Below are 43947 nucleotides of genomic sequence, written 5' to 3'. Positions count from 1 at the left end.
GGCCCGAGGCAGGGTGGACAGGAACCGACAAGGACCGGCAGGGCCTACACCCAGCCGCCCAGCTCGTTGTCGATGATCGAGAGCAGCGCGGCGATATGGTCGTCGCGATCATTCAGGCAGGGGATGTAGGTGAAGGTCTCGCCGCCGGCCTCGAGGAAGCTCTCGCGGATCTCCTCCTCGATCTCCTCCAGGGTCTCCACGCAGTCCGACGAGAAGGCCGGCGACACCACCGCGATGTGCTTCCTGCCCTGACGGGCCAGCTCGGCGACGTGCTCCACGGTGGCCGGCCCCACCCACTCCTCGGGGCCGAACTTGGACTGGAAGGCGGTCTGGATCGCCGCCTCCCCCCAGCCCAACCGCTCGCGCAGCAGGCGCGTGGTCTTCTGGCACTGGCAGTGGTAGGGGTCACCCTCCAGCAGATAGCGCTTGGGCACCCCATGGTAGGAGGCGACCAGCACCTCGGGGGGCGTCTCGGCGGCGTCGTAGGCCTCGCGCACCGAATTCGCCAGGGCATCCAGATAGGCGGGATGCTCGAAATAGGCGGGCACGGTGCGAATCGCCGGCTGCCACTTGAGCGTCATCAGGGTGCGGAAGGCCTGGTCGTTGGCCGTGGCGGTAGTCGGCGAGGCGTACTGCGGATAGAGCGGGAAGAACAGGATTCGCTCGCAACCCGCCGCCTGCATACGCTTCAGCACACTGTCGGTAGCGGGGTTGCCGTAACGCATGCAGAAGTCCACCACCACGCTCTCGCCGAACTGCGCGTGGAGCCCCGCCGCGATCTTGCGGGTCTGCTCGCGGGTGATGGTCAGCAGCGGACTCTCGTCCTTCTCGGTGTTCCAGATGCCACGATAGGCCTCACCGGACTTGAAGGGCCGGCGCGAGAGAATGATCAGCTGCAGCAGCGGCTGCCACTTCCAGTCCGGGTAGTCGACCACCCGCTTGTCGGAGAGGAATTCGCTCAGGTAGCGGCGCATCGACCAGTAGTCGGTGGCATCCGGCGTGCCCAGGTTGGCGAGCACCACGCCGACCTTCGGCCTGGCCACCGCCGGGTGGTCGGCCGGGGCATGGGCCAGGCGGCCGCTCCCCGGTGAATCCAGGTCGGGGGAGGCCTTATCCGGGTTCGGGGGGGTCATGCGGGAGCTCCTTCGGGTCGATGAGTCATTGCGCCCTAGTCTAACAGCCCGCTCGCCCGGGGTGGGATGAAGTTGTACTATGAACGGAATTTGTACAGCTTGAGAAGAGGATCATGCCCCGACCGCTTGTGCTGCTGCTCGGCGACCAGCTCAGCCATGACATGGCCAGCCTGCGTGACCTGCCGGACAACACGGTGGTCGCGCTGTGCGAGGTGGCCGCCGAAGGCACCTATGTGCCCCACCATCCCCAGAAGATCGCCCTGATCCTCTCCGCCATGCGCCACTTCGCCGCCGAGCTTCGCGACAGGGGCCATCGCGTCCACTACAGCGCCCTGGACGACCCGGACAATGCCCAGGCGCTGGTCGACGAGGCAGAGCGCCTGGCCGGCCTCTACGCCTGCGACGAGGTCCGCGTCGTGCGCCCCGGCGAGTGGCGGCTGTGGCAGGCGATGCGCGAGCGCGAGGACGCTGACCTGCCCTGGCGCCTGATCGAGGATGACCGCTTCTTCACGGCGCCGGAGGCGTTCGCTGCCTGGGCCCGGAAGCGCAAGGCGCCGCGGATGGCGCACTTCTACCGCATGATGCGCCAGCGCACCGGCCTGTTGATGGAGGACGGCCAGCCGGCAGGCGGCCGGTGGAACTTCGACCATGACAATCGCGAGCCGCTGTCCACGGGGACCCGCCCGCCCCCGCCGCCCCGTCACGGCCGGGACGAGACCACCAAGGCCGTGCTGGCGCTGGTGGCGGAGCATTTCCCCGCGCATTTCGGCACTCTGGAGAACTTTCATTGGCCGGTAACGCGCCGTCAGGCGCTGGGTGACCTGCGCCATTTTCTCGAGCGTCTTCTCCCCGACTTCGGCCGCTTTCAGGACGCGATCAGCGACGCCGAGCCCTTCCTCTTCCATTCCCGGCTATCCGCGGCCCTCAACCTGGGCCTGCTCTCGCCCCGGGAGGTGTGCGAGGCGGTCGAGGCTCGTTACTACCGCGGCGAGGCACCGCTCAACGCGGTGGAGGGCTTCATCCGTCAGGTGCTGGGCTGGCGGGAGTATGTGCGCGGCCTCTACTGGACGCGGATGCCCGCCTACAAGCGTCGCAACGCCCTGGGGGCGAGCCGTGGCCTGCCGGCCGCCTTCTGGAGCGGCGACACCGACCTGCGCTGCCTGAGGCGCGCCATCGAGATGACCCGCGACCAGGCCTATGCCCACCATATCCAGCGGCTGATGGTCACCGGCAACTTCGCGCTGCTCTGCGACGTGGCACCCGAGGCGCTGTGCGACTGGTACCTGGCCGTCTACGCCGATGCCTGCGAATGGGTGGAGTTGCCCAACACCCTGGGGATGGTGCTGCATGCCGATGGGGGACTGATGGGCTCCAAGCCCTACTGCGCCTCGGGGAAGTACATCGACCGCATGTCGGACCACTGCCGGCACTGCCGTTTCGACCCGAAGCAGGCCACGGGCCCCGACGCCTGTCCCTTCAACAGCCTGTATTGGGCCTTCCTCGAACGCCATGCCGACGCCCTGAGCGGCAACCCGCGCATGTCGCTGATCTACGCCAGCCTGCGGCGCATGAGCGATGACAAGCGCGCGGCCATGCGCGAGCAGGCCGAGGCCTTCCTGGCGCGACTCGACACCGCCCCCGCCTATGGCCAGGGCGTGCACCGGGCGGGCTACGACGCCACTCAGGAGTTGATCCCATGACACGACGCGAGAGCCTCCAGGCCCGCGCCCCGGCGACCCTCTACCACGATGGTCACTGCCCGCTCTGCCAGCGCGAGGTGGCCTGGCTGGCGCGTCACCCGCGCCGCGCGCGGGTCAGGCTGGTGGATATCCAGGCAGCGGACTTCGACGCCGCGGCGCTCGGCACCAGCGTCGAGGCGATGATGGGCCTTCTGCACGTCCGCGACGCCGGGGGGCGCTGGTACATCGGCATGGATGCCAGCCGCGCGCTCTACGCGGTGCTGGGCTATCGCCGGCTGGTGTGGCTGAGCACCCTGCCGGGGATCGCGGGCATGATGGATGCGGGGTATCGCTGGTTCGCCCGCCGCCGCCTGCGCCTGGGGCGCTGGCTGCAACGGCGGCGGCAGGGCAAGGACAAGGGATAGGGTCAGAAGACCAGCGGCATGCGCGACGTCAGCGGGTCCTGATAGTGGGTCTCGCGCCCGATCATCTCGTCGTGGGGCACCTGCTGGACCAGATAGGCACGGTGGATGCCGGCGCGCTTGAGCTCCAGATAGACGTCATCCAGCGAGCGGAAGAGGATCGGCTTGGCGGCACGGGTCAGCATGTGACGCTGTCCCTCCACGTCCTCCAGCTCGACCTGGTAGAACCGGCTGCCGGCATGGCCGATCACGCGGATCTCGAAGTTGTCGTGGCGTGCCACGAAGGCTTTCAATTCCTGGAATTCCATGGGTCCTTCCTCCTGATGTCCGGGGCGATGATGTCGAGATACAAGAACGGGCACAGCCTGACTGCACCCGATGACGGTATCGTGTCGTCGACATTACCTTGATGTGACCCTGACCGCTTCGTCAGGTTCCGGACCTACTGATATTCGGAAGGATCGATCGCCTTGCCCAGGGAGTTGCGGTCCACCCAGTTGCCGGCCTTGGTCTCCTTGTAGCGGAACACCACTCGGTCGCCGACCTGGACCGGCAGCTCGGCATCCTCGGTCTGGTAGCTGTAGGCCTCGCCGTCCACCACCAGGTGATAGCGGTAGAGGTCAGGCATCCCCAGCCACTCCTTGAAGGGGCCTTCACGCTCCATCGACTGGAGCTCGCCTCGCCCCTCGAGCTTCGGGGTACGCCGGCGATTGCCGCGTCGGAATCCGCCTGCCATGGTGCCTCCTTCCTGTGTGATTCGAGGGCTGGGCATTATACGGGGCCGGTCACGGGACTCAAGGGCGCCGTCACTCGCCGAAGGCCTCGCGGTAGCTGTCCGGGGCCAGGTCCTCGAAGCGGGTGTACTTGCCGATGAACGCCATGTGCACGGTGCCGATGGGGCCGTTACGCTGCTTGCCGATGATCACCTCGGCCAACCCCTGATTGTCGGGGTTATCCGGATTGTAGACCTCGTCGCGATAGACGAAGCCGATGATGTCGGCATCCTGCTCGATGGCCCCGGACTCGCGGAGGTCCGACATCACCGGGCGCTTGTTGGGGCGCTGCTCCAGCGAGCGGTTGAGCTGGGAGAGGGCCACCACCGGGCAGCCGAACTCCTTGGCCAGCCCCTTGAGCGAGCGGGAGATCTCGGAGATCTCGCCGGTGCGGTTCTCGGAGAAGCCGGGGATCTGCATCAGCTGCAGGTAGTCGATCATGATCAGCGCGAGGTTACCGTGCTCGCGCACCACGCGACGGATCCGCGAGCGCATCTCGTTGGGCGAGAGCGCGGCGGTGTCGTCGATGAACAGCTGCTTGTCCTTGAGCAGATTGACCGCCGAGGTCAGGCGCGGCCAGTCCTCATCCTCCAGCTGGCCGGTACGCACCCGCGTCTGGTCGATGCGCCCCAGCGAGGAGAGCATGCGCAGCATCAGCGAGTCCGCGGGCATCTCCATGGAGAACACCATCACCGGCCTGTCGCTGGCGATCACCGCATGCTCGACCAGGTTCATGGCGAAGGTGGTCTTGCCCATGGAGGGGCGGCCGGCAATGATCACCAGGTCCGAGGGCTGCAGCCCCGAGGTCATCTCGTCCAGGTCGCGGAAGCCGGTGGAGAGCCCGGTCATCTCGCCCTGCAGGTTGAACAGCTCGTCGATGCGATCCACCGCCTTGGTCAGCAGCTCGCTCATGCCGATCGGCCCCCCCGACTTGGGGCGCTCCTCGCTGATCTGGAACACCAGCCGTTCGGCCTCGTCGACCAGCTCGTCGGCGGGGCGCCCCTGGGGGCTGAAGGCGCCATCGGCGATCTGGCTGGCCGCACGGATCAGCTTGCGCAGGGTGGCACGCTCGCGAACGATGTCGGCATAGGCGCGAATATTGCTGGCGGACGGCGTACTCCTGGCCAGCTCCGCCAGGTAGGCCAGGCCACCCACGGTATCGAGCTGGTCCCGCCCCTCCAGCGCCTCGGAGAGGGTCACCACATCCAGCGGGCGCCCCGCCTCGGCCAGGCCGGCCATGACGTTGAAGATCAGGCGGTGCTCGTAGCGATAGAAGTCATCCGCCACCAGACGGTCGGCCACGTTGTCCCAGGCCTGATTGTCGAGCATCAGGCCGCCGAGCACGGACTGTTCGGCCTCCAGCGAATGCGGCGGCACCTTGAGGGCAGCGGTTTCCCGGTCGAGGGTGAGGGGTTCGTTCATGGTGCGCGGACCTTCAGGGGAAAGGGGCAGGATCATTCTACGCGATGGCACGCCCCGACCCCATGCCCGAGGCAGGACGACAACACCTGTTCGTGACAGGACGCATCACACGAAAAGGGGGCGAGGATTCACTCCTCGCCCCCCTGTCGCGGCACGCCCCGGCGGGCGTGCCGTCGCGCAGGCCTTACTCGGCCACGACCACCACACGGACGGTGGCGTCGACTTCGGCATGCAGGTGCAGGTCGATGTCGTACTCGCCGGTCTGGCGGATCGGGCCCTGCGGCATGCGCACTTCGCTCTTGGCGACCTCGAGCCCGGCGCTGGAGATGGCCTCGGCCAGATCACGCGGACCGATCGAGCCGAACAGCTTGCCCTCGTCACCGGCCTTGGAGACCAGCGACAGTTCGATGTCGTTGAGCTGTTCGGCACGCGCCTCGGCCACGGCCTTGCGCTCGGCGGCCTGGGCCTCGAGCTCGGCACGCTGGGCCTGGAAGGCCTGGATGTTCTCCTTGGTGGCCGGCACGGCCAGGCCATAGGGCACCAGGTAGTTGCGGCCGTAGCCAGGCTTGACGGTGACCTGGTCACCCAGACCGCCCAGCTTGCCAATCTTGTCGAGCAGAATGACGTCCATTCTCGTAAACCTCTTGTCAGTGGCTGCGGGCCAGTCGTCCGCGGAAGTCCGCGAACGTGTCGATGAAGGCCGCGAGCAGCACGATGAGAATCATGGGCCAGGTGGTGATCAGCAGCACATAGAAGGCGACCAGCCACAGCCCGTTCATTCCCTTCAATCCGATAAAACCATGCACCAGCGCGATGCCGGCCACCAGCAGCGGCACCCAGGCCAGCATGCCCAGGGCGGGGAGCTGCAGCACGGCTCCCAGTACCCCGAGCACCACCAGCACGGCGAGCTCACGGGGCGCCAGGCGCAGGACGTGGAACTCCTCGCGGAACCCGCCGGGGTTGTAGAGCCCGGCCTGCCAGCCGCGCGCCAGGGCCAGGCAGGCCACGGCGGCGAGCAGCACGATCAGCGCGGTCACGCCGCTGATCAGCAGGCCGGCCAGCTGCTCGGTGTCCATGCCCTGGCGGGAGAGCTCGGCGAGCATCGACGCGATGTCCGGCGAGCCCTGGCGCAGCTGCTCCAGTACCGGCCCTGCCCCGCCCGGCGGCAGGAAGATATCCAGCTGGATCATCGCCGCCCCGGCCAGGGTGCCGGCGAGGAGCGCCTCGCTCCAGCGCAGCCGGGCGCGCAGCACCACCGCCATCAGCACCACCAGCAGCACGCTGGCCAGCGGGATGACGTCCCCCTGGGTCCACCACCAGCCGGCCGGCACGGCCGCGGCGATGATCACCGGCAGCGACGCGGCCAGGCCGTGTCGCAGGGTGACCAGGCCCGCCACGGCGGCCCCCAGCCAGAACAGCCAGGGAATCGCGGTGGCCACGGCCGCCCCGGCCGCGGCGTGGGGCGTGCCGCGCATCATCCAGCGGGCGACGGGCAACATCACGCGCAGTGCTTTACTGGTGGCTGTCGGTGTAGGGCAGCAGCGCCAGGTAGCGTGCCCGCTTGATCGCGGTGGACAGCTGGCGCTGGTAACGGGCCTTGGTCCCGGTGATGCGGCTGGGAACGATCTTGCCGGTCTCGGTGACGTAGGCCTTCAGCGTGTCCAGATCCTTGTAGTCGATCTGCTTCACGCCTTCGGCGGTGAAACGGCAGAACTTGCGGCGACGGAAAAAGCGTGCCATGGGGAAGACTCCTTCAGAGGTGCGATGGGGTGGCTCAGGCGGATTCGGTGCTGCGCGGCTTCTCGTCGCGACGGACACGCTTCTCTTCCACCGGCTTCATCATCGGCGAGGCCTCGGTGACAGCTTCCTTGGCGCGAACCACCAGGCTGCGGATGATGGCGTCGTTGAAGCGGAAGATGTTCTCGATCTCGTCGAGGGTCTCGCCGCTGCACTCGACGTTCATCAGCACGTAGTGAGCCTTGTGGATCTTGTTGATCGGGTAGGCCAGGTGGCGACGGCCCCAATCCTCGAGGCGATGCACGGTGCCGCCGTTCTCGGTGACGAGGCCGGTATAGCGCTCGACCATGGCCGGGACCTGCTCGCTCTGGTCCGGGTGGACCATGAAGACGATCTCGTAGTGACGCATGGGATCTCCTTGCGGTTTGGCAGCTTCCTCAATGGCGAACGCGTATCGCTCAGGGGAAGCAAGGAGTGATTGTCAAAAGACGGGTTGTCAGAAGACAGAAAGACCCGCTCGCAGGACGAGCGGGCGCAAGTATTCTAATGATCTGCGGCCCGACTGGCAAGGCGGGCGTCGCTCAGTCGCCCGGCGCGCGCCCCTGGCGCTGGCGCACCGCCTCGAACAGGCAGATGCCGGTGGCCACCGAGACGTTGAGGCTGGAGACACCGCCGGCCATGGGCAGCTTGACCAGGGTATCGCAGGCCTCGCGGGTGAGGCGGCGCATCCCCTTGCCCTCGGCCCCCATCACCAGCGCCGTGGGGCCGGTGAAGTCGGCCTCGAAGAGGCTCGCCTCGGCCTCGCCGGCGGTGCCGGTGATCCACACGCCGAGCGCCTTGAGCCTGGCCATGGCGCGGGCCAGGTTGGTGACCTGGTAGACCGGCATGCTCTCGGCGGCCCCGCAGGCCACCTTGCGCACCATGGCATTGAGCGGCGCCGCCTTGTCCTTGGGCACGATTACCCCGTGCACCCCCGCGGCATCGGCGCTGCGCAGGCAGGCACCGAAGTTGTGCACGTCGGTGATGCCGTCGAGCACGAGCAGCAGCGGGGGGGGCTCATGGGGCCAGCCCTCGAGCCTGAGCCACAGCGAGGTCTCGCCCTCGAAGGCGAGCGGCGTGGCGAAGGCGATGATGCCCTGGTGAGCGGCCCCCTGGGCGAGGCGGTCGAGCTCGTCCCGAGGACGGGAGTGGAGACGCGCACCGCCCTGGCGGGCCACCTCGACCAGCTCGGCCAAGCGCGTGCCGGCACTGCCCTCCTGGACCCAGAGCTCGCGGGGCACCTCGCCGCGGTCGAGCAGCGCCCGCACCGCATGCACGCCGAACACCGCCTCGAGCCCCCCGGGCGGGGCGGGCGCGCGAGGCGACTCCCTGCCGGCGTGACGCCGGGCCCTGCTCTCCTGCCCCGGCGTCCTGTCGTGCCGGGGCTTGCGACCTGCCGCCATCAGCCGCGCGCCCTCGAGCGACGCGGGCCACGCCGACGCCGGCCGCTCTTGCCCGACTTGTCACCCGGCTTGCCGTCGCCCGCCTTGTCGCCGCCGCGACGCTTGCGCGGCTGGCGCTTGGGACGCGGCTTGTCGTCGGCCAGCTCGAAGTCGATCTTGCGCTCGTCCAGGTCGACGCGAGCCACCTGCACGGTGACGCCGTCGCCCAGGCGGTAGCTCATGCCGCTGCGCTCGCCCTTGAGGCGGTGCTTCTCGGGCTCGTAGTGGTAGTAGTCGGAAGGCAGCGAGGTGACGTGCACCAGCCCTTCCACGAACACCTCGTCGAGGCGCACGAAGATGCCGAACTGGGTGACCGAGGCGATGCTGCCGTCATAGACCTCGCCGAGCTTGTCGGACATGAACTCGCACTTGAGCCAGTCCTCCACGTCGCGGGTGGCGTCGTCGGCACGCCGCTCGGTCATCGAGCAGTGCTCGCCGAGCTCGAGCATCTGCTCGAAGGTGTAGGGTGCCCACTTGCTGGGGGGTTCCACGCTGGCCCCTTCGGCACGCAGCACGGTATTGGTCTGGCGCGGGCCGCGGATCACCGAGCGGATGGCGCGGTGGACCAGCAGGTCCGGGTAGCGCCGGATCGGCGAGGTGAAGTGCGCATAGGCCGGATAGGCCAGGCCGAAGTGGCCATCGTTCTGCGGCGAATAGACCGCCCGGCTCATGGAGCGCAGCATCACCGTCTGGATGACGTCGGTATCGTCACGCCCCTTGATCGCCTCGGCCAGGTCACGGTAGTCCTGGGGGCTGGGGTCGTCGCCGCCGCCGAGCGACAGGCCCAGTTCGTTGAGGAACAGGCGCAGCTTGTCGAGGCGCTCCGGCGAAGGCTTCTCGTGGATGCGATAGAGGGCCGGCAGGTCGTGCTTGTCGAGGAAGCGCGCGGTGGCCACGTTGGCCGCCAGCATGCACTCCTCGATGATCTTGTGGGCGTCGTTGCGCGAGCGCGGGACGATCTTCTCGATCTTGCGCTCGTCGTTGAAAACGATGGCCGTCTCGGTGGTCTCGAAGTCGATGGCGCCCCGTTCCACCCGGGCCTCGCGCAGCAGCCGGTAGAGGGCGTGCAGGTTCTTCAGCGACGGCACCAGCTCGCGGTACTCCTCGCGCAGGGCGTCGCCCTCTTCCCCCTCGTCGTCGAGGATGGCGGCCACCTTGTTGTAGGTGAGGCGCGCATGGGACTGGAACACCGCCTCGTAGAACCGGTAGCGGCTGATGGCCCCGCTCTGGGAGATGTTCATCTCGCAGACCAGCGCCAGGCGGTCGACGGCCGGGTTCAGCGAACAGAGCCCGTTGGAGAGCAGCTCCGGCAGCATCGGCACCACCTGACCCGGGAAGTACACCGAGTTGCCGCGGGTGATCGCCTCCTGGTCCAGGGCACTGCCGGGCCGCACGTAATGGGAGACGTCGGCGATGGCCACCAGCAGCTTCCAGCTGCCCGACTTGGTCTTCCAGGCACAGACGGCGTCGTCGAAGTCCTTGGCGCTCTCGTCGTCGATGGTCACCAGCGGCACGTGGCGCAGGTCGATGCGATGGTGCTTGTCCTGCTCGGCCACCTCGGCGGACATGCCGGCGATCTGGTCGTGGACGTCCGGCGGGAACTCGGCGGGGATCTCGTAGCTGCGGATGGCGATGTCGATCTCCATCCCGGGATCCATGCGCTCACCGAGCACCTCGACCACCTCGCCCACCGGCTGCACCCGGGTCTCGGGCTGCTGGACGATCTTCGCCGAGATCACCTGGCCATCCTGGGCCCCGCCACAGGCGCTGTGGGGAATGATGATCTCCTGGGTGATGCGGGAGTTCTCAGGGATCAGCACCCCGAATTCCGGCGTATTGGCGCGGTAGACGCCGACGATGGTCTGGGTGTTGCGCGCGAGCATCTCGACGATGGTGGCCTCGTCGCGGCCCCGACGATCGCGCCCACTCACCCGAACCAGCACATGGTCGCCGTGGAAGACCCGGCGCATCTGCCGCGGCGGCAGCACCAGGTCGGGCTTCTTGCCGTCGTCGCGCAGCAGGAAGCCGAAGCCGTCGCGGTGCCCCAGCACCTTGCCCTTGATCAGGTCGAGCTTGTCGATCAGCGCATAGGCGCCGCGGCGGTTTCGCAGCACCTGGCCATCGCGTTCCATCGCCGCCAGGCGCCGGCGCACGGCCTCCTGGAGCTCCTCGTCGTCGAGGCCCAGCTGCTGGCTCATCGCCTCGTGGGTAAGCGGCTTGCCGGCCTCCTCCAGGCGGGCGAGCAGGTATTCGCGGCTGGGAGCGGGCTTGTCGTACTTGTGGGCTTCGCGTTTGGCGTGCGGATCGTCGCTGAGCGTCCAGTGGGTCATGCGGTGGGCATCCTTGGCGGCATCGGGAGCAGCGTGATCGAAAGGGCGCGGGGACGACGTCCGGCGCGTGGCATCTGGGATTTCGGGTCGATTGTCATGGGCGCAGTATAGCGCCGGTGCCCCCATCACCCAACCATGGCGGCGCCGCCGACGCGTGGCGCGCGACAAAAAATCCTGGATGGCGGGGCCAGATCCGCTTGCATCGGCAAACGAATCGGGTACCATACGCCTCGCCTGCCCAGATGGCGGAATTGGTAGACGCGCTAGCTTCAGGTGCTAGTGTCCTTACGGACGTGGAGGTTCAAGTCCTCTTCTGGGCACCATCGGTATCCCGTCGCTCTCGAACGGATACCCGGGAGTTCGCTCCCATGCTCTTTGTCAGCTCGGATCGCTCGTGTTCGCCCAGGTGGCGGAATTGGTAGACGCGCTAGCTTCAGGTGCTAGTGTCCTTATGGACGTGGAGGTTCAAGTCCTCTCCTGGGCACCATCGCAGACGCGATGCTCGCGAACACGACGACAGCATGATGCGCCCAGGTGGCGGAATTGGTAGACGCGCTAGCTTCAGGTGCTAGTATCCTTACGGATGTGGAGGTTCAAGTCCTCTCCTGGGCACCACTTCTTCTCGCGTCATGCAGCCGAGTCAACATTGCAGCCCCACAGGAAACCGCGACGCCATGTTCGCGGTTTTTTTGTGTCCGCCATTCAGAAGCGGCCGGGCAGCCTGGCCACGGCCTCGAGCCCCCAGCCCGCAGTTTCCACCTCGGCCTCCAGTGCCACGGCGGCCGCCTTGGGCAGCTGCGGGAAGAAGTCCAGGCCGGTGCGCGCCTCCAGCTCATCGATGCTGACCAGGAAGTCATCCAGCGACTCGTCGCCCGCCACCCGCTGCGGCATGAGGAAGGCCAGGGCGCGCGGCTCCTCGCCCGGCACCACCAGAATCTTGTAGAAGGCCTCGGGCACCTCCACAAGGCCGACCCGATTGAGCACGTTGTCCCGGAACGACGCCGGGAAGACCGGACCGGTGATCACCTGGAGGGTACCGAAGCGTGGCACGAAGCGATCCATCACCACCTCCTCCAGGCGCTGCCAGAGGCGCCGGTTGAGATCGGGCCGCTGGGGCGACATGTTGCTCATCAGGAAGGTGTCGCGCTGCGCCGCACTGCCATGGACCGCGGCGATGGCATAGTTGGGGGCGAGATGCCCACGATCATAGCCGCTGCCGAAGTAGCTGTCCGGCGAGATCGGCCACAGCGCGCGCCAGTCGCGCTGGAAGCCGGGTCGCGGCCCGGCGTTCGGGTCCTCGACATCGTGCAGCAGATAGCTGACCCACAGCGGATTGACCCGCACATCGGACCACCCCACCAGGAAGCCGTCGTTGCGCAACACGCGATGGAAGCTCAGCGGGGTGAGCTCCTGCCAGGTGGTGACGCCCTGCCAGCTGAGCCCGTCGCGCAGCTCGCGCTCCTGGAAGTGCCAGAGCCCGGCGGCCACTGCCACGAACAGCGCCGTGATGCCGAAGCGACGCGCCTGGCGGCGCCAGCGGTTGGCGACGCGCCTTCGTCTTGCTGCCATGCCTGACCCTTCCCTGTCCGATCATACGGCGGGCACGCGGCCCACGCCTTCCCTCACCACCCCAGCGAGAACATGGTCTCCAGATCGTGCCGGGAGTGGACCTGCATGGCATTGAGCGTCTCGGTGTCGCGAATGCCCTCGACGGCATTGAGGCGTCCGGTCACCAGCTCCGCCAGGCTCTCGAAGTCACGGGTCCGTGCGATGGCCACCAGGTCATAGCGGCCACAGGTGGAATAGACCTCGCTGATGCCCTCCACGTCGGCCAGCCGCTCGGCCACGGCCTTCACCTGGCCCTTCTCGGCATTGATCAGAATCACCGCGTTCTGCATCGGACTTCTCCCTGCTATGGGCGCTTGTGCGCGCGTCTCGTTCTGCGGGCGACCGGGTGGCCACCGCAGCTGGCGCGAGTATAGCAGCGCCGTCGAGGGCGCTGAACAGAGGGGTCATGCCTGGGCACCGGAGCTCTCCTCCAGGGCCAGCAGGCGGCGCTTGAGATCAGGCCCGCCGCTGTAGCCTCCCAGGCCGTCGGCGGCCACCACGCGGTGACAGGGAATCAGCAGCGGCAAGGGGTTGGCGCCACTGGCCGCACCGATGGCACGGGCGGCCCCCTCCCGACCCAGCTGCCGGGCCAGCTGGCCATAGGTGCGTGTCTCGCCATAGGGCACCCTCAGCAACGCCGACCACACCTGCCGCTGGAAGTCGCTGCCCCCGGGGGCCAGGTCCACGCTGAAGTGACGCCTGCGCCCGGCGAGGTAGCCGAGCAACTGGTCACGCGCCCCCTTGAGGGCCTCATCGTCCCGGACCTCCCCCGGCGGGTCGGGTGTCTGCTCGGCGGCCAGCACCACCCTCTGCAGCCCGGCTGCGCCAGCGCACAGCAGGATCTCGCCGATCGGCGAGGAAAATCGAGTGAACGCCATGGCCTCCCTCCTCCTGGGCCGGCGGCTGTGCGGCGGATTGCCGCACATACCCCGACCGGTTCGCGATACCCCCATCAGTTTACTACCATTGACCGAACGAACTCCGCAGGGACGCGCCTGTCGGATCAAGAGGTGGCTCGACCACCCGCCAAGAAGAAACGGGCACCACGCGTGCCCACCGTGACCCCAAGACCCACCGTGATGACAAGGAGAGACCATGGCCGACCATAGCCGTCGTGACTTCATGCGCAACAGCCTGCTGGGCCTTGCCGCCCTGCCCCTCGGCGCCGGCATCCTGTCGAAGAGCGCCTTCGCCCAGGACCTGCCGCGGCTCGACCCGAGCGCCGAGCAGGCCCAGGCCCTGAACTACGTCGAGAACGCCAGCGACGCCAGCGACCATCCGGCCTACGAGGAGGGTGAGCGGTGTGACAACTGCATGTTCTTCCAGGCCGACAACGAAGGCTGCCAGCTGTTCCCGGAGAACAGCGTCGAGCCGGCCGGCTGGTGCCAGTCCTGGTCCGCCCAGAGCTGATTACGCCGTCAGGCCCCAATGACGAGACCCGCGCCATGGCGCGGGTCTCGCCGTTCAGCCGCCTCAGTCGCGCCGCTCTTCCTCGGGCAGTGGCCAGTGGTAGCGTCGCACCACCTCGTCGCCCTGCACCGACTCCAGCCGCACCGGGAAGCCCCACAGCTGGTGGAGATGACGGATGACCGGGTAGACGCTGCGCGCCAGCGGACGCCGACTGTCCTGGACGTGGCGCAGGGTCAGCGAACGGTCGCCGCGGATGTCCGCCGAGTAGACCTGGATATTGGGTTCACGCACCGCCAGGGCATACTGAGTGGCGAGGGACTCGCGAATGCGCCGATAGCCACGCTCGTCATGGATCGCCGCCACCTCCAGCATCTCCTCCTGATCGTCGTCGACCACCGTGAACAGCTTGAGGTCGCGGATCACCTTGGGTGAGAGGAACTGCTGGATGAAGGATTCGTCCTTGAAGTTCTTCATGGCGAACTCCAGGGTCTCCCGCCAGTCGCCACCGGCGCTGTCGGGGAACCATTGCCGGTCCTCCTCCGTCGGCGCCTCGCAGATACGCCGGAGGTCGGTGAAGATGGCGAAGCCCAGCGCATAGGGGTTGATGCCGCTGAAGTAGGGGCTGTCGAAGGCCGGCTGGTTGACCACCGCGGTATGCGACTGCAGGAACTCCAGCATCAGCCCTTCATCCACCAGGCCCTCCTCGTAGAGCCGGTTCATCAGGGTGTAGTGCCAAAAGGTCGCCCAGCCCTCGTTCATCACCTGGGTCTGGCGCTGGGGATAGAAGTACTGGGCCAGCTTGCGCACGATGCGCACCACCTCGCGCTGCCAGGGGGCCAGCAGCGGGGCGTTCTTCTCGATGAAGTAGAGCAGGTTCTCCTGGGGCTCCGGGGGATAGCGACCGCCCTCGTGAAGGCCCAGCGGATCCTCCTCGTCGGCCATGCCGGGCAGGGCATCCCCGCGCGGGCGGCCCGGGATGGTGCGCCACAGGGTGTTGACCTGGGCCTGGAGGTGCGTCTCGCGCTCCTTCTGGCGCCGCGCCTCCTCGGCGGCGGAGACCGGCGAGGGGCGCTTGTAGCGGTCGACGCCATAGTTCTGAAGGGCGTGGCAGGCATCCAGCAGCTGCTCCACCGCGGCCACACCGTGGCGCTCCTCGCACTCACCGATGTACTTCCGGGCGAACACCAGGTAATCGACGATGGAAGAGGCATCCGTCCAGGTACGGAACAGGTAGTTGCCCTTGAAGAAGGAGTTGTGGCCATAGCAGGCGTGAGCCATGACCAGCACCTGCATCATCAGGGTGTTCTCCTCCATCAGGTAGGCGATGCAGGGGTCGGAGTTGATCACCAGCTCGTAGGCGAGCCCCATCTGGCCACGGCGATAGGCCTGCTCCACGGCCAGGAACTGCTTGCCGAAGGACCAGTGGTGATAGCCCACCGGCATGCCCACGCTGGCATAGGCATCCATCATCTGTTCGGTGGTGATGACCTCGATCTGGTTGGGATAGGTGTCCAGGCGATACTCGTCCGCCAGGCGTGCAATCTCCTCCTCGAAGGCGTCGAGGATCTCGAAGTTCCAGTCGGATCCGGTGGCAATGGGCTTGCGTCGGGTCATGCTGCCTCCTCGGGCCGCCTGCTCTGGTGATCACGTGCTGGCAATGCGGCGCTTGAACAGCTCGCGGAAGACCGGATAGATGTCCCCGGCCTCGACGATCTGGCGCATGGCGAAGCGCTCGGCATACTCGGCCTCCACCCGCTCGTACTCCTCCCACAGCGCCTGGTGGGCATGGGGGGTAATCTCCACGTAGGTGAAGTATTGCAGCCGCGGCATCAGGCGCTCGACGAGCAGGTCGCGACAGGTGATGGAGTCGTCGTCCCAGTTGTCGCCGTCCGAGGCCTGCGCCACGTAGAGGTTCCACTGCCCGGGCGGGTAGCGTGCCTCGATGATCTCGTCGACCAGCGTCAGGGCGCTGGAGACGATGGTGCCGCCGGTCTCGCGGGAATAGAAGAACTCCTCCTCGTCGACCTCCTTGGCCGCCGTATGGTGGCGGACGAAGACCAGCTCGACCTTCTCGTAGTTGCGCTCGAGGAAGAGATAGAGCAGCAGGAAGAAGCGCTTGGCGATGTCCTTGTGGGCCTGGGTCATGGACCCCGAGACGTCCATCACGCAGAACATCACCGCCTTGCTCGAGGGCTGCGGCTGGTCGATCAGGTTGTTGTAGCGCAGGTCGTAGGTATCGATGAAGGGCACCGCCTCCAGGCGCTTCTCCAGCCGTTCGATCTCTCCCTTGAGCTCGGCGATGCGGGCGGGGTTGCGCAGCACCGGGTCCTTGCGCTCCTCCTCGGCCAGTGCCTCCATGGCCTCGCGCAGCGCCCGGCGGATCGGCGCCCGCATGGCAATGCGACGGGCCTGGGCCTCGCGCATGGAGCGCACGATGTTGATGCGCGCCGGGACGCCCTCCTTCGACACCCCCGCACGCACCGGACGCACCTCGTCGAGGTCCACCAGGTTCTTGCGCTCAAGGTGGGGCAGCTCCAGGCCATCGAAGACGAAGTCGAGGAACTCCTCGCGACTCAGGGTGAAGGCGAACTCGTCCATGCCCTCGCCCTGGTTGGAGGCCCCGCCTTCCCCGGCACCGTCTCCACCGCCCCCGCCGCCGGGTCGGCGCAGCCGGTCCCCCTCGACGAACTCCTTGTTGCCCGGCGCGACGATGGTGCGCTTGCCCCCCGGGCCGTGCTGGAAGACCGGTTCGGAGATGTCCCGGGCGGGAATCGAGACCTTCTCGCCGCGCTCCATGTCGGTGATCGAGCGACGGTTCACCGCCTCCTCGACCGACCGCTTGATATGGGTGCGGTAGCGGTCGAGGAAGCGCTGGCGGTTGACCGCGCTCTTGTGCTTGGCATTGGCTCGACGATCGATGAAATAGGTCATGACGACCTCCTCGGCCTACTGCGACTTGCGTACCCGCAGGTACCACTCGGAGAGCAGGCGCACCTGCTTCTCGGTGTAGCCGCGGTCGACCATGCGTGCCACGAAGTCCTCGTGCTTCTTCTGGTCTGCCGTCGAGGCCTTGGCGTTGAAGGAAATCACCGGCAGCAGCTCCTCGGTGTTGGCGAACATCTTGTGCTCGATCACCCCACGCAGCTTCTCATAGGACTGCCAGCTGGGGTTCATGCCGTTGTTCTGGGCACGGGCCCGCAGCACGAAGTTGACCACCTCGTGGCGGAAATCCTTGGGATTGGAGATGCCCGCCGGCTTCTCGATCTTCTCCAGCTCCTCGTTGAGGGCCTGGCGGTCGAGGAACTCGCCGGTCTCGGGGTCGCGGTACTCCTGATCCTGGATCCAGAAGTCGGCATAGGTGACGTAGCGGTCGAAGATGTTCTGGCCGTACTCGGAATAGGACTCGAGATAGGCGGTCTGGATCTCCTTGCCGATGAAGTCGACGTAGCGCGGGGCCAGGAACTCCTTGATGAAGCGCAGGTAGCGCTCGAAGGTCTCCCGGGGCAGCTGCTCCTGTTCCAGGCGCTGCTCGAGCACATAGAGCAGGTGAACCGGGTTCGCCGCGACCTCGTGGTTGTCGAAGTTGAACACCTTGGAGAGGATCTTGAAGGCGAAGCGCGTCGACAGCCCCTCCATGCCCTCGTCGACCCCGGCCGCATCGCGGTACTCCTGGATCGACTTGGCCTTGGGGTCGGTGTCCTTGAGGTTCTCGCCGTCGTAGACCCGCATCTTGGAATAGATGCTCGAGTTCTCCGGCTCCTTGAGCCGGGAGAGTACCGAGAACTGGGCCAGCATGCGCAGGGTATCCGGTGCACAGGGCGCCTCGGCCAGCGACGAGTGCTCAAGCAGCTTCTTGTAGATGTTGATTTCCTCGGTGACCCGCAGGCAATAGGGCACCTTGACGATGTAGACCCGGTCGAGGAAGGCCTCGTTGTTGCGGTTGTTGCGGAAGGTCTGCCACTCGCTCTCGTTGGAGTGGGCCAGCACCACACCGTCGAAGGGGATCGCCCCCATGCCCTCGGTAGGGTTGTAGTTGCCCTCCTGGGTCGCCGTCAGCAGCGGATGCAGCACCTTGATCGGCGCCTTGAACATCTCGACGAACTCCATCAACCCCTGGTTGGCACGGCACAGCCCGCCGGAGAAGCTGTAGGCGTCCGGGTCATCCTGGGAGTAGAGCTCGAGCTGGCGGATGTCCACCTTGCCCACCAGCGAGGAGATGTCCTGGTTGTTCTCGTCGCCCGGCTCGGTCTTGGAGATGGCCACCTGGTTGAGCCGCGAGGGATAGAGACGCGCCACCCGGAACTGGGAGATGTCCCCCCCGTACTCCTTGAGGCGCTTGGCAGCCCAGGGCGACATCACGCTCTTGAGGTAGCGCTGGGGGATGCCGTACTCCTTCTCCAGCAGCTCGCCGTCCTCCTCCGGGGAGAACAGGCCCAGCGGCGACTCGTAGACCGGCGAGTCCTTGATGGCATAGAAGGGCACCTTCTCCATCAGCAGCTTGAGCCGCTCGGCCAGGGATGACTTGCCACCCCCCACCGGCCCCAGCAGATAGAGGATCTGCTTGCGCTCCTCGAGCCCCTGGGCGGCATGGCGAAAGTAGGCGACGATCTGCTCGATGGCCTCCTCCATGCCGTAGAACTCGGCAAAGGCCGGATAGCGGCGGATCACCTTGTTGGAGAAGATGCGGGACAGCCGCGGATCCTTCGCGGTATCGATCACCTCTGGCTCGCCGATGGCCTCCAGCATACGCTCGGCCGCCGAGGCATAGGCCACGGGCTCCTGGCGACAGAGTTCCAGATACTCCTGCAGGCTCATCTCTTCCTGCTGGACGCGAGCGAAGCGGTTCTGCACATGATCGAAGATGCTCATCGATGCCTCCTGTATGCCCGGTTCCCCAGCCACTCGACATGGTGGTGACAAGCCAGGGTGGGGTCTCATCAGCGTAGACAGCATCAGCGGATAACGGTTTGCCTCACCAATCAACGCACCCGAGCCCTCCCCCCTGAGAGCCCGGCGAGCGCCACTCGGTTCATGAGGAATCACGAAAGATTAAACGCTGAAACGACGCAGCCCGCCGGAGGAGGCCGGCGGGCGGTCAACGGCTGGCGAGAACAGGCGGCCGCGATCGGCGTCAGAGTCGTGCGGCCAGCCGGGTTCCCTGCTCGATGGCCCGTCGGGCATCGAGCTCCGCCGCCTCGTCGGCACCGCCGATGACATGCACTCCCATCCCGGCCGCCTGCAGCGGCGCGAGCAGCTCACGCACCGGCTCCTGCCCGGCGCAGACCACGATGGTATCGACCTCGAGACACCGCGGTTCGCCATCGAGGCGGATATGCAGCCCCTCGTCATCGATGCCGAGATACTCGCAGCCGACCAGCGTCTCGACCCCGCGATGCTTGAGCGAGGCCCGATGCACCCAGCCGGTGGTCTTGCCGAGCCCCTTGCCCGGCTTGCTGGTCTTGCGCTGCAGCAGGGTGACCTGCCGGGGGCTCGCGCGAGGCTCTGCCGCCTTGAGGCCGCCACGCTGCGCCACGCCGAGATCCACCCCCCACTCGTCGCACCAGGTCGCGACCGCCGGTGCGGCGTCGCCGGCGTGGGTCAAGAGCTCCGCCACGTCGAAGCCGATGCCCCCGGCGCCGATGATCGCCACGCGCCGGCCGACCCGCTCGGGATGGGTGATCGCCGTCGGGTAGCCGATCACCTTCGGGTGGTCGCTGCCCGGCAGTTCGAGCCTGCGCGGTCGCACGCCGGTGGCCAGGACCACCGCATCGAAGTCGCGCAGGGCCTGGACATCCGCCTCGGACCCCAGGCGCACCGTGACGCCCAGCCTGTCGAGTCTTACCCGGTAGTAGCGCAGGGTCTCGTCGAACTCCTCCTTGCCGGGAATCCGCCGCGCATGGTTGAACTGCCCGCCCAGTTCGGTGCCGCGCTCAAAGAGGGTCACGGCATGGCCGCGCTCGGCCGCGGTAACCGCGGTGGCTAGCCCGGCGGGACCGCCGCCCACCACGGCGATGGCCTTCGGCTCAGCGGTCGGGGCGACCACCAGCTCCGTCTCGTGGCAGGCACGCGGATTGACCAGGCAGGAGCTCACCCGCCCCAGGAAGACCTGGTCCAGGCAGGCCTGGTTGCAGGCAATGCAGGTATTGATCTCCTCGCCGCGTCCCGCGGCGGCCTTGCTTACCCAGGCGGGGTCGGCCAGGAAGGGCCGCGCCATGGAGACCATGTCGGCGTGCCCCTCGGCGAGCACCCGCTCCGCGACCTCCGGCATGTTGATGCGGTTGGTGGTGATCAGCGGCACCGAGAGTTCGGCCTTCATGCGCCGGGTCACCTCGGTGAAGGCGGCCCGCGGCACGCTGGTGACGATGGTGGGGATGCGCGCCTCGTGCCAGCCGATGCCGGTGTTGATCAGGTTGGCGCCGGCGGCCTCGAGGGCGCGCCCCAGGGCGACGACCTCCTCGAAGGTACTGCCCTCCTCCACCAGGTCGATCATCGACAGCCGAAAGATCAGCAGGAAGTCGCTCCCCGCCGCCTCACGGATGCGTTTCACGACCTCCACCGGGAAGCGAAGGCGATTCTCGAGGCTGCCTCCCCAGGCATCGTCGCGATGGTTCGTGCGGGGACAGATGAACTGGTTGATCAGATAGCCCTCCGACCCCATCACCTCGACGCCGTCGTAGCCGGCCTCCCGGGCCAGTTTCGCGCAGTGCACGTAGGCTTCGATGCGTGCCTCGACTTCGTCGCCGTCGAGCGCCCGGGGCGTGAAGGGATTGATGGGGGCCTGGAGCGCCGAGGGCGCCACCAGCTCCGGCGTGTAGGCATAGCGGCCGGCGTGCAGGATCTGCAGGCAGATGCGCCCGCCGGCCTCGTGCACGGCCTCGACCACCCCACGGTGGTCCGCCACCTGCTCGGAGCGCTCGAGGGTCGCCGCCCCCTCGAAGACGGCGCCCTCGGGATGGGGCGCGATGCCGCCGGTGACGATCAGCCCGACCCCTTCCCGGGCCCGCTCGGCATAGAAGGCCGCCAGCCGCGCGAAGCCGCCCGGCGCCTCCTCGAGGTTGGTGTGCATCGAGCCCATCAGCACCCGATTGGGTAGTGTCAGGTGGCCGACCCGCAGGGATCGGAACAGTTGGGGATAAGCACTCACGGCAGGATCCTCACGGTCGGAACGGCGGTCGATTCAAACAACTGTATGATAGTCGAGCCGGATGACGCAAAGGGTCATCGACCAATGATAGCGAGGAGCGGGAGGGGAAGCCGGGCACCAACGAGACAGCCCCGAGGCCTGTAGGGCCTCGGGGCTGAAGAATTCGTGTGCAGATGGCGGACCGGACGGGACTCGAACCCGCGACCTCCGGCGTGACAGGCCGGCATTCTAACCAACTGAACTACCGGTCCGCGTGGTGGGTGATACCGGACTCGAACCAGTGACCCCCAGCATGTGAGGCTGGTGCTCTAACCAACTGAGCTAATCACCCACGCGTTACTGCAAGCTTGCTGCTGTCGTCATGCCATCATGGCGGACCGGACGGGACTCGAACCCGCGACCTCCGGCGTGACAGGCCGGCATTCTAACCAACTGAACTACCGGTCCGCAAGATAACCTGCGACAGGGAAGACGATGGCGGACCGGACGGGACTCGAACCCGCGACCTCCGGCGTGACAGGCCGGCATTCTAACCAACTGAACTACCGGTCCGCTGCTCTCTTCCTGCGACATGATCGGGCATCGCCGAGGCGATGGTGGGTGGTACAGGGTTCGAACCTGTGACCCCCAGCTTGTAAGGCTGGTGCTCTCCCAGCTGAGCTAACCACCCCCGGTCACGTGGCGCTGCATTCTACAGGGGCCCCGACCAATGTCAACGCTTTTCGCATCGCCGCCAGGGGGCGCTCCAGAGCGGAGAACCGCCGCCCTTTCATCGACTTGCCCGCACCGCCCGCGGCTCGGGAGTTTCAGGCGTGGGCGCTCATGAAGGCAGCGATCGCCGCCGCCCCCTCGTCGATCAGTGCCGCCTGGGTCCTGCCGGAGGCGCGACGCGGTTTCCAGTCATGGTCGCCGTCCTCGAGCCAGTGCAGTCGCACCGTGCCGGGGAGCGCATAGCCCGCCACCTCGTCACGGGTCCCGAAGGGATCTCGGCTGCCCTGCACCACCAGGGTCGGGCATGCCAGCAGCGGCCAGTGGGAAAGCCGCAGGCGCTCGGGCTTGGCGGGTGGATGGAAGGGGTAGCCGCACAGCACCAGGCCAGGGGCACCGTCGCGGGCCGCCAGCAGGCTGGCGACACGTCCGCCCATCGACTTGCCGCCCAGCCAGGGTGGCGGAAGGTCTCGGTGCGACACGCTGTCGCACCATTGAACCAGCTCCTCGACCAGGCGATCGACCCTTGGTGGCGGTCGCCGCCGCCCCTCACGGCGCATCTGCTGCAGGTAGGCGAACTCGATGGCCAGTGTCTGGACCCCCACCCCGGCCAGCGCATCACGCAACCGTTGCAGGAAGGTTGAATCCTGCCCCGCACCGGCGCCGTGGGCCATCAGCAGCCGGCCTGCCCGACACTCTCCACGCACTTCCAGGGGGCCGAGCCCCTGGATATTCCAGCCACCGGACTCGCCCTCGCGCAGCAATCGCTGCAGGGTCTGGCGGTCGATGGGCGGCAAATCCCGACAAAAACGGTCTGACAATTTCAGCCCCTTCTCGTTCATGAATCAACACATTGGCGTGTTCAGCTTGTCGCACGCCTGCGCTAGAATCAGCGTTGGTTAAAGACCTGCATCATCCTGCGGAGGTCGCCCCGAGGCAGAATGCCGCGGGACACCCCCAAACCGCGTTCGATGGGAACCTGACATGAGCACAGCACTTGAACACCCGACCTACAACTACAAGGTAGTTCGGCAGTTCGCGATCATGACGGTGGTGTGGGGCATCGTGGGCATGACCCTCGGTGTCATCCTTGCCGCACAGCTGGTATGGCCGGAACTGAACCTGGGACTGCCGTGGACGAGCTTCGGCCGCCTGCGCCCCCTGCACACCAACGCCGTGATCTTCGCCTTCGGCGGTTCGGCACTGTTCGCCACCTCCTACTACGTGGTGCAGCGAACCTGCCAGACCCGCCTGTTCGGCGACAAGCTCGCGGCCTTCACCTTCTGGGGCTGGCAGGCGGTGATCGTCTCCGCGGTGGTCTCGCTGCCGCTGGGCTACACCACCACCAAGGAGTACGCCGAGCTGGAATGGCCGATCAATATCCTGATCGCCGTGGTCTGGATCAGCTATGCCATCGTCTTCCTGGGCACCATCAAGCTGCGCAAGACCTCCCACATCTACGTGGCCAACTGGTTCTTCGCCGCCTTCATCCTGACCGTGGCGGTGCTGCACATCGTCAACAACGCCGCCATCCCGGTCACCGCCATGTACTCCACCTCCATCTACGCCGGCGCCATCGACGCCATGGTGCAGTGGTGGTATGGCCACAACGCGGTGGGCTTCTTCCTGACCGCTGGTTTCCTGGGGATGATGTACTACTTCGTACCCAAGCAGGCCGAGCGTCCGGTCTACTCCTACCGCCTGTCCATCGTCCACTTCTGGGCGCTGATCATGGTCTACATGTGGGCCGGCCCGCACCACCTGCACTACACCGCCCTGCCCAACTGGGCCCAGTCGCTGGGCATGATCATGTCGATCATCCTGCTGGCCCCCTCCTGGGGCGGCATGATCAACGGCATGATGACCCTCTCCGGCGCCTGGCATAAGCTGCGCACCGACCCGACCCTGCGCTTCCTGGTGGTGGCCCTCTCCTTCTACGGCATGTCCACCTTCGAGGGACCGATGATGGCGGTGAAGACCGTCAATGCCCTCTCGCACTACACCGACTGGACCATCGGCCACGTGCACGCCGGCGCCCTGGGCTGGGTGGCGATGATCACCATCGGCTCCATGTACCACCTGATCCCGCGCCTCTTCGGCCGCACCGAGATGCACTCGGTGAACCTGATCGCCGTGCACTTCTGGCTGGCCACCATCGGCACCGTGCTCTACATCGCCGCCATGTGGGTCAACGGCATCCTGCAGGGCCTGATGTGGCGCGCCATCAACCCCGACGGCACCCTGATGTACACCTTCGTCGAATCCGTGGAGGCCAGCGGCCCGGGCTACATCGTGCGCCTGATCGGCGGCCTGTGCTGGGTGGCCGGCATGCTGATCATGGCCTTCAACGTCTTCATGACCGTCCGGCGCGGCGAAGGCGCCCGTCAGCCGATTCCGCAGACTGCCTGAGCTAACCGGGGAAACCGACACCAATGAGACACGAGATCGTCGAAAAGAACGTCGGCCTGCTTGCCGTACTGATCCTGGTGGTGATCAGCTTCGGCGGCCTGGCCGAGGTCGTGCCGCTGTTCTTCCAGAAGCAGACGACCGAACCCGTCGAGGGGCTCGAGCCGCTCTCCGCGCTGGAGCTGGAAGGCCGCGACATCTATCGCCGCGAGGGCTGCGTCGGCTGCCACTCGCAGATGGTCCGCCCCTTCCGTGCCGAGACCGAGCGCTATGGCCACTACAGCGTGGCCGGCGAATCGGTCTACGACCACAACTTCCTGTGGGGGTCCAAGCGCACCGGGCCGGACCTGGCCCGCGTCGGTGGGCGCTACAGCGACGACTGGCACCGCGCCCACATGTACAACCCGCGTGACGTGGTGCCGGAATCGGTCATGCCGGCCTATCCGTGGCTGTTCGAGAACACCCTGGATGGCCAGGACACGCCGAAGAAGATGCGCGCCCTGCGGGCCCTCGGCGTGCCCTATACCGACGAGCAGATCGACAACGCCACCCGCGAGGTGCGCGGCGAGCAGGAGATCACCGCGCTGATCGCCTATCTGCAACAGCTTGGCACCGTGCTCGAGGGCACACGCTGACTATGGATACCGGAACCTTTCGCGGCATCATCACGGGCATCCTGATCATCGCCTTCATCGGGCTCACCCTGTGGGCCTACTCGAAGCGACGCAAGAAGGATTTCGACGAGGCAAAGAACCTGCCCTTCGCCGACGAGGATGATATGCCGGCGAACCGTGACACGAGCGCCTCGCGCGAGACCGATTCCCGCCATGACAGGGGAGACAGGAACACATGAATAATCTTTGGGGTGACTCCCTCTCCGGCTTCTGGAGTGCCTGGATCATCGTCATCACGCTGGGCTCCATCGGGATTGCCTTCTGGCTGCTCTATGCCAACCGCAAGACCGACAAGACCCCCGATGCCGAGGGCAACGTCGAGACCACCGGCCATGCCGCCGATGGCATCGAAGAGTACGACAACCCGCTGCCCCGCTGGTGGTTGCAGCTCTATATCGGCACCATCGTCTTTTCACTCGGCTACCTGGTGCTCTACCCGGGCCTCGGCAACTTCGCCGGCGTGCTGGGCTGGACCCAGGAAGGCCAGTGGGAAGAGGAAGTGGCCCGCGCCGAGGAGCGCTTCACGCCGATCTTCGCCCAGTACGAGGAGGTACCGATCCCCGAGCTGGCCGAAGACGACGAGGCCATGCAGGTCGCCGAGCGCATCTACCTCAACAACTGCGCGGTATGCCATGGCTCCAACGCCAAGGGTGGCTATGGCTTCCCCAACCTGACCGATGACGATTGGCTGTACGGCGGCGAGCCGGAGAACATCCTGACGACCCTGCACCAGGGGCGTAACGGCCTGATGCCCTCCTGGCAGCAGCTGGGCAGCGAGAACATCGAGAACGTCACCCAGCACGTGCTGGCCCTGTCGGACCTCGAGCACGACGCCGATCGCGCCGAGCGCGGTGCGGCGACCTTCGCCTCGGTGTGCGCGGCCTGCCATATGCCCGACGGCACCGGCAACCAGGCACTGGGGGCGCCCAACCTGACCAACGATATCTGGCTCTATCAGGCGCCGGGGCAGAGCGTTGCCGATTCGGTGCGCCAGACCCTGCGTAACGGCCGCAACGGCCATATGCCGGCCCAGGCCGCCTATATCGGCGAGGAGCGTGTCCACCTGGTCGCCGCCTACGTCTACAGCCTGCGCTTCGAGGACTGAGACAGGAGCCTCAGGCTTCAAAGGGTGCGGCCTCCGGTCGCACCCTTTCTCGTTGTGCGGCCACCCCGATACAATATTCCCCATCCCAGCGGCCCCGACAGGCCCTGCCCTCCTTGCCAGCCGTGAGCCTGCCATGAGCGAGAAGATCCCGACCCACGATGTCACCCCGGATCCCGTGGAGCATCACACGCCGCAGGAAGCGGTCACCCAGCAGATGTACGCCAGCCGACGTCACATCTACGTGCGCGAGATCAAGGGCGTCTTCCAGCGCCTGCGCCGCACGTCCAACTGGGCCCTGATGCTGGCCTTCTTCCTGCTGCCCTGGGTGCCATGGGGTGATCGGCCGGCGATCTGGTTCGATCTCCCTGGTCGCGAGTTCCACATCTTTTCCGCCACCTTCTACCCCCAGGAGTTCATGCTGCTCTCCTGGCTACTGATCATCTGTGCCTTCGGCCTGTTCTTCATCACGGTGTTCGCCGGCCGCGTCTGGTGCGGCTATACCTGTCCGCAGAGTGTCTGGACCTTCCTGTTCATCTGGGTCGAACACCGCCTGGAGGGCTCGCGCAACCGTCGCATCAAGCTCGACAAGCAGCCGATGACCACCGACAAGCTGTGGCGCAAGTCCGCCAAGCACGCCATCTGGCTGGTGATCGCCCTGGCCACCGGGGTCACCTTCGTCGGCTACTTCACGCCCATCCGCGACCTGGTGGTGGAGTTGCCCACCCTCGAGGCCCACGGCTGGTCCTACTTCTGGGTCGGCTTCTTCCTGGTGTTCACCTACCTCAATGCCGGCTGGCTGCGCGAGCAGGTGTGCATCTACATGTGCCCCTATGCCCGCTTCCAGTCGGTGATGTTCGACCGCGACACCCTGATCGTCTCCTACGACACCGCTCGCGGCGAACCCCGCGGCCCGCGCAAGAAGAGCCTCAGCCACGAACAGGCCCGTGCCGCCGGCCACGGCGACTGCATCGACTGCGACCTCTGCGTGCAGGTCTGCCCCACCGGCATCGACATCCGCGACGGCCTGCAGTACGAGTGCATCACCTGCGCGGCCTGTATCGACGCCTGCGACAGCGTGATGGACAAGATGGGCTATCCCCGCGGCCTGATACGCTACACCACCGAGAATGCTCTGGAGGGCAAGCCCACCCATATCTTGCGGCCGCGCCTGATGGGCTATCTGGCGGCCCTGCTGGTGATGATCGGCGTCTTCGCCTGGGCGGTGGCGGATCGCACGCCCCTGGGCTTCGACGTGGAGCGCGAGCGCAACCAGCTGTTCCAGATGACCCGCGATGGCCGCATCAGCAACGTCTATACCCTGACGGTGCGCAACCTCGACAACCAGGCGCATGTCTACCGGCTCGAGGCCTCCGGCCTGCCCGGCCTGACCCTGGATACCGACCAGGTCAGCGTGCCCGCCGGCGAGTCGCGCCAGCTGGTGATCCAGGCCAGCGTTCCGCCCGAGGCCATCGACCGGCCCAGCGCCGAGATTATCCTGCGGCTGGAAGCGCTGGATGCCGACATCGCCATCGAACGCGACAGCCGCTTCATAGGAGAGACCCGCTGATGAGTGCGGAACACGAGAGCATCCCACCGTGGTACAAGCAGTTCTGGCCCTGGTTCCTGATCGGCCTGCTGGCCTCCTCGATCACCTTCAGCCTGGTCTATCTGACGCTGTCGATCCGCTACTATGACGGCTCGGTGGGCGGCGACTACTATGAGCGCGGCCTGGCCATCAACGAGCAGCTGGCCAAGCAGGAGCATGCGCAGACACTGGGGCTCGAGGCAGTCATGCGCGCCGACGCCCGCACCGGCGACATCGTCGTCGACCTGCAGGGGGAGCGCCGTCCTGAGCGCCTCCACCTGGCCCTGATCTTTCCCACCGACAGCCACCGCGACCGTTCGCTGACCCTGGAGCATGTCCGCGACGGACGCTACGTGGGGATGATCGACGAGCCGCTGAACTACCGCTGGTACCTCCAGCTGCAGCCCGCCGAGGGCAGCGACGCCGAATGGCGCCTGACCGGCGAGGCCCGCTTCCCCAGCGACGACGAGATCGCCCTCGTCCCCGGCCTCTGACGCCGGCCGACGAGACGCCATGACCCAGAGCCCCCAGACGCCTGATGCGGCCCCCGACTGCTACCACTGCGGCAACCGGGTGCCGGCGGGTGCGCCCTGGTCGATCACCCTCGACGAGGCGCGCCACCCGCTCTGCTGCCCCGGCTGCGAGGCCGTGGCCCACGCCATCGTCGATGGCGGCCTGGCGAGCTACTACCGCTTCCGCACCGAGCTGCCCGAGCGACCGGACGACCGCCAGGCCGCCAGGGCCGAGACCTGGGCGGTCTTCGACGACCCGGGGCTGCAGGCACGCTTCGTGCACCCCGAAGGGGAAGACGGGACGGTGCATGCCACCCTGGCCGTGGACGGCATCACCTGTGCGGCCTGTGCCTGGCTGATCGAGCACCGCCTCAATGCCCTGGACGGGATCACCGCCAGCGCCGTCAACCTCACCCATCATCGCCTGCGGGTCAGCTGGGCCCCCGGGCGGGTCGCCCTGTCACGGATCCTCGCCGAGATGGCCGCCATCGGCTACCCGGCCCAGCCCTGGGAGCCCGATGCGGCGCAGCAGCGCCTGCAGCACGAGGAGCGCATGAACGTGCGCCGCCTGATCGTCGCCGCCGTGGGCATGATGCAGGTGATGATGTTCTCGATCCCCATCTACGTGGCCGGCCCCGACGAGATCAGCGCCGACTTTCTCGCTCTCTTCCACTGGCTCTCCTTTGCCCTGGCCACCCCGGTGGTGCTCTTCTCGGCCCAGCCCTTCTTCCGAAACGCCCTGCGCGACCTGCAGACCCGGGTGCTGGGCATGGACGTGACGGTATCGCTGGCCATCGGCGGCGCCTACCTGGCCAGCGGCTATGCGGTGATTGCCGGCCATGGCGACGTCTATTTCGACTCGGTGGCCATGTTCACCTTCTTCCTGCTCTTCGGCCGCTACGTGGAGGGCCGTGCCCGACGCCGCAGCGGGCACAGCGGCAATGCCCTGTCCGGCGCCCTGCCCCTCTCGGCGATTCGCCTTACCGAGGCGGGCGAGGAGCGCATCCTGCCCGCCAGCGACCTTGCCGCCGGCGACCGGGTGCTGGTCAAGCCCGGCCATGGGGTGCCGGCCGACGGAGTCATCGAGTCTGGCGAGTCGAGCCTCGACGAGTCCATGCTTACCGGGGAGTACCTGCCGGTGACCCGCGGCGTCGGCGACCGCGTGACCGGCGGCAGCCAGAACATCGAGAGTCCGTTGACGGTGCGCGTCACCCATGCCGGCGCCGATGCCCGGGTCGCCAGCATCGTCGACCTCACCGACCGCGCCTTCGCCAGTCGGCCTCGCATCGCCGAGCTGGCGGCGCGCATGGCCCACCACTTCGTGCTGCAGGTGCTGATCATCTCGTTCGGGGTAGCCATCGCCTGGTGGTTTATCGACCCCTCGAGAGCCCTCTGGGTGACGCTCTCCGTGCTGGTGGTCACCTGTCCCTGCGCCCTGGCACTGGCCACCCCCACGGCCCTCACCGCCGGTCATGGCCGCCTGCATCGCCGCGGCGTGCTGATCACCCGCGCCGATGCCCTGGAGACGCTATCGCAGCTCGACCGGGTGATCTTCGACAAGACCGGCACCCTGACCAGCGGCGAGATGAGCCTGGTCGAGACCCGCCTGACCGGCGATCCGGGCAGCGCGCTCGACGAGGCCCGGGCACGCCGCGTGGCGGCCGCCCTGGAGGCCCAGTCGGAACACCCCATCGCGCGCGCCTTCCGCCCCTTCCGCGAGGCCACCGTCACGGCCGGGGAGGTGCTCAGCCGACCCGGCCAGGGCCTGGAGGGCAGGATCGTCGATCGCCGCTGGCGGCTCGGCAGGCCCGAGTTCGCCGCCCCCGAGGCCCCCCCGCCACTGCCCGGCGAGGGGCAGTGGCTGCTGCTGGCCGAGGAGGGCCAGCCGCGGGCCTGGTTCGCCCTCCACGACCGCCTCCGGGAGGATGCCCGGGAGACGGTCGAGGCCCTGCAGGGACGGGGCCTGGCGGTGGAGCTGCTCTCCGGCGACACCCCCTCGGCGGTGGCGGACATGGCCCGGCGCCTGGGCATCGACACCTGGCAGGCGGCGGCCACCCCCGAGGACAAGCTGGCCCGCCTCCAGGCCCTGCAGGCCAGCGGCGAACGGGTGGCGATGGTCGGTGACGGCATCAACGATGTCCCGGTCCTGGCCGGCGCCGACATCGCCATCGCCATGAACGGTGCCACCGACCTGGCGCGCACCCGCGCCGACGCCGTCTTGCTCGGCCCGCGCCTGGGGCGTATCGTCGAGGCCATCGAGACCGGCCGGGCCACCCGGCGCATCATCCGCCAGAACCTGACCTGGTCGCTGGTCTACAACGTCTCGGCGCTGCCCCTGGCGGCCATGGGCTTCGTGCCGCCCTGGCTGGCCGCCATCGGCATGTCGGCCAGCTCCCTGGTGGTCGTCGGCAATGCCCTGCGCCTGACCCGGGACGCCCCCTCACGACCGGTCGGCAGCGACGCCCCCAGGCTGGTGAACGCATGAGCATCCTCTACCTGCTGATCCCCCTCTCGCTGATCCTGCTGGGGCTGGCCGTCTGGGCCTTCTTCTGGGCCGTCAAGCACGACCAGTTCGAGGACCTGGAAGGGCCCGCCTACCGCATCCTCTTCGACGAGGACGACAACGACCGCACGAAGGGCGAGCGGCGCCCCCCTGAGCGTGACGTGTCCCCCGACGACGAGGAACGCCACGACTGATGGACCCCACCGGCCTCGACCTGCCCCCGCTGGCCGCCGCCTTCGTCTTCGGCCTGCTCGGTGGCGCCCACTGCATCGGCATGTGCGGTGGCATCATGAGCGCCCTGACCTTCGCCGTCCCGCCCAGCATGCGCAGCCCGGCACGTCTTTCCGGGCTGCTGCTGGGCTATAACCTGGGCCGGATCGCCAGCTACATGGTGGCCGGTGCCCTGGTGGCGGGGCTCGGCACCCTGATAGCCCTCACGCCCCAGGCGCGCCTGGTCCTCCAGGCCCTGGCCGCGGCAATGCTGATCCTGATGGCCCTCTACATCGCCGACTGGTGGAAGGGACTGCTGCGGGTCGAGGCCTTGGGGCGCCGGCTCTGGAAGCACCTCGAGCCGCTGGGCAGACGCCTGATGCCGGTGGTGCGAGTACCCCAGGCGGTGGCCCTGGGGGCGGTCTGGGGCTGGCTGCCCTGCGGGCTGGTCTACTCCATGCTCGCCTGGAGCCTGGCCATCGCCGATCCCTGGCGCGGCGCTGCCCTGATGGGGGCCTTCGGCCTCGGCACCCTGCCGGCCCTGCTGGCCACCGGGTTCGCCGCCCGCCAGCTCGGCGCCCTGATCCGCCACCCGGCCACCCGGGCGCTGGCCGCGCTGTCGATCATCGCCTTTGCCCTCTGGCAGCTGTGGACGCTGCTGCCCGTCTCGGCGGGCCACTGAATCCCGGCGTGAATCCCACTTCGCTTGACGCAGCTCAACGCGCCCCCTGGCACGCGCCGCTAGCATGAAGGCACGTTCAACCTCCGGAGTGCCGTCCATGTCCGCTCGCGCCGTCGTCGACGACCGTCCCAGCGGCACTGCGCTGATCCGCGATGCGGGCCTGCTGCGTCGTCATGCTGCTGGCGGGCTGCGCTACACCAGCTACCCCACCGCCGACAGCTTCACGACGGATGTCTCCGACGAAGACCTCACGGCGGCCTTGGCGCGCAGCAACGCCGGCGGGCAGGGCCTGTCACTCTATGTGCACGTGCCCTTCTGTCGCCAAAGCTGTCACCACTGCGCCTGCACCCGGGTCACCGCCGAGAACACCCGGCGCGCCGAGCCCTACCTCTCGCGGCTCGATCGGGAGATGGTACTCACTTCGCGCCATCTGGACGGGGCACGGGAGATCATGCAGCTGCACTGGGGCGGCGGGACCCCGACCTTCCTGACCCTGGACCAGATGAGCGACCTGATCGACCGGCTCGATGCCCGCTTCGGCCTGTCGGGTTCGCGCCAGCGGGACTACAGCATCAAGGTCGATCCCCGCGAAGCCGATGTCTTCACCCTGCGCCATCTCCAGGCACTGGGCTTCAACCGCCTGAGTCTGTCGGTGCTGGACCTGGACCCACGGGTCCAGCGCGCCATCAACCGCCACCAGCCCCGGGTGCTCACCGAACAGCTGATCGACGAGGCCCACCGGCTGGGCTTCCGCTCCCTGGGCCTCGAGCTGATCCATGGCCTGCCCCGCCAGACTCGCGAGAGCTTTGCCGAGACCCTCGAGCAGGTGATCGCCATGGCGCCGGCCCGCCTGTCGCTGTTCCACTACGACCACCGCCCCGAGCGCTTCACGGCCCAGCGCCGGATCCAAGCCGAGGAACTGCCGCCGCGGGGGGAGCAGCTGGCCATTATCGACACCGCCCTCGCGAGGCTTGCCGATGCGGGCTATGTGCACATCGGCATGGAACTCTTCGCCCGCCCCGAGGACCCGCTGGCAGCGGCCCAGGCACGGGGCCTGCTGTCGCGCAACCTGAACGGCTACAGCGCGCTTGCGCCTTGCGACCATCTGGGCCTGGGCGTGGGCGCCCAAAGCCGGCTCGGCGGCATCGCCACCCGCAACCCCATGGCACTTGACGACTACGAGGCGCGTCTCGATGCCGGCCAGCTGCCGGTGGAGCGCGGCCGGCGACTGACCGACGACGACCGGCTGAGAGCCCGGGCGATCGAGCGCCTGATGTGCGACATGCGCCTGGACCTGGCCGCCCTCGGGCAGGAGTTCGGCCTGGATGCCGGAGCGCACCTGAGCGATGCCCTCGCCCGGCTGGCGAGCGCCGAGCGGGACGGCCTGGTGAAGCGACGTGGACAGCGCCTCGAGGTCACGCCGACGGGACGGCTGCTGGTGCACCGCCTGGCCGCGGCCTTCGATGCCCGTGCCGTCTGACCGGCGCGGCGCAGGGCATCGCGCGCTCGCGCCGGGGAGTACCTCCTAAGGGATGCTTTGCCGCTGGACGACAATCCTCCATACTGTGACCTGAGTCATCATTCATGGAGGAGAGCATGCCTGACACCGCGACCGGCAGGCGCCGTTCACTGCTGAACGAGACCCGCTGCCAGACGTGCAGCCTGAGTTCGCTCTGCCTGCCCCTGGCGCTCGAGGTTCAGGACATGGACCAGTTCGACGCCATCATCCGGCGTCGGGCGCCGCTCAAGAAGGGCGAGTCGCTGTTCCGCCAGGGCAGTCCCTTCACCAGCGTCTTCGCGGTGCGCTCCGGCAGCCTCAAGCAGGTGACCACCGAGGGCAGCGGCGAGGACCAGCTGACCAACTTCTACCTGCCCAGCGAACTGGTGGGACTCGACGGCATCGACGAGGAACGCTATCCCGGCACCGTCGTGGCCCTGGAAACCACCACGGTCTGCGAGATCCCCTTCGACCGTCTCGACACCCTCTCCGAGTCGCTGCCCGAGCTCCGGGGCCAGCTCTACCGCAGCATGAGCAAGGAGATGCGCGACGATCGGCGCATGATGCGGCTGCTCTCGCGCAAGACCGCCGACCAGCGCCTGGCCACCTTCTTCACCAGCCTCTCCGACCGCTTCCGCCGTCGCGGCTACTCCCCCTACAGCTTCCGGCTCTCCATGTCCCGGGCCGACATCGGCAACTACCTGGGCCTGGCCGTGGAGACCGTCAGCCGTATCCTGGGCCGTTTCCAGTCACAGGGGCTGGTGGCCGTGTCCGGCCGCGAGGTGAACATCCTCGACCTGGAGGCGCTGATCGAGGTGGCCGAGGAGGAAGGGGCCAAGTAGCCCCCACGCCCCCAAGCCCCAAGCCAGAGACTGCCCGCCTCCTCTGCCGTAATGCAGGAACCCCATCGTGCGAATGCCCGATGGGGTTCCCTGTTTCCTGGCGCTTGTTCCTTGTGGCTTGTCGCTGACCTACTGATTGAGGATATCGATGCGGTCGGCCTGCATCCGCGTCTGCTTCTCCTCGAGGCCGGCGAAGTCGAAGAGCTCGCGGTCGGCCAGCTGCGAGGGCGCCACCTTGGTGACCGCCTTGAACATGCTCTCGAGACGGCCGGGATGCGTCTTCTCCCAGTCGGCCAGCATCTCCTTGACCACCTGGCGCTGCAGGTTGGGCTGGGAACCGCAGAGGTTGCAGGGAATGATCGGGAAGTCCATCAGCCGGGCGAACTCGGCGATGTCCGCCTCCCGGCAGTAGGCCAGCGGCCGGATGACCATGTTCCGGCCATCGTCGGAGAGCAGCTTGGGCGGCATCGCCTTGAGGCTGCCGCCGAAGAACATGTTGAGGAACAACGTCTCGAGGATGTCCTCGCGGTGGTGCCCCAGCGCCACCTTGGTGGCGCCGATCTCTTCCGCGAAGCCGTAGAGCGAACCGCGCCGCAGACGTGAGCAGAGTGCGCAGGTGGTCTTGCCCTCGGGCGTCTTCTCCTTGACCACCGAGTAGGTGTCACGCTCGAGGATGTGGTACTCGACGCCAGTGCCCTCCAGGTACTCGGGCAGCACGTGCTCCGGGAAGCCGGGCTGCTTCTGGTCGAGGTTCACCGCCACCAGCGAGAAGGCCACCGGGGCGTTGCGCTGCAGGTTGCGCAGGATCTCCAGCAGGGTGTAGCTGTCCTTGCCCCCGGAGAGGCAGACCATCACCCGATCCCCCTCATGGATCATGCCGTAGTCGATGATCGCATTGCCCACCTGGCGACGCAGGCGCTTGTGCAGCTTGTTGAACTCGCGCTTGCCTCGGGCATCAAGGCCCTCGAGGGTCGACGCAGGCTGCCTGGGGGGCAGACTGTCGGGCGCGGCGGTCTCACGGGGGTCGAACATCAGGGCGTCTTGCATGGTCTCGGGCGCTGCCTGAGCGGCTGGAAATGACGGGCGCTATCCTACCACCCACACCGTGGCCAGGCGAAACGCCACCCAGCCGGGCTCAGCAGAGCCGCTCCGCCAGCATGGGACCGCGCGCCAGGCGCAGGTGGATCAGGGCCGTGGTGACGGCATCGCCCAGGGCGGTGTGGCGCCCCATGACCGGCACCCCCAGGCGCTCGGCCACCTGCTCGAAGCGCGGCCGGACATCCAGCTCGGGGTGGCTGCGGCGCAGCTGCCGCTGGTAGGTCTGTGCCACGTCGATGCCGGCATTGGGAAGGTCGAAGCCGAAGAGGGGGCGCAGGTAGCGGTTGAGCATCGCCAGGTCGAAGTCCAGGCACCAGCCGACCAGCGGGCGATTGCCGACGAAGTCCAGAAACTGCTCAAGGGCCTCCTTGACGCCCGCCCCGTCGACCAGATCGATACCGCGCAGGCCGTGGATGCGGATCGAGTCGCCGGAGAGACTCGCCGGCCTTGCCAGGCGCAGGTCCAGCGAATCGCTGGTCAGCACACGGTCGCCACGGATACGCACCGCCGCCAGCGACACCAGTTCGGCATGCCGGGTATCGAGTCCGGTGGTCTCGCAGTCGATGGCGACCATCTCGTCCCCGGTGTAGGGGGAGAAGAGCCAGCCATAGTCGCCGTGGGCCTGTCGTCGGCGATCGGCGGCGCGCCGCAGTGCCTTGAGCATGGATGAACCTCCTGTTGTCGTTATCGTTCCCTGAGCGCGCGCCTCGAGGCTCACGAGTACTCGAGGTGAAATCGGTGCGACAGCCGCTGCTTGAAGTCCTTGACGATATGCAGCGCCTCGCGCAGCAGGTCCCGCTCCAGCGACGAGAGCTCCTGGACCACCACCCGGTCGGGTTCCTCGCCCCGGCCTTCCGGGTCGTCGAGGCGTTCGAGCTGCTGGCGCAGCCGCAGTTCGGTGAACAGCGAGAGGGCCTCCCCCAGGTCCTCGGCGAAGCGCTCCTCGAGGCGACCGTCGGCCACCAGCGCCTCGAGCCGGTCCAGGGTGGAGGTCGCGGTGATGCGACGCTCAAGGGCCAGGGTGCGCACGCCATGGACGATGGGGAAGATGCCCCCCTTCTTGATGTCGACGCCATGTTGCGGCTTCTTCAGGGACCCGAAGAGCGTCAGCGGCGTGGAGAAGCGCAGCGCCGTACGCGCGAAGTAGGAGAGCAAGATCTCGTCGCGGCTGCAGCGCTCGAAGAGTTCCTCGCGTAGCCGCTCGAGCAGGGCCGGGTTGCCGGCCACGGCGTGGGAATCGAGCATGATCGCCAGGCGCATCAGGCTCTCGCCGTCACGGCTCGCCGCCCACTGCGCGATGCGTCCGCGCCACTGGCTCTCGGTGCCGACCCACTCCGGGTTGGAGACCATGATGTTGCCCGGACAGGGCGGATAGCCCAGTTCGATCAACGTCTCGGTGAGGCGCTGCATCTGCTCATGGCAGTCGGGCCACTCCAGGTCGTCGGCCAGTATCAGGCCATTGTCCTGATCGGTCTTGAGGATCTGCTCGCCGCGCCCCTCGCTGCCCATCACGATCAGGCAGCTGTCGGCGTGGTAGAGCTCGTCGATCAGAAAGCCCCAGGCCTTGTTCATGATGCGCCCGTTGAGGGCCGCCAGCAGCCCCATGGCGAAGCGCAACTTGACGCCCTGGGCCATGAGCGCACGCACCAGCTCCGGGGTGCGGCGGCTGGCGGCGGCCAGTGCCTCCAGGCTGTTGGCCTGCTCCACCTGCAGGCTGACCACGTAGCTGCGGCTGGAGAAGTAGCTGAGCACGTCGGTCAGCTCCACGACCCCCACCGGGGCGCCGTCCTCCATCACCACCACGCGCTCCACCTTGAAGCGGGTCATCTGGACCAGCACCTCGAACAGGTACTGCCCCGGCGTTGCCGTGACCAGCTTGAAGTGCGCAATCGCCTGCACCGGGCTGTTCTGGGCCAGCCCCTCGAGCACCAGGGCATTGAGCAGATCGGTCTTGGTGACCATGCCCGGCCCGTCGTCGCCCTGCACCAGCAGGCTGTCGGCATGGCTGTCGTTCAGGGTGTGAACCGCCTCGGCGATGCTGGTCGTGCCCGCGACGAGCAGCGGGTCGCGCATGCATTCGCCCACAAGGGCGAGCATGAAGCCGGCCATGGTCACCCCGCCCTCGGCGCGGCGCTCGGTGAGCAGCCGGGTCTTCTGCGCCAGGCGCTGGCGGAAGAACTCGGAGAAGGCCGGATAGGCCTCGCAAAGCTGCTTGAACAGCCCCTTGGGCAGCAGATAGCAGAGACACTCCTGCTCGGCCCGGAAGCGATAGCGACTCTTGCCATTGAGGATGCTGATGGCCCCGAACAGGTCGCCCGCGGTGTAGTGGCCGATGCGTGACTGGGCGCCGGGCAGGGTCGGGTCGAGCTCGGCGACCTCGCCCTTATGGATCAGGTACACGTACTCCCCGGGCTGGCCGGCATCGAGGATGATCTCGTCACGGTCGAAATAGGCCAGATCGATGCCGCTGCGTACGCGCTCCCGGCCCTCCTCGTCGAGGAAGGTAAAAGGCGGCTGTGAGAGTTCTACTTCGACCATGGGGCCGTCCTCGTTGCGCGGTGATCACCACCCCGCTGGCTAGGTTGTGCTTCGATTCCAGCGAGAATCCAAGATAGCAAAGTCGGGTTTCAGTAAATAACCTAGACAATCGTCCTATCCTGGCGGCCTTAGACCATCGTCAAAGGCCGCCCGGGGTGAGCATTAACCGCCCTGGATTTCGGGGCTATACCATCGTCCTATGCCCACGCTTCCCGCGCCGCCATCTTGCCCGCCATCCGTCGTTAAGATACTGATAGTAAAAAACTTATCAGGCACGTCTTCCATCGGTATCTTTTCATGATACGAAAGTCTGGGATTTATTTTAGGCGTTTGCTGCCCACTATTGGCCCTGAGCCATGCAGGACAATCCCGCGTCGACAATGTGCCTCGACAAGGAGCGGGCAACCTGATGACAGGCTGATCCAGACTGCGCAGGCCAGGCTGGCTCCGTCGACACGACTGTCCTGATGAGTGACCTCAACGCTCTGGGCAACTTCCCAACCTGAACAACAAGTGGAGAGCAACACTATGGCAGACGACAAAGCCAATGCCGCTGCTTACTGGAAGGCGAACGTACGCCTGATCACGGGGTGCCTGATCGTCTGGGCCCTGGTGTCCTACGGCTTCGCCATCCTTCTTCGCCCGCTGCTGGCCGGCATTCCCGTCGGCGGGACGGACCTGGGCTTCTGGTTCGCCCAGCAGGGTTCGATCCTGACCTTCATCGGCATCATCTTCTTCTACGCCTGGAAGATGAACCGTCTCGACAAACAGTTCGGACTCGGGGAGTAAGCCAGCATGAGTCAGTTTGCAATCAACCTGCTGTTCGTAGGGGCCTCCTTCGCCCTCTACATCGGCATCGCGATCTGGGCCCGAGCGGGCTCGACCAAGGACTTCTACGTGGCCGGCGGCGGCGTGCATCCGGTGACCAACGGCATGGCCACCGCCGCCGACTGGATGTCCGCCGCCTCCTTCATCTCCATGGCCGGCCTGCTGGCCTCCGGGGGCTACGCCAACTCCACCTTCCTGATGGGCTGGACCGGCGGCTACGTCATCCTGGCCATGCTGCTGGCACCCTACCTGCGCAAGTTCGGCAAGTTCACGGTGCCCGACTTCATCGGTGACCGCTTCTACAGCAACACCGCCCGGCTGGTCGCCGTGATCTGCCTGGTTGTCGCCTCGATCACCTACGTCATCGGCCAGATGACCGGTGCCGGCGTGGCCTTTTCCCGCTTCCTGGAGGTCTCCAACACCTGGGGCATCTGGATCGCGGCCTTCATCGTCTTCCTCTATGCGGTCTTCGGCGGCATGAAGGGTATCACCTACACCCAGGTGGCCCAGTACATCGTGCTGATCATCGCCTACACCATCCCGGCCGTGTTCATCTCGCTGGAGCTGACCGGCAACCCCATTCCCGGCCTGGGCCTGTTCAGCACCCATACCGAGTCCGGTGTGCCGCTGCTGGCGAAGCTGGATGACGTGATCAACGCGCTGGGCTTCCGTGACTACACGGCCGACGTCGACAACAAGCTGAACATGGTGCTGTTCACCCTGTCGCTGATGGTCGGTACCGCGGGCCTGCCCCACGTCATCATCCGCTTCTTCACCGTGCCGAAGGTGGCCGATGCCCGCTGGTCTGCCGGCTGGGCCCTGGTGTTCATCGCCCTGCTCTACCTGACCGCCCCCGCGGTGGGCTCCATGGCACGCCTGAACCTGATGACCACGGTCTATCCGGACATGGCCGGCCAGGTCGAGAACTACGAGGACGCCGCCACCAACCCCATCCTTTACGAGGAGCGTCCCGAGTGGGTCCGGACCTGGGAAGAGACCGGCCTGATCAACTTCGAGGACAAGAACGACGACGGCCGCATCCAGGTCTACAACGACGGCAACGAGGAATTCGCCGAAACCGCCGCAGAGCGCGGCTGGGAAGGCAGCGAACTTACCGTCAACAACGACATCCTGGTACTCGCCAACCCGGAGATCGCCAACCTGCCAAGCTGGGTCATCGGCCTGATCGCCGCCGGGGGTATCGCCGCGGCTCTGTCCACGGCCGCCGGCCTGCTGCTGGCCATCTCCTCGGCCATCAGCCATGACCTGATCAAGACCATGATCAACCCGAAGATCACCGAGAAGGGCGAGATGCTGGCGGCGCGGATCTCCATGGCCGGCGCCATCCTCCTGGCGACCTACCTGGGCCTGAATCCTCCGGGCTTCGCGGCACAGACGGTGGCGCTAGCCTTCGGTATCGCCGGTGCCTCGCTGTTCCCGGCGCTGATGATGGGCATCTTCTCCAAGCGGGTGAACAACAAGGGCGCCGTCGCCGGCATGCTGACCGGCCTGGGCGCTACCCTGCTCTACATCTTCACCTACCTGGGCTGGCTGTTCATTCCGGGCACCAACATGCTGCCCAACACGCCGGACAACTGGATCCTGGGCATCTCGCCGCTCTCCTTCGGTGCGGTCGGCGCGATCTTCAACTTCGCCGTGGCCTTCGCCGTCTCCAGTGCGACCGAGGAGCCTCCGCAGGAGATCCAGGACCTGGTGGAAAGCGTCCGCTATCCCAAGGGTGCTGGTGTCGCGACCGGGCACTGAGCCATAATGGCCTCCTGGCCCGGCTAGCCGGGCCAGTCCAACCACGACCGATCGGGCTTCCTCAGGGAAGCCCGATCGCTTTGAAGGACGCATGAATCATGATATGGCACCTGATAGCAGCGGTCTTCGCCGGCCTCGGCGCCGCAGGGATCGGCCTGATCCTGCGGCTGGCCAGCGGCAAGCGACTGCCGCGCTGGATCATCCCGGCCTGCGGTGGCCTGGGGATGCTCGGCTACCAGATCTACACCGAATACACCTGGTTCGAGCACAAGCAGCAGCAGTTGCCGCCATCGGCCGAGGTGGTCTCCGTGGAGGAGGGACAGATGTTCTGGCGTCCCTGGACCTTCGCCTTCCCCATGACCAGGGCCTTCACCATCGTGGACCGCGACAACCTGGCGGTGAGCCGGGGAGATGACGGTCGCCTGGTCGAGTTCATCCTCTACCGCTTCGAGAAGGAGTACGTGGACCAGGTCAGTCACCAGGCCTACCTGATGAACTGCGCGACCCGGGAAATGCTGCCCCTGGAAGGCGAGTCGCGCGCGCCCCGCACCGACGAGATGCGCCGCGTCGAGGCCTCCAGCCCGCTCTACCGCGCCATCTGCACGGAAGGCTGACCGGCACCCCTTTACCAACGGCTGTTCCGGGGCCGGCCATGCCCTAGAATGGGCGCATCCGTAAGGGAGAAGAGTGCATGTTCGCTGGCTGGCTGCTGATCGCCGTTTCGCTGCTCTACATCGCCGTGCTGTTCGCCATCGCCTGGCGGGGCGATCGCCGAGCCCGGGAACACGGGGCGAGCCAACGCCGCCCGGTGATCTACAGCCTGGCGCTGGCCATCTATTGCACCTCCTGGACCTTCCATGGCGCCGTGGGCCAGGCGGCCACGGCGGGCTGGTCCTTCGCCAGCATCTTCGTCGGGCCGATCCTCACCCTGCTGCTGTTCTGGCCGGTGCTGGCCAAGATGATCCGCGTCGCCAAGCACCAGAACGTCACCTCCATCGCCGACTTCATCGCCTCGCGCTACGGCAAGACCCAGTCGCTGGCCGCCTTCGCCAGCCTGGTGGCGCTGATCGGCACCCTGCCCTACATCGCCCTGCAGCTGAAGGCGGTCTCCACCTCCTTCAGCGTGATCACCGATGCCGGCGACATCACCCAGGCGCCGCTGTTCGGCGACACGGCCTTCTATGTGGCGATGGTGATGGCCGCCTTCGCCATCCTCTTCGGCACCCGCCACACCGATGCCACCGAGCATCATGAGGGCCTGATCCACGCCGTGGCCTTCGAGTCGCTGGTCAAGCTGCTCGCCTTCCTGGCGCTCGGGGCCTACGTCACCTGGGGGATGTTCGACGGCCTGGCCGACCTGCTGGGCCGCGCGGAGACCCAGCTCGAGCTCCAGCGTCAGCTGGCCGACCAGGACTTCGGCCAGAGCTTCTGGGCCCAGACCCTGCTGGCCATGTTGGCCATCCTCTGCCTGCCCCGCCAGTTCCACGTCGCGGTGGTGGAGAACATCCACCGCGACGACGCCACCAAGGCCCGCTGGCTATTCCCGCTCTACCTGCTGGCCTTCGCCTTCTTCGTCATCCCCATCGCGGCGGCCGGCCTGACCATCTTCGCCGACAGCGGCATCGAGCCGGACACCTACGTGCTGGCCCTGCCCATGGCCGCGGGCAACGAATGGCTGACGCTGCTGACCTTCATCGGCGGCTTCTCGGCCGCCACCGGCATGGTGATCGTCGCCGCGGTGGCGGTCTCGATCATGATCTCCAACGAGATCGTCATCCCCGCCCTGTTCCGCCTGCGCTGGTTCGATACCAAGCCGCGCGACTACGGCCGCCTGGTGCTGCGGGCGCGGCGCATCACCATCGCCGCGATCCTGGCCATGGCCTACGGCTTCTACCAGCTGATCGGCGAGTTCAGCTCGCTGGCCAGCACCGGCATGCTCTCCTTCGCCGCCGCGGCCCAGTTCGCCCCGGCACTGATCGGCGGCCTCTACTGGAAGCGCGGCAACCGCCTCGGGGTGATCGCCGGCATGAACGCCGGTTTCGCCATCTGGGCCTACAGCCTGCTGATGCCCACCCTGATCGGTGCCGGCGTTCTGCCGGGGAACTGGCTCGACGGCGGACCGCTGGGGATCGCCTGGCTGGCCCCAACCTCGCTGTTCGGCCTCAATGTCGGTGACAGCTTCACCCATGGCGTGATGCTCTCCCTGGGCGTGAACCTCTTCTGCTACATCTTCGTCTCCCAGATGACGCCCCAGCGGGTCGTCGAGCGGATCCAGGCCTCGCTGTTCGTCGACAGCGTCGAGACCCGTCAGACCTCGGTGAACCGCCCCTGGACCGGCGCCACCACCGTGGGCGACCTCAAGGTGCTCTGCGAACGCTTCCTGGGCGCCGGCCAGGTGAGCCGCGCATTCGAGGACTATGCCCGGCGCACCGGCAAGCCACTGGAGGACAACACCCGGGCCTCCATCGACGTCATCCAGTTCACCGAGCGCTTCCTGGCCTCGGTGCTCGGCGCCTCCTCGGCGCGGATCGTGGTCAACTCGGCCCTCCAGGGGCGCGGCATCGGCATCTCGGACGTGATCTCCATCGTCGACGAGGCCTCCCAGGTGCTGGAGTTCAATCGCGCCCTGCTGCAGGCCACCATCGAGAACATCAACCAGGGCATCAGCGTGGTCGACCAGAACCTGCGGCTGGTGGTGTGGAACCAGCGCTACCTGGAGCTGTTCCGCTTCCCCGACCACCTGATCCGCGTCGGCGCCCCGATGGACAAGATCTTCCGCTACAACGCCCACAACGGCGAATACGGGCCCGGCGATCCCGAGGAGCACGTGCGGCTGCTGATCGACAACATCCGCGAGGGCCATCCTCATCGCTATGTGCGCTACCGCCAGGACGGCAGCGTGCTGGAGGTGCAGGGCAATCCCATGCCAGGGGGCGGCTTCGTCTACACCTACCAGGACATCACCCAGCAGAAGCGCATCGAGGAAGCGCTGATCCGCTCCGAGAACAACATCCGCATCTACACCGACAACGTGCCGGCGCTGATCGCCTACTTCGACAAGGAGTGTCGCTACCTCTTCACCAACCGCGCCTACGAGCAGGCCTTCGGCATCGACCGCAACGCGGTGATCGGCAAGCGCGTGGAAGAGGTGATGGACCCCGGCATGGCGCGCGAGCGGGCCCCATGGATCGAGCGCGCCCTGGCCGGCGAGCGGGTCAATTTCGAGGTCTCGCTGCCCATCGGCGACGACCGCCGCTACATGCTGGTGACCTACACGCCCCACTTCGGCGACAGCGGGGCGATACTCGGCTTCTTCGCCCTCTACCAGGACATCACCGAGCGACGCCTGGCCGAGATCGCCCTCAAGGAGACCAACGAGACCCTGGAGGAGCGCGTGCGCGAACGCACCCAGGCGCTCTCCGAGGCCAACGCGGCCCTGCGCCAGGAGAACCGGGTACGCGCCGAGGCCGAGCTCGCCCTGCGCCAGGCCAAGCAGCTGGCCGAGGATGCCAATGCCTCCAAGACGCGCTTCCTGGCCGCCGCCAGCCACGACCTGCTGCAGCCGCTCAATGCCGCACGACTGTTCACCTCGGCCCTCGCCCAGGAGATGGCGGCCGACGACATGAAGCGCACCATCGGCCATATCGACAACTCGCTGCAGGCCGCCGAGGAGCTGCTCGGCACCCTGCTCGACATCTCCAAGCTGGATGCCGGCGCCCTCACCCCGCGGCGCAGCCACTTCGCCCTGGCCGATATCATCCAGCCGCTGCGCGCCGAGTTCGAGGTGATGGCCGAGGAGCGCGGCCTGGACCTGGTGGTGGTGCCGACCCGCCAGTGGGTCGACAGCGATCCGCA

General features: G+C 67.1%; 39 protein-coding genes and 8 tRNA genes (1 of these 47 only partly in view). 21 read left to right on the top strand and 26 right to left on the bottom strand.

All coding sequences use genetic code 11. The features are described 5' to 3' along the window. Positions 1 to 44: 44 nt before the first annotated feature. Positions 45 to 1133: a ferrochelatase gene (gene hemH / locus QLQ86_RS03925; protein ID WP_282736908.1), complete on the bottom strand. Its 1089-nt coding sequence runs from the start codon at positions 1131 to 1133 to the stop codon at positions 45 to 47. Positions 1134 to 1246: 113 nt separating this feature from the next. Between hemH and QLQ86_RS03920 the strand changes: the two genes are divergently transcribed. Beyond that, positions 1247 to 2833 carry a cryptochrome/photolyase family protein gene (locus tag QLQ86_RS03920; protein WP_282815949.1) on the top strand — a complete coding sequence of 529 codons (1587 nt, stop codon included), beginning with the start codon at positions 1247 to 1249 and terminating at the stop codon, positions 2831 to 2833. Then, on the top strand, positions 2830 to 3237 hold the full coding sequence (locus QLQ86_RS03915; RefSeq protein WP_282815948.1) for a thiol-disulfide oxidoreductase DCC family protein: 408 nt from the start codon (positions 2830 to 2832) through the stop codon (positions 3235 to 3237). Before QLQ86_RS03920 ends, QLQ86_RS03915 begins: the two co-directional genes overlap by 4 nt. A gap of 2 nt (positions 3238 to 3239) precedes the next feature. Here QLQ86_RS03915 and QLQ86_RS03910 read toward each other — a convergent pair whose 3' ends face one another. From QLQ86_RS03910 to rnr, 9 genes are all read right to left on the bottom strand, one after another. Further along, complete coding sequence (locus QLQ86_RS03910; RefSeq protein ID WP_282736911.1) at positions 3240 to 3542, bottom strand: DUF6482 family protein; 303 nt, start codon at positions 3540 to 3542, stop codon at positions 3240 to 3242. Positions 3543 to 3676: 134 nt separating this feature from the next. Continuing rightward, on the bottom strand, positions 3677 to 3970 hold the full coding sequence (locus QLQ86_RS03905; protein WP_040185486.1) for a hypothetical protein: 294 nt from the start codon (positions 3968 to 3970) through the stop codon (positions 3677 to 3679). A gap of 70 nt (positions 3971 to 4040) precedes the next feature. Further along, on the bottom strand, positions 4041 to 5429 hold the full coding sequence (dnaB, locus tag QLQ86_RS03900) for a replicative DNA helicase (RefSeq protein ID WP_282736912.1): 1389 nt from the start codon (positions 5427 to 5429) through the stop codon (positions 4041 to 4043). 184 nt (positions 5430 to 5613) lie between these two features. After that, complete coding sequence (rplI, locus tag QLQ86_RS03895) at positions 5614 to 6060, bottom strand: 50S ribosomal protein L9 (RefSeq protein WP_282736913.1); 447 nt, start codon at positions 6058 to 6060, stop codon at positions 5614 to 5616. Between the two features lie 16 nt (positions 6061 to 6076). After that, positions 6077 to 6928, bottom strand: coding sequence for a YybS family protein (locus QLQ86_RS03890; RefSeq protein ID WP_282815947.1), 852 nt, complete (start codon positions 6926 to 6928; stop codon positions 6077 to 6079). Between the two features lie 13 nt (positions 6929 to 6941). After that, positions 6942 to 7169 carry a 30S ribosomal protein S18 gene (gene rpsR / locus QLQ86_RS03885; protein ID WP_013333281.1) on the bottom strand — a complete coding sequence of 76 codons (228 nt, stop codon included), beginning with the start codon at positions 7167 to 7169 and terminating at the stop codon, positions 6942 to 6944. A gap of 34 nt (positions 7170 to 7203) precedes the next feature. Continuing rightward, complete coding sequence (gene rpsF / locus QLQ86_RS03880) at positions 7204 to 7575, bottom strand: 30S ribosomal protein S6 (RefSeq protein WP_040185479.1); 372 nt, start codon at positions 7573 to 7575, stop codon at positions 7204 to 7206. A gap of 172 nt (positions 7576 to 7747) precedes the next feature. Next, positions 7748 to 8608 carry a 23S rRNA (guanosine(2251)-2'-O)-methyltransferase RlmB gene (gene rlmB, locus QLQ86_RS03875; protein ID WP_282815946.1) on the bottom strand — a complete coding sequence of 287 codons (861 nt, stop codon included), beginning with the start codon at positions 8606 to 8608 and terminating at the stop codon, positions 7748 to 7750. After that, a complete protein-coding gene (gene rnr / locus QLQ86_RS03870; protein WP_282815945.1) occupies positions 8608 to 10977 on the bottom strand; it encodes a ribonuclease R in 2370 nt (789 codons plus the stop codon). The genes rlmB and rnr overlap by 1 nt, the downstream gene beginning before the upstream one ends. Positions 10978 to 11213: 236 nt before the next feature. Here rnr and QLQ86_RS03865 point away from each other — a divergent pair. From QLQ86_RS03865 to QLQ86_RS03855, 3 genes are all read left to right on the top strand, one after another. Further along, a tRNA-Leu gene (locus tag QLQ86_RS03865) sits at positions 11214 to 11300 on the top strand. Positions 11301 to 11377: 77 nt separating this feature from the next. Further along, positions 11378 to 11464: transfer RNA gene (locus QLQ86_RS03860), tRNA-Leu, on the top strand. A gap of 41 nt (positions 11465 to 11505) precedes the next feature. Beyond that, positions 11506 to 11592: transfer RNA gene (locus QLQ86_RS03855), tRNA-Leu, on the top strand. 87 nt (positions 11593 to 11679) lie between these two features. Here QLQ86_RS03855 and QLQ86_RS03850 read toward each other — a convergent pair. The 3 genes from QLQ86_RS03850 to QLQ86_RS03840 form a co-directional block, all read right to left on the bottom strand. Beyond that, entirely contained in the window at positions 11680 to 12546 is an 867-nt protein-coding gene (locus tag QLQ86_RS03850) for a DNA/RNA non-specific endonuclease (RefSeq protein WP_282815944.1), read from the bottom strand. Positions 12547 to 12599: 53 nt separating this feature from the next. Beyond that, positions 12600 to 12875, bottom strand: coding sequence for an Lrp/AsnC family transcriptional regulator (locus tag QLQ86_RS03845; protein ID WP_023004511.1), 276 nt, complete (start codon positions 12873 to 12875; stop codon positions 12600 to 12602). Between the two features lie 114 nt (positions 12876 to 12989). After that, the gene (locus tag QLQ86_RS03840; protein WP_282736918.1) at positions 12990 to 13463 is read right to left on the bottom strand and encodes a methylated-DNA--[protein]-cysteine S-methyltransferase; all 474 of its coding nucleotides are present in this window, start codon (positions 13461 to 13463) and stop codon (positions 12990 to 12992) included. A 217-nt stretch (positions 13464 to 13680) separates the two neighbouring features. Here QLQ86_RS03840 and QLQ86_RS03835 point away from each other — a divergent pair, with 217 nt between their 5' ends. Beyond that, positions 13681 to 13995: a high-potential iron-sulfur protein gene (locus QLQ86_RS03835; RefSeq protein WP_282815943.1), complete on the top strand. Its 315-nt coding sequence runs from the start codon at positions 13681 to 13683 to the stop codon at positions 13993 to 13995. Between the two features lie 63 nt (positions 13996 to 14058). Here the strand turns inward: QLQ86_RS03835 and QLQ86_RS03830 are convergent, their stop codons facing one another. The 10 genes from QLQ86_RS03830 to QLQ86_RS03785 all read right to left on the bottom strand — a co-directional run bounded on the left by QLQ86_RS03830 (position 14059) and on the right by QLQ86_RS03785 (position 22668). Next, entirely contained in the window at positions 14059 to 15609 is a 1551-nt protein-coding gene (locus QLQ86_RS03830; RefSeq protein ID WP_282815942.1) for a SpoVR family protein, read from the bottom strand. Between the two features lie 30 nt (positions 15610 to 15639). Continuing rightward, complete coding sequence (locus QLQ86_RS03825; protein WP_282815941.1) at positions 15640 to 16926, bottom strand: YeaH/YhbH family protein; 1287 nt, start codon at positions 16924 to 16926, stop codon at positions 15640 to 15642. 15 nt (positions 16927 to 16941) lie between these two features. Then, complete coding sequence (locus tag QLQ86_RS03820; RefSeq protein WP_282736922.1) at positions 16942 to 18864, bottom strand: PrkA family serine protein kinase; 1923 nt, start codon at positions 18862 to 18864, stop codon at positions 16942 to 16944. A 262-nt stretch (positions 18865 to 19126) separates the two neighbouring features. Next, the gene (locus tag QLQ86_RS03815) at positions 19127 to 21139 is read right to left on the bottom strand and encodes an NADPH-dependent 2,4-dienoyl-CoA reductase (RefSeq protein ID WP_282815940.1); all 2013 of its coding nucleotides are present in this window, start codon (positions 21137 to 21139) and stop codon (positions 19127 to 19129) included. Positions 21140 to 21313: 174 nt separating this feature from the next. Beyond that, a tRNA-Asp gene (locus QLQ86_RS03810) sits at positions 21314 to 21390 on the bottom strand. A gap of 3 nt (positions 21391 to 21393) precedes the next feature. Beyond that, a tRNA-Val gene (locus tag QLQ86_RS03805) sits at positions 21394 to 21470 on the bottom strand. A 39-nt stretch (positions 21471 to 21509) separates the two neighbouring features. Beyond that, positions 21510 to 21586 (bottom strand) — tRNA-Asp (locus tag QLQ86_RS03800). A gap of 28 nt (positions 21587 to 21614) precedes the next feature. Then, positions 21615 to 21691, bottom strand: a tRNA-Asp gene (locus tag QLQ86_RS03795). A gap of 42 nt (positions 21692 to 21733) precedes the next feature. Continuing rightward, positions 21734 to 21809, bottom strand: a tRNA-Val gene (locus tag QLQ86_RS03790). A gap of 136 nt (positions 21810 to 21945) precedes the next feature. Then, a complete protein-coding gene (locus tag QLQ86_RS03785; RefSeq protein ID WP_282815939.1) occupies positions 21946 to 22668 on the bottom strand; it encodes an alpha/beta family hydrolase in 723 nt (240 codons plus the stop codon). 163 nt (positions 22669 to 22831) lie between these two features. Between QLQ86_RS03785 and ccoN the strand changes: the two genes are divergently transcribed. From ccoN to fnr, 11 genes are all read left to right on the top strand, one after another. Beyond that, positions 22832 to 24256, top strand: a complete 1425-nt coding sequence (ccoN, locus tag QLQ86_RS03780) for a cytochrome-c oxidase, cbb3-type subunit I (protein ID WP_282736925.1) — start codon at positions 22832 to 22834, stop codon at positions 24254 to 24256. 23 nt (positions 24257 to 24279) lie between these two features. After that, positions 24280 to 24888, top strand: coding sequence for a cytochrome-c oxidase, cbb3-type subunit II (gene ccoO, locus QLQ86_RS03775; RefSeq protein WP_282736926.1), 609 nt, complete (start codon positions 24280 to 24282; stop codon positions 24886 to 24888). A gap of 2 nt (positions 24889 to 24890) precedes the next feature. Then, positions 24891 to 25106, top strand: a complete 216-nt coding sequence (locus QLQ86_RS03770; RefSeq protein ID WP_282736927.1) for a cbb3-type cytochrome oxidase subunit 3 — start codon at positions 24891 to 24893, stop codon at positions 25104 to 25106. Next, positions 25103 to 26032 (top strand): cytochrome-c oxidase, cbb3-type subunit III, encoded by a 930-nt coding sequence (ccoP, locus tag QLQ86_RS03765; RefSeq protein WP_282736928.1) that lies wholly within the window; start codon positions 25103 to 25105, stop codon positions 26030 to 26032. Before QLQ86_RS03770 ends, ccoP begins: the two co-directional genes overlap by 4 nt. Positions 26033 to 26165: 133 nt before the next feature. After that, entirely contained in the window at positions 26166 to 27599 is a 1434-nt protein-coding gene (gene ccoG, locus QLQ86_RS03760) for a cytochrome c oxidase accessory protein CcoG (RefSeq protein WP_282736929.1), read from the top strand. Further along, a complete protein-coding gene (locus tag QLQ86_RS03755) occupies positions 27599 to 28111 on the top strand; it encodes a FixH family protein (RefSeq protein WP_282736930.1) in 513 nt (170 codons plus the stop codon). Before ccoG ends, QLQ86_RS03755 begins: the two co-directional genes overlap by 1 nt. Before the next feature lie 19 nt (positions 28112 to 28130). After that, the gene (locus QLQ86_RS03750; RefSeq protein WP_282815938.1) at positions 28131 to 30614 is read left to right on the top strand and encodes a heavy metal translocating P-type ATPase; all 2484 of its coding nucleotides are present in this window, start codon (positions 28131 to 28133) and stop codon (positions 30612 to 30614) included. Beyond that, entirely contained in the window at positions 30611 to 30826 is a 216-nt protein-coding gene (ccoS, locus tag QLQ86_RS03745; RefSeq protein WP_282736932.1) for a cbb3-type cytochrome oxidase assembly protein CcoS, read from the top strand. The genes QLQ86_RS03750 and ccoS overlap by 4 nt, the downstream gene beginning before the upstream one ends. After that, positions 30826 to 31524 carry a sulfite exporter TauE/SafE family protein gene (locus QLQ86_RS03740; protein WP_282736933.1) on the top strand — a complete coding sequence of 233 codons (699 nt, stop codon included), beginning with the start codon at positions 30826 to 30828 and terminating at the stop codon, positions 31522 to 31524. The genes ccoS and QLQ86_RS03740 overlap by 1 nt, the downstream gene beginning before the upstream one ends. A gap of 97 nt (positions 31525 to 31621) precedes the next feature. Further along, a complete protein-coding gene (hemN, locus tag QLQ86_RS03735) occupies positions 31622 to 33004 on the top strand; it encodes an oxygen-independent coproporphyrinogen III oxidase (protein WP_282815937.1) in 1383 nt (460 codons plus the stop codon). Between the two features lie 116 nt (positions 33005 to 33120). After that, on the top strand, positions 33121 to 33864 hold the full coding sequence (gene fnr, locus QLQ86_RS03730) for a fumarate/nitrate reduction transcriptional regulator Fnr (protein ID WP_282736935.1): 744 nt from the start codon (positions 33121 to 33123) through the stop codon (positions 33862 to 33864). Between the two features lie 129 nt (positions 33865 to 33993). Here the strand turns inward: fnr and ttcA are convergent, their stop codons facing one another. From ttcA to QLQ86_RS03715, 3 genes are all read right to left on the bottom strand, one after another. Beyond that, on the bottom strand, positions 33994 to 34911 hold the full coding sequence (ttcA, locus tag QLQ86_RS03725; protein WP_407650035.1) for a tRNA 2-thiocytidine(32) synthetase TtcA: 918 nt from the start codon (positions 34909 to 34911) through the stop codon (positions 33994 to 33996). A gap of 88 nt (positions 34912 to 34999) precedes the next feature. Then, complete coding sequence (locus QLQ86_RS03720) at positions 35000 to 35626, bottom strand: 3'-5' exonuclease (protein ID WP_282736937.1); 627 nt, start codon at positions 35624 to 35626, stop codon at positions 35000 to 35002. A 50-nt stretch (positions 35627 to 35676) separates the two neighbouring features. Then, complete coding sequence (locus QLQ86_RS03715) at positions 35677 to 37500, bottom strand: putative nucleotidyltransferase substrate binding domain-containing protein (protein WP_282736938.1); 1824 nt, start codon at positions 37498 to 37500, stop codon at positions 35677 to 35679. Positions 37501 to 38028: 528 nt separating this feature from the next. Between QLQ86_RS03715 and QLQ86_RS03710 the strand changes: the two genes are divergently transcribed. The 4 genes from QLQ86_RS03710 to QLQ86_RS03695 all read left to right on the top strand — a co-directional run. After that, positions 38029 to 38289: a DUF4212 domain-containing protein gene (locus QLQ86_RS03710; RefSeq protein WP_040185430.1), complete on the top strand. Its 261-nt coding sequence runs from the start codon at positions 38029 to 38031 to the stop codon at positions 38287 to 38289. A gap of 6 nt (positions 38290 to 38295) precedes the next feature. Further along, positions 38296 to 40092: a sodium:solute symporter family protein gene (locus tag QLQ86_RS03705; protein ID WP_282736939.1), complete on the top strand. Its 1797-nt coding sequence runs from the start codon at positions 38296 to 38298 to the stop codon at positions 40090 to 40092. A 98-nt stretch (positions 40093 to 40190) separates the two neighbouring features. Continuing rightward, entirely contained in the window at positions 40191 to 40706 is a 516-nt protein-coding gene (locus QLQ86_RS03700; protein ID WP_282736940.1) for a hypothetical protein, read from the top strand. A 77-nt stretch (positions 40707 to 40783) separates the two neighbouring features. Next, on the top strand, positions 40784 to 43947 hold the 5' portion of the coding sequence (locus tag QLQ86_RS03695) for a hybrid sensor histidine kinase/response regulator (protein WP_282736941.1). The gene runs 778 nt beyond the window's last position; 3164 of the gene's 3942 nt are visible here — the first part of the coding sequence; it begins with the start codon at positions 40784 to 40786; its stop codon lies off the right edge, out of view.

The sequence above is a fragment of the Halomonas rhizosphaerae genome (assembly GCF_030012485.1).
GTDB lineage: Bacteria > Pseudomonadota > Gammaproteobacteria > Pseudomonadales > Halomonadaceae > Halomonas > Halomonas rhizosphaerae.
The sequence above is the reverse complement of the archived record's forward strand: the minus strand, read 5'-3'. Positions and strand labels throughout refer to the sequence as shown.

Coding starts and splice junctions, on each gene's coding strand:
- QLQ86_RS03890 (WP_282815947.1), bottom strand. CDS start 6,928: ATGTTGCCCGTCGCCCGCTGGATGATGCGCGGCACGCCCCACGCCGCG.
- QLQ86_RS03835 (WP_282815943.1), top strand. CDS start 13,681: ATGGCCGACCATAGCCGTCGTGACTTCATGCGCAACAGCCTGCTGGGC.
- rplI (WP_282736913.1), bottom strand. CDS start 6,060: ATGGACGTCATTCTGCTCGACAAGATTGGCAAGCTGGGCGGTCTGGGT.
- QLQ86_RS03845 (WP_023004511.1), bottom strand. CDS start 12,875: ATGCAGAACGCGGTGATTCTGATCAATGCCGAGAAGGGCCAGGTGAAG.
- QLQ86_RS03750 (WP_282815938.1), top strand. CDS start 28,131: ATGACCCAGAGCCCCCAGACGCCTGATGCGGCCCCCGACTGCTACCAC.
- ccoG (WP_282736929.1), top strand. CDS start 26,166: ATGAGCGAGAAGATCCCGACCCACGATGTCACCCCGGATCCCGTGGAG.
- QLQ86_RS03700 (WP_282736940.1), top strand. CDS start 40,191: ATGATATGGCACCTGATAGCAGCGGTCTTCGCCGGCCTCGGCGCCGCA.
- rnr (WP_282815945.1), bottom strand. CDS start 10,977: ATGACCCACTGGACGCTCAGCGACGATCCGCACGCCAAACGCGAAGCC.
- QLQ86_RS03825 (WP_282815941.1), bottom strand. CDS start 16,926: ATGACCTATTTCATCGATCGTCGAGCCAATGCCAAGCACAAGAGCGCG.
- ccoN (WP_282736925.1), top strand. CDS start 22,832: ATGAGCACAGCACTTGAACACCCGACCTACAACTACAAGGTAGTTCGG.
- QLQ86_RS03830 (WP_282815942.1), bottom strand. CDS start 15,609: ATGACCCGACGCAAGCCCATTGCCACCGGATCCGACTGGAACTTCGAG.
- QLQ86_RS03920 (WP_282815949.1), top strand. CDS start 1,247: ATGCCCCGACCGCTTGTGCTGCTGCTCGGCGACCAGCTCAGCCATGAC.
- ttcA (WP_407650035.1), bottom strand. CDS start 34,911: ATGCAAGACGCCCTGATGTTCGACCCCCGTGAGACCGCCGCGCCCGAC.
- ccoS (WP_282736932.1), top strand. CDS start 30,611: ATGAGCATCCTCTACCTGCTGATCCCCCTCTCGCTGATCCTGCTGGGG.
- QLQ86_RS03720 (WP_282736937.1), bottom strand. CDS start 35,626: ATGCTCAAGGCACTGCGGCGCGCCGCCGATCGCCGACGACAGGCCCAC.
- ccoP (WP_282736928.1), top strand. CDS start 25,103: ATGAATAATCTTTGGGGTGACTCCCTCTCCGGCTTCTGGAGTGCCTGG.
- rlmB (WP_282815946.1), bottom strand. CDS start 8,608: ATGGCGGCAGGTCGCAAGCCCCGGCACGACAGGACGCCGGGGCAGGAG.
- dnaB (WP_282736912.1), bottom strand. CDS start 5,429: ATGAACGAACCCCTCACCCTCGACCGGGAAACCGCTGCCCTCAAGGTG.
- ccoO (WP_282736926.1), top strand. CDS start 24,280: ATGAGACACGAGATCGTCGAAAAGAACGTCGGCCTGCTTGCCGTACTG.
- QLQ86_RS03740 (WP_282736933.1), top strand. CDS start 30,826: ATGGACCCCACCGGCCTCGACCTGCCCCCGCTGGCCGCCGCCTTCGTC.
- QLQ86_RS03715 (WP_282736938.1), bottom strand. CDS start 37,500: ATGGTCGAAGTAGAACTCTCACAGCCGCCTTTTACCTTCCTCGACGAG.
- hemH (WP_282736908.1), bottom strand. CDS start 1,133: ATGACCCCCCCGAACCCGGATAAGGCCTCCCCCGACCTGGATTCACCG.
- QLQ86_RS03755 (WP_282736930.1), top strand. CDS start 27,599: ATGAGTGCGGAACACGAGAGCATCCCACCGTGGTACAAGCAGTTCTGG.
- fnr (WP_282736935.1), top strand. CDS start 33,121: ATGCCTGACACCGCGACCGGCAGGCGCCGTTCACTGCTGAACGAGACC.
- QLQ86_RS03770 (WP_282736927.1), top strand. CDS start 24,891: ATGGATACCGGAACCTTTCGCGGCATCATCACGGGCATCCTGATCATC.
- QLQ86_RS03705 (WP_282736939.1), top strand. CDS start 38,296: ATGAGTCAGTTTGCAATCAACCTGCTGTTCGTAGGGGCCTCCTTCGCC.
- QLQ86_RS03850 (WP_282815944.1), bottom strand. CDS start 12,546: ATGGCAGCAAGACGAAGGCGCGTCGCCAACCGCTGGCGCCGCCAGGCG.
- QLQ86_RS03840 (WP_282736918.1), bottom strand. CDS start 13,463: ATGGCGTTCACTCGATTTTCCTCGCCGATCGGCGAGATCCTGCTGTGC.
- QLQ86_RS03905 (WP_040185486.1), bottom strand. CDS start 3,970: ATGGCAGGCGGATTCCGACGCGGCAATCGCCGGCGTACCCCGAAGCTC.
- QLQ86_RS03820 (WP_282736922.1), bottom strand. CDS start 18,864: ATGAGCATCTTCGATCATGTGCAGAACCGCTTCGCTCGCGTCCAGCAG.
- hemN (WP_282815937.1), top strand. CDS start 31,622: ATGTCCGCTCGCGCCGTCGTCGACGACCGTCCCAGCGGCACTGCGCTG.
- QLQ86_RS03710 (WP_040185430.1), top strand. CDS start 38,029: ATGGCAGACGACAAAGCCAATGCCGCTGCTTACTGGAAGGCGAACGTA.
- rpsF (WP_040185479.1), bottom strand. CDS start 7,575: ATGCGTCACTACGAGATCGTCTTCATGGTCCACCCGGACCAGAGCGAG.
- QLQ86_RS03915 (WP_282815948.1), top strand. CDS start 2,830: ATGACACGACGCGAGAGCCTCCAGGCCCGCGCCCCGGCGACCCTCTAC.
- QLQ86_RS03910 (WP_282736911.1), bottom strand. CDS start 3,542: ATGGAATTCCAGGAATTGAAAGCCTTCGTGGCACGCCACGACAACTTC.
- rpsR (WP_013333281.1), bottom strand. CDS start 7,169: ATGGCACGCTTTTTCCGTCGCCGCAAGTTCTGCCGTTTCACCGCCGAA.